The 55,361-nt window shown below is 72.3% G+C and carries 54 protein-coding genes (2 of these 54 running past the window's edge); 38 read left to right on the top strand and 16 right to left on the bottom strand.

From position 1 onward, the window contains the following. The 11 genes from ehuR to D3218_RS04490 all read left to right on the top strand — a co-directional run. Positions 1-1,314, top strand: partial view of a MocR-like ectoine utilization transcription factor EhuR gene (gene ehuR, locus D3218_RS04540; RefSeq protein WP_119538714.1) — the 3' portion only. The gene continues 69 nt to the left of window position 1, outside the view; 1,314 of the gene's 1,383 nt are visible here — the last part of the coding sequence; the start codon falls outside the window, past its left edge; the stop codon is at positions 1,312-1,314. Between the two features lie 122 nt (positions 1,315-1,436). Further along, positions 1,437-2,222, top strand: coding sequence for an ectoine/hydroxyectoine ABC transporter ATP-binding protein EhuA (gene ehuA / locus D3218_RS04535; RefSeq protein ID WP_119538713.1), 786 nt, complete (start codon positions 1,437-1,439; stop codon positions 2,220-2,222). A gap of 79 nt (positions 2,223-2,301) precedes the next feature. Continuing rightward, complete coding sequence (gene ehuB, locus D3218_RS04530) at positions 2,302-3,102, top strand: ectoine/hydroxyectoine ABC transporter substrate-binding protein EhuB (protein WP_425359288.1); 801 nt, start codon at positions 2,302-2,304, stop codon at positions 3,100-3,102. Between the two features lie 67 nt (positions 3,103-3,169). Beyond that, positions 3,170-3,829 (top strand): ectoine/hydroxyectoine ABC transporter permease subunit EhuC, encoded by a 660-nt coding sequence (ehuC, locus tag D3218_RS04525; protein WP_119538711.1) that lies wholly within the window; start codon positions 3,170-3,172, stop codon positions 3,827-3,829. After that, complete coding sequence (gene ehuD / locus D3218_RS04520; RefSeq protein ID WP_119538710.1) at positions 3,829-4,524, top strand: ectoine/hydroxyectoine ABC transporter permease subunit EhuD; 696 nt, start codon at positions 3,829-3,831, stop codon at positions 4,522-4,524. Before ehuC ends, ehuD begins: the two co-directional genes overlap by 1 nt. After that, complete coding sequence (eutA, locus tag D3218_RS04515; RefSeq protein ID WP_119538709.1) at positions 4,521-5,306, top strand: ectoine utilization protein EutA; 786 nt, start codon at positions 4,521-4,523, stop codon at positions 5,304-5,306. The genes ehuD and eutA overlap by 4 nt, the downstream gene beginning before the upstream one ends. Positions 5,307-5,310: 4 nt before the next feature. Beyond that, positions 5,311-6,291, top strand: a complete 981-nt coding sequence (gene eutB / locus D3218_RS04510) for a hydroxyectoine utilization dehydratase EutB (RefSeq protein ID WP_119538708.1) — start codon at positions 5,311-5,313, stop codon at positions 6,289-6,291. Continuing rightward, positions 6,291-7,283 (top strand): ectoine utilization protein EutC, encoded by a 993-nt coding sequence (gene eutC / locus D3218_RS04505; RefSeq protein WP_119538707.1) that lies wholly within the window; start codon positions 6,291-6,293, stop codon positions 7,281-7,283. The genes eutB and eutC overlap by 1 nt, the downstream gene beginning before the upstream one ends. A 20-nt stretch (positions 7,284-7,303) precedes the next feature. Further along, complete coding sequence (gene doeA / locus D3218_RS04500; RefSeq protein ID WP_119538706.1) at positions 7,304-8,485, top strand: ectoine hydrolase DoeA; 1,182 nt, start codon at positions 7,304-7,306, stop codon at positions 8,483-8,485. A 5-nt stretch (positions 8,486-8,490) separates the two neighbouring features. After that, positions 8,491-9,492: a N(2)-acetyl-L-2,4-diaminobutanoate deacetylase DoeB gene (gene doeB, locus D3218_RS04495; RefSeq protein WP_245414917.1), complete on the top strand. Its 1,002-nt coding sequence runs from the start codon at positions 8,491-8,493 to the stop codon at positions 9,490-9,492. Between the two features lie 3 nt (positions 9,493-9,495). Further along, entirely contained in the window at positions 9,496-10,413 is a 918-nt protein-coding gene (locus D3218_RS04490; protein WP_210209631.1) for a DMT family transporter, read from the top strand. Here the strand turns inward: D3218_RS04490 and D3218_RS04485 are convergent. Continuing rightward, positions 10,410-11,276 carry a GNAT family N-acetyltransferase gene (locus D3218_RS04485; RefSeq protein WP_245414916.1) on the bottom strand — a complete coding sequence of 289 codons (867 nt, stop codon included), beginning with the start codon at positions 11,274-11,276 and terminating at the stop codon, positions 10,410-10,412. The genes D3218_RS04490 and D3218_RS04485 overlap by 4 nt on opposite strands. A 245-nt stretch (positions 11,277-11,521) precedes the next feature. Here D3218_RS04485 and argE point away from each other — a divergent pair, with 245 nt between their 5' ends. From argE to D3218_RS04460, 5 genes are read left to right on the top strand one after another with little or no spacing between them, the layout of a single operon-like run. Then, positions 11,522-12,643, top strand: coding sequence for an acetylornithine deacetylase (gene argE, locus D3218_RS04480; RefSeq protein ID WP_119538703.1), 1,122 nt, complete (start codon positions 11,522-11,524; stop codon positions 12,641-12,643). Continuing rightward, complete coding sequence (locus tag D3218_RS04475) at positions 12,640-13,575, top strand: 2-hydroxyacid dehydrogenase (RefSeq protein ID WP_119538702.1); 936 nt, start codon at positions 12,640-12,642, stop codon at positions 13,573-13,575. The genes argE and D3218_RS04475 overlap by 4 nt, the downstream gene beginning before the upstream one ends. A 23-nt stretch (positions 13,576-13,598) precedes the next feature. Further along, positions 13,599-13,955, top strand: coding sequence for a cupin domain-containing protein (locus D3218_RS04470; RefSeq protein WP_119538701.1), 357 nt, complete (start codon positions 13,599-13,601; stop codon positions 13,953-13,955). Positions 13,956-14,001: 46 nt separating this feature from the next. Continuing rightward, a complete protein-coding gene (locus tag D3218_RS04465; RefSeq protein ID WP_119538700.1) occupies positions 14,002-15,468 on the top strand; it encodes an aldehyde dehydrogenase family protein in 1,467 nt (488 codons plus the stop codon). An 11-nt stretch (positions 15,469-15,479) separates the two neighbouring features. Then, the gene (locus D3218_RS04460) at positions 15,480-16,523 is read left to right on the top strand and encodes a tartrate dehydrogenase (protein ID WP_119538699.1); all 1,044 of its coding nucleotides are present in this window, start codon (positions 15,480-15,482) and stop codon (positions 16,521-16,523) included. A gap of 52 nt (positions 16,524-16,575) precedes the next feature. Here D3218_RS04460 and D3218_RS04455 read toward each other — a convergent pair whose 3' ends face one another. Continuing rightward, positions 16,576-17,853 (bottom strand): NAD(P)/FAD-dependent oxidoreductase, encoded by a 1,278-nt coding sequence (locus D3218_RS04455; RefSeq protein WP_119538698.1) that lies wholly within the window; start codon positions 17,851-17,853, stop codon positions 16,576-16,578. A gap of 80 nt (positions 17,854-17,933) precedes the next feature. Further along, positions 17,934-18,602, bottom strand: a complete 669-nt coding sequence (locus D3218_RS04450) for a haloacid dehalogenase type II (protein ID WP_119538697.1) — start codon at positions 18,600-18,602, stop codon at positions 17,934-17,936. Positions 18,603-18,889: 287 nt separating this feature from the next. On the opposite strand from D3218_RS04450, the gene D3218_RS04445 reads away from it, so the two are divergent. The 7 genes from D3218_RS04445 to D3218_RS04415 all read left to right on the top strand — a co-directional run bounded on the left by D3218_RS04445 (position 18,890) and on the right by D3218_RS04415 (position 27,264). Then, a complete protein-coding gene (locus D3218_RS04445; RefSeq protein ID WP_119538696.1) occupies positions 18,890-19,726 on the top strand; it encodes a GNAT family N-acetyltransferase in 837 nt (278 codons plus the stop codon). A 13-nt stretch (positions 19,727-19,739) separates the two neighbouring features. Then, entirely contained in the window at positions 19,740-21,116 is a 1,377-nt protein-coding gene (locus D3218_RS04440; RefSeq protein ID WP_119538695.1) for an aspartate aminotransferase family protein, read from the top strand. A 222-nt stretch (positions 21,117-21,338) separates the two neighbouring features. Next, entirely contained in the window at positions 21,339-22,043 is a 705-nt protein-coding gene (locus D3218_RS04435) for an HAD-IA family hydrolase (protein WP_119538694.1), read from the top strand. A 53-nt stretch (positions 22,044-22,096) separates the two neighbouring features. Beyond that, a complete protein-coding gene (locus tag D3218_RS04430; RefSeq protein ID WP_119538693.1) occupies positions 22,097-23,707 on the top strand; it encodes an ABC transporter substrate-binding protein in 1,611 nt (536 codons plus the stop codon). A gap of 85 nt (positions 23,708-23,792) precedes the next feature. After that, positions 23,793-24,749, top strand: a complete 957-nt coding sequence (locus tag D3218_RS04425) for an ABC transporter permease (protein ID WP_119538692.1) — start codon at positions 23,793-23,795, stop codon at positions 24,747-24,749. Continuing rightward, positions 24,746-25,609, top strand: a complete 864-nt coding sequence (locus D3218_RS04420) for an ABC transporter permease (protein WP_119538691.1) — start codon at positions 24,746-24,748, stop codon at positions 25,607-25,609. Before D3218_RS04425 ends, D3218_RS04420 begins: the two co-directional genes overlap by 4 nt. Further along, positions 25,606-27,264 carry an ABC transporter ATP-binding protein gene (locus tag D3218_RS04415; protein ID WP_119538690.1) on the top strand — a complete coding sequence of 553 codons (1,659 nt, stop codon included), beginning with the start codon at positions 25,606-25,608 and terminating at the stop codon, positions 27,262-27,264. The genes D3218_RS04420 and D3218_RS04415 overlap by 4 nt, the downstream gene beginning before the upstream one ends. Before the next feature lie 4 nt (positions 27,265-27,268). On the opposite strand, the gene D3218_RS04410 is transcribed toward D3218_RS04415, so the two are convergent. Continuing rightward, positions 27,269-27,745, bottom strand: a complete 477-nt coding sequence (locus tag D3218_RS04410; protein WP_119538689.1) for an Lrp/AsnC family transcriptional regulator — start codon at positions 27,743-27,745, stop codon at positions 27,269-27,271. A 215-nt stretch (positions 27,746-27,960) separates the two neighbouring features. On the opposite strand from D3218_RS04410, the gene D3218_RS04405 reads away from it, so the two are divergent. Continuing rightward, complete coding sequence (locus D3218_RS04405) at positions 27,961-29,286, top strand: NAD(P)/FAD-dependent oxidoreductase (protein WP_119538688.1); 1,326 nt, start codon at positions 27,961-27,963, stop codon at positions 29,284-29,286. Positions 29,287-29,311: 25 nt separating this feature from the next. Here D3218_RS04405 and D3218_RS04400 read toward each other — a convergent pair whose 3' ends face one another. Beyond that, the gene (locus D3218_RS04400) at positions 29,312-30,901 is read right to left on the bottom strand and encodes a GMC family oxidoreductase (protein WP_119538687.1); all 1,590 of its coding nucleotides are present in this window, start codon (positions 30,899-30,901) and stop codon (positions 29,312-29,314) included. 161 nt (positions 30,902-31,062) lie between these two features. Between D3218_RS04400 and D3218_RS04395 the strand changes: the two genes are divergently transcribed. The 10 genes from D3218_RS04395 to cyoD all read left to right on the top strand — a co-directional run bounded on the left by D3218_RS04395 (position 31,063) and on the right by cyoD (position 40,516). After that, on the top strand, positions 31,063-31,533 hold the full coding sequence (locus D3218_RS04395) for a DoxX family protein (RefSeq protein WP_119538686.1): 471 nt from the start codon (positions 31,063-31,065) through the stop codon (positions 31,531-31,533). After that, entirely contained in the window at positions 31,530-31,976 is a 447-nt protein-coding gene (locus tag D3218_RS04390) for a cupin domain-containing protein (protein WP_119538685.1), read from the top strand. Before D3218_RS04395 ends, D3218_RS04390 begins: the two co-directional genes overlap by 4 nt. 10 nt (positions 31,977-31,986) lie before the next feature. Beyond that, positions 31,987-32,901, top strand: a complete 915-nt coding sequence (locus tag D3218_RS04385; protein ID WP_119538684.1) for an SMP-30/gluconolactonase/LRE family protein — start codon at positions 31,987-31,989, stop codon at positions 32,899-32,901. Continuing rightward, on the top strand, positions 32,898-33,692 hold the full coding sequence (locus tag D3218_RS19620) for a VOC family protein (RefSeq protein WP_168990411.1): 795 nt from the start codon (positions 32,898-32,900) through the stop codon (positions 33,690-33,692). Before D3218_RS04385 ends, D3218_RS19620 begins: the two co-directional genes overlap by 4 nt. 71 nt (positions 33,693-33,763) lie before the next feature. Beyond that, positions 33,764-34,753 carry an SDR family oxidoreductase gene (locus D3218_RS04370; protein ID WP_119538683.1) on the top strand — a complete coding sequence of 330 codons (990 nt, stop codon included), beginning with the start codon at positions 33,764-33,766 and terminating at the stop codon, positions 34,751-34,753. 12 nt (positions 34,754-34,765) lie between these two features. Then, positions 34,766-36,550, top strand: coding sequence for a glycoside hydrolase family 15 protein (locus tag D3218_RS04365; protein ID WP_119538682.1), 1,785 nt, complete (start codon positions 34,766-34,768; stop codon positions 36,548-36,550). After that, positions 36,537-37,520 carry a cytochrome ubiquinol oxidase subunit II family protein gene (locus tag D3218_RS04360; protein ID WP_210209630.1) on the top strand — a complete coding sequence of 328 codons (984 nt, stop codon included), beginning with the start codon at positions 36,537-36,539 and terminating at the stop codon, positions 37,518-37,520. The genes D3218_RS04365 and D3218_RS04360 overlap by 14 nt, the downstream gene beginning before the upstream one ends. After that, on the top strand, positions 37,501-39,573 hold the full coding sequence (locus D3218_RS04355; RefSeq protein ID WP_119538681.1) for a cbb3-type cytochrome c oxidase subunit I: 2,073 nt from the start codon (positions 37,501-37,503) through the stop codon (positions 39,571-39,573). The genes D3218_RS04360 and D3218_RS04355 overlap by 20 nt, the downstream gene beginning before the upstream one ends. Further along, positions 39,570-40,196 (top strand): cytochrome c oxidase subunit 3, encoded by a 627-nt coding sequence (locus D3218_RS04350; RefSeq protein WP_119538680.1) that lies wholly within the window; start codon positions 39,570-39,572, stop codon positions 40,194-40,196. Before D3218_RS04355 ends, D3218_RS04350 begins: the two co-directional genes overlap by 4 nt. After that, on the top strand, positions 40,193-40,516 hold the full coding sequence (gene cyoD, locus D3218_RS04345) for a cytochrome o ubiquinol oxidase subunit IV (RefSeq protein ID WP_119538679.1): 324 nt from the start codon (positions 40,193-40,195) through the stop codon (positions 40,514-40,516). Before D3218_RS04350 ends, cyoD begins: the two co-directional genes overlap by 4 nt. Positions 40,517-40,580: 64 nt before the next feature. Here the strand turns inward: cyoD and D3218_RS04340 are convergent, their stop codons facing one another. The 6 genes from D3218_RS04340 to D3218_RS04315 all read right to left on the bottom strand — a co-directional run bounded on the left by D3218_RS04340 (position 40,581) and on the right by D3218_RS04315 (position 45,934). Beyond that, positions 40,581-42,032 carry a GDSL-type esterase/lipase family protein gene (locus D3218_RS04340; RefSeq protein ID WP_119538678.1) on the bottom strand — a complete coding sequence of 484 codons (1,452 nt, stop codon included), beginning with the start codon at positions 42,030-42,032 and terminating at the stop codon, positions 40,581-40,583. Beyond that, a complete protein-coding gene (locus tag D3218_RS04335) occupies positions 42,032-42,304 on the bottom strand; it encodes a spike base protein, RCAP_Rcc01079 family (RefSeq protein ID WP_119538677.1) in 273 nt (90 codons plus the stop codon). The genes D3218_RS04340 and D3218_RS04335 overlap by 1 nt, the downstream gene beginning before the upstream one ends. A gap of 89 nt (positions 42,305-42,393) precedes the next feature. Beyond that, positions 42,394-43,242: a glycosyltransferase family 2 protein gene (locus D3218_RS04330; RefSeq protein ID WP_119538676.1), complete on the bottom strand. Its 849-nt coding sequence runs from the start codon at positions 43,240-43,242 to the stop codon at positions 42,394-42,396. 73 nt (positions 43,243-43,315) lie between these two features. Continuing rightward, positions 43,316-44,008 carry an SGNH/GDSL hydrolase family protein gene (locus D3218_RS04325; protein ID WP_119538675.1) on the bottom strand — a complete coding sequence of 231 codons (693 nt, stop codon included), beginning with the start codon at positions 44,006-44,008 and terminating at the stop codon, positions 43,316-43,318. Positions 44,009-44,033: 25 nt separating this feature from the next. Further along, a complete protein-coding gene (locus tag D3218_RS04320) occupies positions 44,034-45,416 on the bottom strand; it encodes a UDP-glucose dehydrogenase family protein (RefSeq protein WP_119538674.1) in 1,383 nt (460 codons plus the stop codon). A gap of 179 nt (positions 45,417-45,595) precedes the next feature. Beyond that, complete coding sequence (locus D3218_RS04315; RefSeq protein ID WP_119538673.1) at positions 45,596-45,934, bottom strand: hypothetical protein; 339 nt, start codon at positions 45,932-45,934, stop codon at positions 45,596-45,598. 178 nt (positions 45,935-46,112) lie between these two features. Between D3218_RS04315 and D3218_RS04310 the strand changes: the two genes are divergently transcribed. Next, positions 46,113-47,084: an NAD-dependent epimerase/dehydratase family protein gene (locus tag D3218_RS04310; protein WP_119538672.1), complete on the top strand. Its 972-nt coding sequence runs from the start codon at positions 46,113-46,115 to the stop codon at positions 47,082-47,084. Positions 47,085-47,202: 118 nt separating this feature from the next. Here the strand turns inward: D3218_RS04310 and D3218_RS04305 are convergent, their stop codons facing one another. Both D3218_RS04305 and D3218_RS04300 read right to left on the bottom strand, forming a co-directional pair. Further along, positions 47,203-48,243 carry a calcium-binding protein gene (locus tag D3218_RS04305; RefSeq protein WP_119538671.1) on the bottom strand — a complete coding sequence of 347 codons (1,041 nt, stop codon included), beginning with the start codon at positions 48,241-48,243 and terminating at the stop codon, positions 47,203-47,205. Between the two features lie 312 nt (positions 48,244-48,555). Next, positions 48,556-48,912: a hypothetical protein gene (locus D3218_RS04300; RefSeq protein ID WP_119538670.1), complete on the bottom strand. Its 357-nt coding sequence runs from the start codon at positions 48,910-48,912 to the stop codon at positions 48,556-48,558. 237 nt (positions 48,913-49,149) lie between these two features. Here D3218_RS04300 and D3218_RS04295 point away from each other — a divergent pair, with 237 nt between their 5' ends. Together D3218_RS04295 and D3218_RS04290 are read left to right on the top strand one after the other, a co-directional pair. Further along, positions 49,150-50,583, top strand: coding sequence for a mannose-1-phosphate guanylyltransferase/mannose-6-phosphate isomerase (locus tag D3218_RS04295; RefSeq protein ID WP_119538669.1), 1,434 nt, complete (start codon positions 49,150-49,152; stop codon positions 50,581-50,583). A gap of 44 nt (positions 50,584-50,627) precedes the next feature. Then, positions 50,628-52,049 (top strand): phosphohexomutase domain-containing protein, encoded by a 1,422-nt coding sequence (locus tag D3218_RS04290; protein ID WP_119538668.1) that lies wholly within the window; start codon positions 50,628-50,630, stop codon positions 52,047-52,049. Positions 52,050-52,053: 4 nt separating this feature from the next. On the opposite strand, the gene rfbD is transcribed toward D3218_RS04290, so the two are convergent. Together rfbD and D3218_RS04280 are read right to left on the bottom strand one after the other, a co-directional pair. Further along, positions 52,054-52,929 carry a dTDP-4-dehydrorhamnose reductase gene (rfbD, locus tag D3218_RS04285; RefSeq protein WP_119538916.1) on the bottom strand — a complete coding sequence of 292 codons (876 nt, stop codon included), beginning with the start codon at positions 52,927-52,929 and terminating at the stop codon, positions 52,054-52,056. Positions 52,930-53,013: 84 nt separating this feature from the next. Further along, on the bottom strand, positions 53,014-53,907 hold the full coding sequence (locus tag D3218_RS04280) for a LysR family transcriptional regulator (RefSeq protein WP_119538667.1): 894 nt from the start codon (positions 53,905-53,907) through the stop codon (positions 53,014-53,016). 136 nt (positions 53,908-54,043) lie between these two features. Here D3218_RS04280 and ampC point away from each other — a divergent pair, with 136 nt between their 5' ends. Then, on the top strand, positions 54,044-55,201 hold the full coding sequence (ampC, locus tag D3218_RS04275) for a class C beta-lactamase (protein ID WP_119538666.1): 1,158 nt from the start codon (positions 54,044-54,046) through the stop codon (positions 55,199-55,201). Positions 55,202-55,222: 21 nt separating this feature from the next. On the opposite strand, the gene D3218_RS04270 is transcribed toward ampC, so the two are convergent. After that, on the bottom strand, positions 55,223-55,361 hold the 3' end of the coding sequence (locus D3218_RS04270) for a response regulator (protein ID WP_119538665.1). Its footprint extends 236 nt past the window's final position; the window shows 139 of its 375 coding nt (coding positions 237-375); its start codon lies off the right edge, out of view; its stop codon occupies positions 55,223-55,225.

Here is a 55,361-nt window from a genome sequence, read left to right as displayed (position 1 = left end):
AACCGGGCGATCTCCGACGGGCGCCTCGCCGACGGCACGCGCCTCCCGCCGCACCGGGTCCTCGCCGACAGCCTCAAGCTGTCGGTGCAGACCGTGAGCCGGGCCTACGAGGAGTTGATCCGGCGCGGCCTCCTGTCGGGCGAGACGGGGCGGGGCACCTTCGTGCGGCGCGAGGAGCCGGTGGGCCAGCTCCCCTACATCCCCGAGCGGCTCGGCGAGGTGATCGACCTGTCGATCCTGAAGCCGGTCTGCGAGACGATGCATCTCGACCGGATGAAGGCGGCACTGGCCGGCCTCTCGGCCGACCTGCCGCCGAGCGTCGCCCTGTCGTTCCGGCCCAACGTGATCTTTCCCCGGCACCGGGCCGTGGCGGCGGACTGGCTGCGGCTGTGCGGGCTGGACGTGTCGCCGCACAACGTGTGCCTGACCAACGGCGCCACGGCGGGCATGACCATCGCGCTGATGAGCGTCGCCCAGACGGGGGGCGTGGTGGCGACCGAGGCGATCGGCCACCACACGTTGACGCCGCTGGCCGCCTATCTCGGGCTCAAGCTCGCCGCGGTCGAGATCGACGACGACGGGATCGTGCCGGAGGCGCTGGACGCCCTGTGCCGGGCCGAGGGGGTACGGGCGGTGTTCGTGCAGCCCTCGGGCATCAATCCGACCGCCGTGGTGATGAGCGCCGAGCGCCGCGAGGCGATCGCGGCGGTGGCGCGCGCGCACGACCTCGCCATCATCGAGAACGACGGGCTCGGCCCCCTGATCGAGGGGCGTCCGCCGCCGCTCGCCGCCTTCGCGCCCGAACGCACGCTCTACGTCACGAGCTTCACCAAGATCGTCATGCCGGGACTGCGCACCGGCTATCTCGCCGTGCCCGACCGCATGCTGGCGGCGGTCACCAACCGGCATCTCGTGACCAACTGGATCGCCACGCCCCTGATCGCCGAGATCGCCACGCGCTGGGTGGCCGACGGCACGGCGATGGAACTGGTGCGCTGGCAGCGCGGCGCGCTCCGGCGGCGCCAGGCGGTGGCGGCGCAGATGCTGGTGGGCATCCCCTACCGCGCCCATGCCGAGGGGCTGCATGCCTGGATCCCGCTGGACAGCCGCGCGGCGGAGGACCTCTTCGTCGCCCAGGCGCGGCTGCGCGGCGTCGCCGTGGCACCCGGTCGCTCGTTCCAGACCGGCGCGGCGGAGCAGCCGGCGGTGCGCATCTCGCTCGGATCCACCACGGAGGAGGAGCTGCGCGCCGGCCTGCGCATCGTCACCAACCTGATCCACAGCGATCCCGAGCCGCTGCTGCTCGCCATCTAGGCATCGCTGCCTCCGCGGCCGCCAGCGGCGGGATAATTGTCATGATATTATTTTCCAAATTGACATGATTTAGCGGCGTGGTCATCGTCGGGGCATCAGACGGAACCCAAGAAGGGGACGCCGTGTCCGCGCCGATCATCCAACTCCAGGACGTGTCCAAGCGCTTCGGCGAGCTGACGGTGCTCGACCGGCTCTCGTTCGAGGTCGCGCCCGGCGAGAAGCTGGCGCTGATCGGGCCGTCGGGGTCGGGCAAGACCACCATCCTGCGCCTCCTGATGACGCTGGAGACGCCCACCGACGGGATGGTGATGGTGGAGGGCGAGCCGCTGTTCCACCAGCGCCGGGGCGACGCGCTGGTGCCGGCCGACGAGCGCCACCTGCACCGGATGCGCGCCAGGATCGGCATGGTGTTCCAGCACTTCAACCTGTTTCCGCACAAGTCGGTCTGCGAGAACGTCTGCCTGGCGCCGGTGCTGACGCAGGGCGCCAAGCCCGCGGACGCCAGGCGCCGGGCGATGGAGCTGCTCGACATGGTGGGCCTGTCGGCCAAGGCCGACGCCATGCCGGCCCAGCTCTCCGGCGGCCAGAAGCAGCGCGTGGCGATCGCCCGCGCGCTGGCGCTCAGCCCCCGCATCATGCTGTTCGACGAGGTCACCTCGGCGCTCGACCCCGAACTGGTCGAGGAGGTGCTGAACGTCATGCACATGCTCGCCCGCGAGACCGACATGACCATGCTGCTCGTGACCCACGAGATGGGCTTCGCCCACGACTTCGCCGACCGCGTCCTGTTCTTCGACCGCGGCCGCATCGTGGAGGAGGGGCCGCCTGACGAGATCTTCAAGAACCCCCGGCAGGACCGAACCCAGGCCTTCCTGCGCAAGGTCGTCGCCGCCGGGCACCGCGTCTGACGTCAGCCAAGATCAGCCAACAAGGGAGTTCCACATGCGCCTCCACCGCCTCGCCCGCCCCCTCGTTCTCGGCGCCTCCATGGGCCTGTGCCTCGCCGCCGCCTCGGCCCCGGCCGCCGAGCTGGAGGACCTGAAGGAGCAGGGCTTCGCCCGCATCGCCATCGCCAACGAGCCGCCGTTCACGGCCGTGAAGGCCGACGGCACCGTGTCGGGCGCCGCCCCGGACGTCGCGCGCGCCGTGTTCAAGCGGCTCGGCATCGACGACGTCGTGGCGTCGATCTCCGAATACGGCGCGATGATCCCCGGCCTCCAGGCCCGGCGCTTCGACGCGGTCACCGCCGGCCTCTTCATGAAGCCCGAGCGCTGCAACGCCGTGAGCTATTCCGAACCCATCCTGTGCGACGCCGAGGCCTTCGCCCTGAAGGCCGGCAACCCGCTCGGCCTCAAGAGCTACAAGGACGTCGCCGACAACCCGGAGGCGCGGATCGGCGCGCCGGGCGGGGGCACCGAGGAGCGGCTGGCGCTGGAGGCCGGCGTGCCGCGCGAGCGCGTGATCGTGGTGCCCGACACCCAGAGCGGCATCACCATGCTCCAGCAGGGTCGCATCGACGTCTATTCGCTGCCCGTCCTGTCGATCAACGCCGCGGTGAAGACGGCGAACGACCCGCAGATCGAGGTCGTGGCTCCGGTCCAGGGCGCGCCGGTCTACTGCGACGGCGCCGCCTTCCGCAAGCAGGACACGGCCCTGCGCGACGCCTTCGACAAGGAGCTCGCGGCGATCAAGGCGTCGGGCGAGTTCGCCAAGCTCATCGAGCCCTACGGCTTCTCCGCCGAGGCCGCGATGTCGACCACGCGCGAGAAGCTCTGCGCCGCGCAGTAAGGGGCGGGAAGGGCCGGGACGGGCGGCGGGGCGAACGCGCCCCGCCGCCGCGCACGGCAAGGCGATCATGGACATCTGGCTCGGCTATCTCACGCTCATCCTGCAAGGGGCGCTGGTCACGGCGCAGCTCACCGCGCTCGGCTGCCTGTTCGCGCTGGCCATGGCCTTCCTGGCCGGCCTCGGGCGGGTCTCGGCGGTGGCGCCGGTGCGCTGGCTCGCGGCCGCCTATGTCGAGTTCTTCCGCGGCACCTCGATCTTCGTCCAGCTCTTCTGGGCCTACTACGTCCTGCCGCTGATGGGGCTGGAGCTCTCGCCCATGCAGGCGGGCGTCCTGGCGCTGGGGCTGAATGTCGGGGCCTACGGCGCCGAGGTGGTGCGCGGCGCGGTGGAGGCGATCGGCCGCGAGCAGCGCGAGGCCTGCGTCGCCCTCAACCTGACGCGCGCCCAGTCGCTGCGCCACGTGATCCTGCCGCAGGCCGTGGTGGTGATGCTCCCGACCTTCGGCAACAACGCCATCGAGCTGCTCAAAGCCACCGCCATCGTCTCGCTGGTCTCGCTCGCCGACATGACCTTCCAGGCCCAGGTGGTGCGCTCGCAGACCGGCTCCACCGCCTTTCCGTTCCTGACGATCCTGGTTCTCTACTTCCTCATGTCGTCCGTCATCACGCTCCTGGTGCGCGCTCTGGAGCGGCGCATGTCCCGCGGCTTCGAAGGGACGCGCGCCTGATGGAATGGGACTGGGACTTCGTCCGCCAGATCACGCCGCAGCTCCTGGAGGGCGCGCGGATCACCGTCGTCGCGACGCTGCTCGGCTTCGCCTTCGCCGCCGTGTTCGGCCTCGGCCTCGCGATCGCGCGCCGGTCGCGGAACCGCGCCCTCTCCTGGCCCACCGCCGCCTTCGCCGAGTTCGTGCGCGGCACGCCGCTCCTGGTGCAGCTCTACTTCCTGTTCTACATCCTGCCCGACCTGGGGCTCACGCTGTCGCCGCTCGCGGCCGGCGTGATCGGACTCGGCGTCCACTACGGCACCTACACGGCGGAGGTCTACCGCGCCGGCATCGACAACGTGCCGCGCGGCCAGTGGGAGGCCGCCAAGGCCTGCAACCTCTCGGCCTCGCAGACCTGGCGGCACATCGTCCTGCCGCAGGCGATCCGGCCCATGGTGCCGGCGCTGGCGAACTACTTCATCGCGATGTTCAAGGAAACGCCGCTCCTGTCGGCGATCACCGTCCTGGAACTGATGAACCAGGCGCGCTCCATCGCGAACTACAACTACCGCTACATCGAGCCCATCACCATGGTGGGCGCCTTCTTCCTGGCGATCAGCCTCGTGTCCGTGGCCCTGATCCGCCTGATGCAGCGCCACTGGGGCCGGCTCGGCCGGCTCGGCTCCTTCCGGCGAAACACCGCGATCCCCTCATGACGCCATCCCTCCTGTCTCAGGCCCTCGCCTTCGACGCGCGCGCGATGGAGAAGCGCGTCGGGCTCGTCCTCCTGTCGACCGACCATTCCACCGAGGCCGACTTCGCACGCCTCGTCGCCGGCCCCCGCATCGGCCTCTTCGCGACGCGCGTCGAATACGCCAACCCGGTGACGGCGGAGAACCTGCGCGCCATGGAGCCGCGCCTCGGCGCGGCCGCCGCGCTGCTCCTGCCGGACGAGCCGCTGGACGCGATCTGCTTCTCCTGCACCTCGGCGTCCGTCGCGATCGGCGACGCGGCGGTGGAGGCGGCGATCGCGCGCGCCAAGCCGGGCGCGCCGGTGGTCACCCCGCCGGGTGCCGCGACGCGGGCCTTCGGACGGCTCGGCGCGCGGCGCATCAGCCTCCTGACGCCCTACACGGTTGAGACCACCGCCGGCATGGCCGCCTATTTCGAGGCGCGGGGCTTCGCGCTCGCCTCCGTCGCCTGCCTCGGCCTGGAGGACGACCGCGAGATGGCGCGCATCGCGCCGGCCTCGCTGGTGGAGGCGGCCGTGGCGGCGACGCACGCGGACGCCGAGGCGCTCTTCGTCTCCTGCACGGCGCTGCGCTCGGCCTCGATCGCGGCGCAGGTCGAGGCGCGCATCGGCCGGCCGGTGGTCACCAGCAACCAGGCCACGGCCTGGGCCTGCCTCGGCCTGTGCGGCGTCGCGCCCGCACCGGGGCTCGGCGCCGGACGCCTGTTCGACCTGCCCTTCGAGCCATGCTTCGAGCCTGGAGCCTGATCGGATGCCCGTCGTCTCCCTCGCCGAGATCCGCGCCGCCGCCGAGCGCATCCGGCCGGCGGTGGTGCGCACCGCGCTCGAACCCTCCGCCAGCCTGTCGCGCCTTGCCGGCGTGCCGGTCCATCTGAAGATGGAGCACCGGCAGCATACCGGCGCCTTCAAGCTGCGCGGCGCGCTCAACGCCGTGCTGACCCTGCCGCCCGGCGCGCGAGGCGTGGTCGCGGCCTCCACCGGCAATCACGGCCGGGCGCTCGCCCATGCCGCGCGCGAGGCCGGGATCGCCTGCACCATCTGCCTGTCGCGGCTGGTGCCGGCCAACAAGGTCGCGGCGGTGCGGGCGCTCGGCGCGCGCGTCCATGTCCACGGCGCCGGTCAGGACGAGGCGCAGCGCGAGGCCGACCGTCTGGCCGCCGAGGAGGGTCTCGTCGGGGTGCCGCCCTTCGACCATCCGGCCGTGGTGGCGGGGCAGGGCACCATCGGGCTGGAGATCGCCGAGGACCTTGCCGGCGTCGGCACCGTGCTCGTGCCCCTGTCGGGCGGCGGGCTGATCGCCGGCGTGGCGGCGGCGGTCAAGGCGCTGGCGCCGGGGGGGCGCGTCGTCGGCGTCTCGATGGAGCGCGGCGCGGCCATGGCCGCGAGCCTTGCGGCCGGGCGCCCGGTGGCGGTGGAGGAGCTGCCCACGCTGGCCGATTCGCTCGGCGGCGGCATCGGCCTCGCCAACCGGTGGACCTTCGAGGCGGCGCGCGCGCTGGTGGACGAGGTCGTGCTCGTGCCGGAGGCCGAGATCGCCGCCGGCATCCGCCACGCCTTCCTGCGGGAGGGGCAGACGGTGGAGGGGGCGGCGGCCGTGGGCATCGCCGCGATCCTGGGCGGGCGCGTGCGCCCGAGCGGGCCGACCGTGGCGATCCTGAGCGGCGGCAACATCGACCCGGCTCTCCACCGGCGCGTCCTCGACGGCGCCGACGCGCTGGAGGGGGAGGCCTGATGCCCGCGATCCGCATCCTGACCGAGGCCGAGCTGCGCGCCCTGGTGCCGCTGGACGGGGAGGCCGTGGCCTGCGTCGAGGGCGCCTTCGCGGCGCTGGCGACGCAGCCGGTGGCCATGCCGCCCGTCCTGCGGCTCGATATCCCTGAGCATCGCGGCGAGGTGGACGTGAAGACCGCCCACGTGCCCGGCCTTCCGGGCTTCGCCATCAAGATCAGCCCCGGCTTCTTCGACAATCCGAAACGCGGCCTGCCCAGCCTCAACGGCATGATGGTTCTGTTTTCGGCCACCACGGGGCTCGCCGAGGCGCTGCTCCTCGACAACGGCTACCTGACGGACGTGCGCACGGCGGCGGCCGGCGCGGTGGCGGCGCGGCACCTCGCGCGCGCCGACGCCGCGGTCGTCGCGGTCCTCGGGGCGGGCGTCCAGGCGCGGCTCCAGCTCGAGGCGCTGGCCCTCGTGCGGCCCATCCGCGAGGCGCGGATCTGGGCGCGCGACCCGGCCAAGGCGGCGGGCGCGGCGGCCGCCCTCGCCGCCGATCTCGGCATCGCGGTGTCGGCCGTGCCCGACATACGCGAGGCGGTGCGCGGGGCCGACGTCGTGGTCACCACGACGCCGGCCGAGCGCCCGATCCTCGACGCCTCGTGGGTCGACCCCGGCACGCATGTCACGGCCATGGGCTCGGACGCCGAGCACAAGAACGAGATCGACCCGGCGCTCGTCGCCCGCGCGGCGCCCTACGTCGCCGACCGCCTCGCGCAGACGCGCCGTCTCGGCGAGCTGCACCACGCCCTGCGCGCCGGGCTGGTGGGCGAGCGGGAGGCGTTTCCCGAGCTCGGCGCCGTGGTGGCGGGCCTCGCGCCCGGCCGCGTCTCGGCCGAGGCGATCACCCTGTGCGATCTCACCGGCACCGGCGTCCAGGACACGGCCATCGCGAACCTGGCCGCCGCCCGCGCCGCGCGGGCCGGCGCCGGCACCCCCTTCACCACCTGACCACCACCCGGAGACACGCCATGAGCGGACCCGCCCTCAACTTCACGCGCGCCGAATACGCCGCGCGCCTCGCCAAGACCCGCGACGCCATGGCGGCCCGAGGCATCGAGCTCCTGTTCGTCTCCGATCCGTCCAACATGGCCTGGCTCACCGGCTACGACGGCTGGAGCTTCTACGTCCACCAGGGCGTCCTCGTCGGACCCGAGGGCGAGCCGGTCTGGTGGGGCCGCGCGATGGACGGCCACGGCGCGCGCCGCACCGCCTATCTCGCCGAACACAACATCGTCGGCTATCCCGACCACTTCGTGCAGTCCACCGAGCGCCACCCGATGGACCACCTGTCCGGCGTGATCGCCGAGCGCGGCTGGGACAGGCTCGCGATCGGCGTCGAGATGGACAACTACTGGTTCTCGGCGGCCGCCTATCGCTCGCTCCAGACCCATCTGCCGAACGCGCGCTTCGGGGACGCCACGGCGCTCGTCAACTGGCAGCGCGCGGTGAAGAGCGAGACCGAGCTCGACTACATGCGCATCGCCGGCCGGATCGTCACCAAGATGCACGAGCGCATCTTCGACAGGATCGAGCCGGGCATGCGCAAGTGCGACCTCGTGGCCGAGATCTACGATGCCGGCATCCGCGGCACGCAAGAGCACGGCGGCGACTATCCCGCGATCGTGCCGATGCTGCCGTCCGGCGCCGACGCCGTCGCCCCGCACCTGACCTGGGACGACCGGCCGATGCGGGCCGGCGAGGGCACGTTCTTCGAGATCGCGGGCGCCTACAGGCGCTACCATTGCCCCTTGTCGCGGACCGTCTTCCTCGGCCGGCCGACGCAAGCCTTCCTGGATGCCGAGAAGGCGACGCTGGAAGGGATGGAGGCGGGCCTTGCCGCCGCCCGGCCCGGCAACACCTGCGAGGACATCGCGCTCGCCTATTTCGCGGTGCTCAAGCGGCACGGCATCGTCAAGGACAGCCGCACCGGCTACCCGATCGGCCTGTCCTACCCGCCGGACTGGGGCGAGCGCACGATGAGCCTGCGCCCGGGCGACCGCACCGAGCTGAAGCCCGGCATGACCTTCCACTTCATGACCGCGCTCTGGGCCGAGAACATGGGGCTGGAGATCACCGAGACGCTGGCCATCACCGAGACGGGATACGAGCTCCTGGCCGACGTGCCGCGCAAGCTCCTGGTGAAGGGCTGACGCGGATGACCGAGCCCATGCGCCCCTCGCCGATCGCGGCGACCGTCGACCTCGAGGCCGACGGCGTCCGGCACGGGTTCCTGCGCCTGCCCCACAGCCGCGACGATTCGGCCTGGGGCTCGGTGATGATCCCGCTTGCCGTGATCCGCAACGGCGAGGGGCCGACGGCGCTCCTCACCGGCGGCAACCACGGCGACGAGTACGAGGGCCCGATCGCGCTGTTCGACCTCGCGCGCACGCTCCGGGCCGAGGACGTGCGCGGCCGCGTCATCGTGGTCCCGGCGATGAACTATCCCGCCTTCCGGGCCGGCACGCGCACCTCGCCGATCGACCGGGGCAACCTCAACCGCGCCTTTCCCGGCAGCCCGGACGGCACGGTGACCCAGAAGATCGCCGACTACTTCCAGCGCACGCTGCTGCCCATGGCCGACATCGTGCTCGACTTCCACTCCGGCGGGCGCACGCTCGACTTCGTGCCCTTCGCCGCCGCCCACGTCCTGCCCGACAAGCGCCAGGAGGCGGCGAGCTTCGCGGCGGTGGCCGCCTTCGGCGCGCCCTTCTCCATGCGCATGCTCGAGATCGACGCGGTGGGCATGTACGACACGGCCGCCGAGGCGATGGGCAAGGTCTTCGTGACCACCGAGCTCGGCGGCGGCGGCACGGCGACCGCCCGAACCGCCGGCATCGCCAAGCGGGGCGTCGCCAATGTCCTGCGCCACGCCGGCATCCTCCGGGGCGCGGTGGAGGCACGCGAGACCCGATGGCTCGACATGCCGTCCGGCGACTGCTTCACCTTCGCCGAGGACGAGGGCCTCCTGGAGCCGCTGGTGGACCTCGGCGAGCCGGTGCGGCGGGGGGACGTCCTGGCGCGGGCGCACCCGGTGGGGCGCACGGGCGCCGAGCCGGTGGCGTTCCGCGCCCGGCTCGACGGCATCCTGGCGGCCCGGCACTTCCCCGGCCTCGTCAAGGCGGGCGACTGCGTGGCCGTGGTCGGCGTCGCGGACTGACCGGTGGCGGCCGTGCCCGATCCCGCCGCCGGTCCCGCCTCGGGGGCAGCCGCGGCCGGACGCGCGCAGGTCCTGTCGCGCCTCGCGCCGGCGATCTTCCTCGTGTTCTGGGCCTCCGGCTTCGGGGTCGCCAAGATCGGGCTGCGCCACGCCGAGCCGCTGGTCTTCCTGGCGCTCCGCTTCGCGCTGATCGTGGCGCTGTTCCTGCCGGCCTTCCTGGTGCTGCGCCCCGCCGGGCCGGCGCGCCGGATCGACTGGCTGCACTTGGCCGTGGCCGGCTTCCTGATCCAGTCGGTGTATTTCGGGCTCGCCTATCTCGGCATGAGCCTCGGCGTGTCGGCCGGCACCGCCGCCGTGATCGCCTCGCTCCAGCCGCTGCTGGTCGCGCTCGCCGCGCCCCTCGTGTCGGACGAGCGCGTCGGACGGGCGCGCTGGGCGGGCTTCGCGCTGGGCGCGGCGGGCGCGCTGCTGGTGGTCACGGCGGGCGAGACCTTCCGGGCGACGCTGGACGCCGGCGTCTGGCTCTGCCTCGGCTCGGCCGCGGGCATGGCGGCGGCGGTGCTCTACCAGCGGCGGTTCCCGGTCCGCGTCCATCCGGTTACGGCGAACCTCGTGCAGTATGCCGTGGGCCTCGCCATGGTCGCGCCGCTGGCCGTCGCGCTGGAGAGCGGGTCCGTGGACTGGACGATGGAGCTCGCCCTTTCGCTCGGCTGGCTGATCCTGGCCAATTCCATCGTCGCCGTGTCGCTCCTCACCTTCATGATCGGCCGCAACGAGGCCGCGCGCGTGTCGGCGCTGTTCTTCCTGGTGCCGCCGGTCGCCGCCCTGTTCGGCTGGCTCCTGCTGGGGGAGACGCTGGGCCCGCAGGCCTGGTGCGGCATGGCGGTGTCGCTGGCGGGCCTGCGCCTCGCCGCGCGCTAGCTGAGCGGCTGGGCGGCCAGGCCGTAGACGCCCGGGCGCCCCGTCCGGACCTCCGGCAGCGCGCCGCCGCGCGTCAGCGTGCGCACGGTGTCGAACACGCCGAGGCCCGAGCGGCGGAGAAGCGCGCGCAGCGGCCCTTCGGGCTGGCGCGTGTCCATGCGGGCGAAGCGGCCGGCGAGATCGGCGAGGAGCGGCGCGACGAGGCGCACCGCGTCGTCCTCGCTCGCGGCGACCACCGGCCCCACCACGTGCCCGCGCCCGAACGGGCGGCGCATCGCGTAGCCGTCCCACCGCCCGTCGCGGCGGATGCCGAGAACCCGCGACAGGGGCGCCAGCCGAGCGAGCACGGCGGTGCGGTCCGCGCCGAACGCGGCGCCGTCGAGAGCGAGGATCGCGGCGAGGTCGCCGGAGGGCACGGGCTCCACCGTGCCCGTCCCGCGCCCGTCCGGCTGGGGCACCGCGCCCACAAAACCTTGGATCTGGTGCACCGTCGCCCGGGGCTCGAAGCCGAGCGGGAGGTAGAGCGCGTGGGCCGCGCGCGTGGCGTTCACGATCACCCTCCGCCCGCCGCATTCGGCGAGGATGCGGTCCATCATCCAGCGCCCGCCGCCTTGGGTCTGGACGCGGGGCGAGGTGATCACCATGCCGATCGTCGCGCAGTCCGCGCCGTGTCGGAACCACATGGCCGACCCGAACACGCGGCCGATATCGTCCAGCGAGGCGAAGCCGCGGCCGAGCGAGCGCAGGAGGTCCCAGTCGGCGCGCCGATGCGGCCAGCCGACGCTGATCGAGAGGGCGTGGAGCGCGTCGAGATCGGCGTCGGCGATGTCCCGCGTCGCAAGTTCGAACGATTGGAGTCGCATCGTGTCCGGCATGGCCGCCACCGTGTCTGAGCTTCCGGGGCGCTTGCCCGGTCCTCGGGGGGCGGGGCGACGCCGGAGCGGCCCGGCGCCGGCCGGTTCCCTAGCAGAATGCGACGGGACGGGCGGAAGTTTCCGCTGCATTCGGGGGCGATTTCCGCATCATCGGCCAAAGCGCCGGGCGAAGCGGCAGGGAAATCTTCCCCCGCTTCCATAAGGTCGGGCCGACCCGACCGGAGGCTGGTGCGATGGTGGAAGAAATCCTGGCGTGGCTGGTCGCCTGCCCCTCCGTCGCGGGCACGCCGAACGGCGAGATCGTCGGGCGCATCGCCGCGTTCTGCCGCTCGCACGGGGCGACGGTGCGGGTCCTGCCGGGGCCGGAGGGGGACCGCGCCAACCTCTTCGCGACGATCGGCCCGGCGGACGTGCCGGGCATCGTCCTGTCCGGCCACACCGACGTCGTGCCGGCCGGGGAGGAGGGCTGGCGCTCCGACCCGTTCGTGCTGCGCGCCGAGGGCGAGCGCCTCTACGGTCGCGGCACAACGGACATGAAGGGCTTCCTGGCCTGCGCGCTGGCCGCCGTGCCCGCGCTCGCCCGGCTCGACCTCGCCCGCCCCCTCCATCTCGCCTTCTCCTACGACGAGGAGGCCGGCTGCCGCGGCGTGCCGCACATGATCGCGGCCCTGCCGGGGCTCTGCGCGCCGCCGACGGGCGTCGTGGTCGGCGAGCCGAGCGGCCTGCGCGGCGTGCTGGCCCACAAGGGCAAGGCGGCCGCACGGCTGGAGGTTCGCGGCCGCGCCGGCCATTCCTCGCGCCCCGATCTCGGCCGCAACGCCATCCACGCGATGACCGGCGTGCTGGCCGAGGCGGTGGCGCACGGCCGTGCGCTGGAGGCCGGGCCGCTGGACGCGCGGTTCGAGCCGCCCTGGTCCTCGCTCCAGGTCGGCCTCGTGTCGGGCGGCCGGGCGCTCAACGTCGTGCCCGACCTCTGCACCGCCGAGATCGAGGCGCGCGCGGTCGCCGGCGTCTCGCCCCGCGCCCTCCTGGAGCCGGTGCGCGCACGGCTGACGGCGCTGGAGGGCGAGGGCTTCGGCGTCGCGTGGCGGGAGCTTTCGGCCTATCCGGCGCTCGGGCTGGAGCCCGGCAGCGCGCTGGCCGCCCTGGTGGCCGAGCTGACGGGACACGCGGCCGTGCCGGCCGTGAGCTACGGCACCGAGGCCGGCCTGTTCCAGGAGGCCGGCCTCGACGCCATCGTCTGCGGGCCGGGCGATATCGCGCGGGCCCATCGGCCCGACGAATATGTCGAGCGCGCCGAGCTGGCCGAATGCCTGGCGATGATCCTGTCGCTCGGGAGGAGGCTGGCCGCATGAGCGGTCGGCCGGTGTTCCTGTTCAACTCCGACGCGGCGCGCGCGGCGGTGTTCCGCGAGGCCTTCGCGCGCGAGCTGCCCGACCTCGCCTTCGCCCACGAGATGGGCGCGGTGGACCCCGACGACGTGCGCTACCTCCTGACCTGGACGGTTCCCGAGCGGCTCGACCGCTTCCGCAGGCTGGAGGCCGTGTTCTCGATCGGGGCGGGCGTCGACCAGTTCGACGCGTCCGCCGTTCCGCCCTCGGTCGCGGTGGTGCGCATGGTGGAGGACGGCATCGTGCGCATGATGCAGGAATACGTCGCGCTCGCCGTCCTGGCGCTGCATCGCGACTGGCCGGCCTATGCCGAGCAGCAACGACGGGAGGTCTGGCAGGCGCGCCCGCCCCGGCAGGCGGGCGAGCGGCGCGTCGGCTTTCTCGGCCTCGGCGTCCTCGCACGGGCGGCGATGGAGCGGCTCGCGCCCTTCGGCTTTCCGCTGGCCGGATGGAGCCGGTCGCCCCGCGAGATCCCCGGCGTCGAGTGCCATCACGGCGCCGCGTCGCTCGCCGGCTTCCTGGCGCGCACCGACATCCTGGTCTGCCTCCTGCCGCTGACCGACGAGACGCGCGGCATCCTCGACGCCGACCTCTTCGCCGCCCTGCCGCGCGGCGCCGCCCTGGTGCATGCCGGGCGCGGCCCCCAGCTCGACGGCGACGCGCTCCTGCGGGCGCTGGACGAAGGGCACCTGCGCTCGGCGGTGCTGGACGTCACCGACCCGGAGCCGCTGCCGGCCGGCCACCCGCTCTGGCGCCATCCGAAGGTGGTGGTGACGCCGCACGTGGCGAGCGTCACCCAGCCCGAGACGGCCGCCCGCGCCGTGATCGGCAACATCCGCCGCCATCGCGCCGGCCAGCCCATGCTGGGCCTCGTCGACCGCGCGCGCGGCTACTGACCCCCCATCCCCAGGAGACCCGCATGTCGCTGCTCGTCGCGCTCGAGACCGATCCGAAATCCGCCCCGAGGGAGAGCCTGCCGCTGCCCGAGCGGCTGATCGCCGGTTCGCCCGCCTTCAAGACCTGGGCGCTGGACGAGAGCCGAGAGGGCAAGGTCCGCACCGGCGTCTGGGAGGCGACGCCCGGGGAGACCCACTCGATCAAGGGCACCACCTTCGAGTTCTGCCACATCCTGTCCGGCGTGGTGGAGATCGACGAGCGCGGCGGCGCGACCCGCACCTTCCGCGCCGGCGACAGCTTCGTCCTGAAGCCCGGCTTCGTGGGCGTGTGGCGCACGCTCGAGACGGTGCGCAAGATCTTCGTCTGCGTCGAGGACTGACCCCGGCCCGGCCGCGCCGCGCCGCTTCCCTTCGAGGTATCGCCCCATGGACCTGAGCTTCGATCCCGACGCGCTGGATCTGTCCCCCTACCACCATGTCGGCGGGCGACGGATCGCGGCGACGGGCCCCGGCCCGACGATGCGCCGGCCGTCCGACGGCCGGGCTTTCGCCGAATGCCCGGTGGGCGACGCCGCGCTGGTGGACCGGGCGGTGGAGGCCGCCGCCGCGGCGCTGCGCACCAGCGGCTGGGGCGCGGCGCACCCGCGCGAGCGCGTGCGCGCGATGCAGCGCTGGGCCGACCTCATGGAGCGGGAGGCCGCGCGCCTCGCGCGCCTGGAGGCGGTGTGCTCGACCCGGCCGGTGGCCCAGCTCGTGGCCGGCGACATCGCCGTCACCGCCGAGCAGATCCGCTTCTTCGCCGAGTTCGCCGACAAGGAGGGCAGCGACGTGGTGCCCACCGCCGGCACCGCCTTCGGCATGACGCTGAGCGAGCCCTACGGGGTGGTGGGCGCGATCACGCCCTGGAACTTCCCGCTCTCCATGGCCGGATGGAAGCTCGGCCCGGCGCTGGCCGCCGGCAACGCGGTGGTGCTGAAGCCCTCCGAGATGACGCCCTTCTCGACCCTGTTCATGGCCGAGCTCGCCGAGCGGGCCGGCATCCCGGCGGGGCTGATCAACGTCGTCCTCGGCGACGGGCCGGGGACGGGCGCGGCGATCACCGGCCATCCCGGCATCGCCAAGGTGTCGTTCACCGGCTCCACCGCGGCGGGCACCGCCATCATGGAGACCGTCGCGCGCACCGGCATCAAGCCGATGACGCTGGAGCTCGGCGGCAAGAGCCCGCAGCTCGTCTTCGCCGACGCGGATCTCGAGCTCGCCGCCGGGGCGGTGGCGCGCGGCATCCTGTCGAACGCCGGCCAGGCCTGCGTCGCCGGCTCCCGGCTGATCGTGGCCGAGGCGGTGGCCGAGCCGCTGGCCGAGGCGATCGCCCGCCACATGGCCGACATCCGCCCCGGCCCGACCTGGGATGCGGCCACCGGCTATTCGCCGATCGTCTCACGCCGGCAGCTCGACCGGATCGACGCGATCGTGCGCGCGAGCCTTGCGGCGGGCGCCCAATGCCGGACCGGGGGCGGCGCGATGGAGCGCGAGGGCTACTTCTACGCGCCGACGATCCTGACCGGGGTGGACGAGGGATCGCCCGCCCTGCGCGAGGAGATCTTCGGCCCCGTGCTGACGGTGCAGACCTTCCGCGAGGAGGAGGAGGCCCTGGCGCTCGCCGACCATCCGACCTATGGGCTGGCGGCGGGTCTCTTCACGCGGGACGTGTCGCGCGCGCTGCGCCTGTCGCGGTCGCTCCAGGCGGGAACCGTCTGGGTCAACCGCTACAATCGCTCGCGCGACCACATCCTGCCGACCGGGGGCTACAAGAGTTCGGGCATCGGCAAGGACCTGGGGCGCGAGGCCTATCTCGCCAACCGCCGGTCCAAGAGCGTCTTGATCGATCTGTGAGGGAACACACCATGACGACGCATTCCATCGCGCTGATTCCGGGCGACGGCATTGGCACCGCCGTGATCGACGCCGCCTGGGCGGTCCTGGAGCGCGCCGCCGCGCGCCACGGCTTCGCGCTGGCCGCCACCCGCCTGCCCTGGTCCTGCGCCTTCTATCGCGAGACCGGGGCGATGATGCCGGCGGACGGCATCGAGACCCTGCGCGGCTTCGACGCGATCTTCCTCGGCGCGGTGGGCTGGCCGGCCGAGGTGCCCGATTCCGTCTCGCTCCACGGCCTGCTCCTGCCGATCCGCAAGGCCTTCACGCAGTATGCCAACATCCGCCCGCACCGGCTCCTGCCCGGCGTCGAGGGTCCGCTGCGCGCGGAGGGCTTCGACATCCTGTGCATCCGCGAGAACACGGAGGGCGAGTATTCGGGCGCGGGCGGGCGGGTCCATGTCGGCACGCCCGACGAGGTGGCGGTCGAGACCGCGATCTTCACCCGGCGCGGCGTGGAGCGCATCCTGCGCTTCGGCTTCGAGCAGGCGCGGGCGCGGCGCGGCAAGCTGGCGTCGGTGACCAAGTCCAACGCCCAGAAGCACACGATGGTGTTCTGGGACGAGATGACGCGCGCGCTCGCGGCCGAGTACGCCGACGTCGAGGTGACGCCCTACCATATCGACGCCATGGCGGCCCGGATGGTGATGGCGCCCGAGACGCTGGACGTGGTGGTCGCCTCCAACCTCTTCGGCGACATCCTCACCGACCTCGGCGCGGCGATCCAGGGCGGGCTCGGCTTCGCCGCCTCGGCCAACATCAACCCCGACCGCAGCGCCCCGTCCATGTTCGAGCCGGTGCACGGCTCGGCGCCCGACATCGCGCATCTGGGCATCGCCAACCCGATCGCCACGATCTGGTCGGGCGCGATGATGCTGGAGCACCTGGGCGAGCGCGAGGCCGCCGCCGACGTGATGCGGGCGGTGGAGGCGGCCACGGCCGGGGGCGTCGGCACGCGCCCCGGCCGGGACCGCACCGACGCGATCACCGCCGCCGTGCTGGCGGCGCTCGGCTGAGTGCGGGGCCCGGTCCGCTCGCCGCTCGCGCGGAACGGGCGGACCGGGCCCTTCAGCGGAACCTGTCGAGCATCTTGAAGTAGAGCCCCACCATCGGCAGGAACCAGGGCTTGCCGGAATAGCCGGCGATCGCCGGCCAGGGGAGCCCGTCCACCGGATTGCGGTTCTCCCGGCCGAGGATCGCGTCGGCGATCACCTGGCCCATGTGCACCGACATCTGCGCGCCATGGCCGGAATAGCCCATGGCGTACCACATCCCCTCGGCGAAGCCCGCCCGCGGGAAGCGGTCCTGCGTCATGTCGACCAGACCGCCCCAGCAATAGTCGATGCCGACGCCCGCAAGGTGCGGGAAGATGCGCTCCAGGCCGGCGCGCAGGATCGCGCCGCTGCGCGCGTCCGAGGTCTGGTCCGAGGTGGCCGAGAAGCGCGCCCGGCCGCCGAAGATCAGCCGGCCGTCCGGGGCGAGGCGGAAGTAGTTGCCGATGTTGAGCGAGGTCACGCAGGTCCGGTCCCCCGGCAGGGTGCGCGCGATCTCGGGGGCGGTGAGCGGGCGCGTGGCCACGACGAAGCTGCCCACCGGGATGATGCGGCGCCGGAAATGCGAGAAGCCGTCGGTGGTGTAGGCGCCGGTCGCCAGAAGCACCGCGTCGGCGGTGACCGTGCCGCGCGCGGTCGCGAGCCGGGTGCGCCCGCCCTCCGCCAGCCGCTCGCGGACCGGCGCGTTCTCGTGGACCGTCGCGCCGTGGCGCACGGCGGCCTCCGCCAGCCCCGCCACCAGGCGCCCCATGTGGGCCATGCCGCTCTTCTTCGACAGCATCGCGCCGTGGAAGGCGTCCGAGCCCACCTCGGCGCGCAGCTCCTCGCGCGTCAGGAAGGCGGTGTCCGGGTCGACCTCGGCGTGGACCAGCTCGAAGTTGCGGCGCAGCGCGTCCGCGTGGGCGGGCTTGGAGGCGAGCTTGAGCTTGCCCGAGCGCCGGAAGGCGCAGTCGATCGCCTCCTCGCGCACGATCCGCTCGACCGTGTCCACCGCCTCGTCGTAGGCCCGGTAAAGCCGGTGCGCGCGCTCCGCGCCCAGGTGCGCCTTGGCGCCGGCGTAGCCGTGGGCGACGCCGTTGTTGAGATGGCCGCCGTTGCGCCCCGACGCGCCCGAGCCGACGCTGCCCGCCTCCAGCACCACGACGCGCGCGCCGGCCTTGGCCAGCCGGAGCGCGGCCGAGAGGCCGGTGAAGCCCGCGCCGATCACGGCGACGTCGTACGACCCCTCCGCCGGTCCCGTCGCGCCGGCCCCGAAGCGGGGGGCGGTGTCGTGCCAGTAGGACTTGAACTGCATGGCTGCGCTTCCCTGCCTTGGTGCCTGCGGGGGGCCCGGCGGCGTCGGGCCGCGCGGGAGCATGGGTCTCGGTGCGGCCCTCAGAGGCCGACCACGCCGGCCAGGCCGGAGATGTCGCGGATCTCCGTGTAGCCGTAGTAGGGATTGGCGGGCTCGTGGCCGCGGTTCACCCAGACCTTGTTGCGGATGCCGAGGTCGTGGGCCGTCATCAGGTCGTAGCGGAACGACGAGGACACGTGGAGGATCTCCTCCGGCCGGGCGCCGAGCCGGTCGAGCATGTATTCGAAGCCCCGCATGCGCGGCTTGTAGGAGCGCGCCTGCTCGGCCGTGAACACGGCGTGGAACGGGGCGCCGAGCTTGTCGACGTTGGAGGCGATCTGCTCGTCCATGGCGTTGGAGAGGATCACCAGCGGAATCTCGCGGGCGACCTTGGCAAGGCCCGCCGGCACGTCGGGATGGGGCCCCCAGCTCGGCACCCGCTCGTAGATCCGGCGCGCGTCGGCCGGGTCGAAGGCGACGCCGTTGCGCCGGCAGGTCCGCTCCACCGCGTTGTGCACCACCTCGGCATAGGGCTTCCAGTCGCCCAGGATCTCGTCCAGCCGGTAGGCGGCGAAATCTCGGACGAACCCGGCCATCCGCGCCTCGTCCAGCACGGCGCCGAAGATCTCCCGCGCGGCCTCGGCCATCTGGAAGTTGGTGAGGGTGCCGTAGCAGTCGAAGGTGATGAACTTGGGCCGGAACTGGGGCATGGGGTCCTCGGAACGTGGCGGCGGGCTCTGCCGGACGCCCCGATCATAGGGACGCCGGTTTCGGACGTTCGACCGCATTGGCGGTGCCGCGAAGCACAATGTTGCGTATCGTCCGAGCCGGGCGGCAGAGACTGTTCCCCGGGCGGCGGCCGCCGCGCGGCATAAGATGCGGAACGCGGCGGCGCCTTAAGCGCAAAACCGCGGCCCCCCGGCCGGAGACGGAAGGCACTGCCGGAGCCGCCGGTCTATTCCTTCCCCATGAAGCGAACGAGACGCGAGCGCGCCGCATGAGGGCAGGGGAGATCACGCTGGAGGCGATGGGCGAAGGCCATCTCGACGGGGCCCTGCGCCTGTCGCGCGAGGCCGGCTGGCCGCATCGCCGCGAGGACTGGGCGCTGGTCCTGTCGGTCAGCGACGGGCTGGTGGCGACGGCCGACGGAGCGCTCGCGGGCACCGCGATGACCACCTGCTTCGACGACCGGGTCGCGGCGGTCAACATGGTGATCGTGGACGCGGCGATGCGCGGGCGCGGGCTCGGGCGCCGCCTGATGGAAGCGGCGCTGCGGCGCGCGGGCGCGCGGTCCTGCCGGCTGGTGGCGACCGCGGAGGGCCTGCCGCTCTACGAGAAGCTCGGCTTCGCGGCGACCGGCGAGATCGTGCAGCAGCAGGGGATCGCGCGCGCCGTGGCGGAGCCCGCCGGCGTGGATCGGGCGCGGCCCGACGACTTCGCCCGTATCGCCGGGCTCGACGCGGCGGCGCGCGGCTTCCGGCGCGAGGCGGTGATGCGGGCGCTCAACCGGCACGCGCGCTTCGCGGTGATCCGCGAGCGCGGCACGGTGGAGGCCTTCGCCGCGCTGCGCCGCTTCGGGCGGGGCTCGGTGATCGGGCCGGTGGTGGCCCGTTCGCACGGGGAGGCGCTGCGCCTCCTGGACGCTCTTCTGGCCGGCGAGGCCGGCACCTTTGTGCGCGTCGACACGGACGAAGCCGCCGGCCTCGGCCCGGCGCTCGCCGAGCGCGGCCTGTTTCCGGCCGGCGGCGGCGTCGCCATGCGGCGCGGCTCCGCTCCGGCCCCTTCCGACGCCCCCTATCGCCCCTTCGCCCTGGCCAGCCAGGCGCTCGGTTGAACTGGAGACCGCCATGCTGATGAACTCGCTCGTCGAACTCGACCGCGCCCATCTCGTCCACCCCGTCGCCTCCTATCGCGGCCACGAGAAGGCCGGGGTCCGGGTGCTGAAGTCGGGGCGCGGCGCCACCGTCACGGATGCCGGCGGCCACGAACTGATCGACGGCTTCGCCGGGCTCTGGTGCGTCAACGCCGGCTACGGGCAGGAGCGGATCGTGGAGGCCGCGACGCGCCAGCTGCGCGAGCTGCCCTACGCCACCGGCTACTTCGGTCTGGGCTCGGAGCCGGCGATCCGGCTCGCCTCGGAACTCGCTGACCGGGCGCCGGGCGACCTCAACCACGTCTACTTCACGCTCGGCGGGTCGGACGCGGTGGATTCCACCGTGCGCTTCATCCGCTACTACCATCATGCTCTCGGCAAGCCCGAGAAGGACCAGTTCATCTCGGTGATGCAGGGCTATCACGGCTCCTCCACCGTGGGCGCCGGCCTCACCGCCCTGCCGTCCTTCCACGCCGGCTTCGGCCTGCCGCTCGACTGGCAGCACAAGATTCCCTCGCACTACAGCTACCGCAACCCGGTCGGCTCCGACCCGCAGGCGATCATCGACGCCTCGGTCGCCGCGCTGCGCGCCAAGGTGGAGGAGATCGGGGCCGAGCGCGTCGCGGCCTTCTACGTGGAGCCGATCCAGGGCTCCGGCGGCGTGCTGGTGCCCCCGGACGGCTGGCTCCGGGCGATGCGCGACACCTGCCGAGAGCTGGACGTCCTCTTCGTGGCGGACGAGGTGATCACCGCCTTCGGCCGCACCGGCCCGCTCTTCGCCTGCGCCGACGACGACGTGGTGCCCGACCTGATGACCACGGCCAAGGGCCTGACCTCGGGCTACTGCCCGATGGGCGCGGTGTTCCTGTCGGACCGGGTCTACGACACGATCGCCGACGGCGCGGGGGCCGCGGCGGTCGGGCACGGCTACACCTATTCGGCCCATCCGGTGAGTGCGGCCGTGGGCCTCGCCTGCCTCGAGCTCTACGAGGGCGGTCTCCTGGACAACGGCCGGCGTGCCGGCGCGCGGCTCATGGCGGGGCTGCACGCGATGGCCGACCACCCGCTGGTCGGCGAGGTGCGCGGCCGCGGCCTGCTGGCGGCGGTGGAGCTCGTGACCGACAAGGCGCGCAAGACGCCGCTGCCGGCCGCGGCCGATCCGGCACGGCGCGTGTTCGACCGGGCCTGGGACAACGGTCTCGTGGTGCGCGCCTTTCCCACGGGCGTGCTCGGCTACGCGCCGCCGCTCTGCTGCACCGACAAGGACATCGACCGCATCCTGGAGCGCACGCGCCGCACGCTGGACCAGACGCTGGAGGACCCGGACGTCCGCTCGGCCCTGCGCGACTGATGAATTTCCGCGCACCGCCGCCGCGTGCACGGATTCTGCCAGACCGCCATATTCGCAATTTTGTGCCGTGGCCCCGGCGCAATTCGGCGCAATCCATGAACCGTAGGCTGCAAACTGAATCCCGACGAGACGCCCGCCGTCCACGGCGAGAAGCCCGCGGCGGGGCGCGGCTGAAACCCTGGCCCGAGCGCGGGCCGGGCGCGAGTTAGGGAAACGCGACGCATGGCAAGAGACCTCCGGTCGTTCCGCTACATGACCTTCGACGTCGTCGGCACGCTGATCGACTTCGAGGGCGGACTGGTCGCCTCGCTCCGGGCGATCGGCGACCGGGCGGGCCGCGCGGTGGACGGGGAGGAGGCGCTGAGCCTCTACCGCAAGGCGCGCTACACGCCCGACGCCGACCGCTTCCCCGACGACCTGGTGCGCGTCTACGGCGCGATCGCCCCCGCGCTCGGCCTGCCCGAGGGGCGCGAGCACGGCGAGGCGCTGCGCCAGGGCGTGCGCGGCTGGGCGGCCTTTCCCGACAGCGCCGAGGCGCTGGCCCGGCTCGCCCGCCGCTACCGGCTGGTGGCGATGACCAACGCCCAGCGCTGGGCCTTCGAGGGGTTCGCCGAGACGCTCGGCCAGCCGTTCCACGCCGCCTTCACGGTGGACGACACCGGCGTCGAGAAGCCCGACCCGGCCTTCTTCGAGCGGGTGTTCGCGTTCGTCGAGGGCGAGGGACACTCGCGCGACGACATCCTCCACGTCGCCCAGAGCCAGTATCACGACATCGGCGTGTCGCGGCAGCTCGGCCTCACCAACTGCTGGATCGAGCGCCGCCACGACCGCGAGGGCTACGGCGGCACGATCGAGCCCGGCGCCTTCACCCGGCCCGACTACCACTTCACCTCGATGGCCGCGCTCGCCGACGCGGCCGAAGCCTGACCGTCTCGGCCCGCCTCCCACCCACCTTTCGTCGTCAACCCAGGGGAATTGCCATGTCCGACAAGATCGCCAACTGGACGTCTCGCGACGATGCCATGGTGGAAGACGCGATCCGGCGCGGGGCCAACCGCCGCGAGCTTCTCCGGATGATGCTGATGGGCGGCGTCGCGCTGACGGCCGGCACCGGCATCCTGGGTCGCGCCACGGCGGCGCTGGCCGCCGAGCCGGTGCGCGGCGGCCATCTCAAGGCGGCGGGCTGGACCTCCTCCACCGCCGACACCCTGGACCCCGCTAAGGGCTCCAACTCCACCGACTACACGCGCTGCTGCAGCCTCTACAACCGCCTGACCTATATCGACGGGTCCGGCCGGACCACGATGGAGCTGGCCGAGAGCGTCGAGAGCGGCGACGCCACCGTGTGGACCGTGAAGCTGCGCAAGGGCGTCACCTTCCACGACGGCAGGAGCCTGACGGCGCAGGACGTCGTGTTCTCGCTGAAGCGCCATCTCGACCCCGCCGTCGGCTCCAAGGTCAACGCGATCGCCAAGCAGATCGCCGACGTCAAGGCGCTGGACGAGACCACGGCCGAGATCACCCTGACCGCTCCGAACGCCGACCTGCCGACCATCCTGGCGCTGCACCACTTCATGATCGTGGCCGACGGCACCACCGACTTCTCCAAGGGCATCGGCACCGGCCCGTTCAAGCTGCGCGAGTTCCAGCCGGGCGTGCGCTCGGTGGTGGAGCGCAACGAGAACTACTGGAAGGCCGAGGGCCCCTATCTCGACTCCTTCGAGTTCTTCGCCATCGCCGACGAGACGGCGCGCCGCAACGCGCTCCTGTCGGGCGACATCCAGCTCGCCGCCAACCTCAACCCCCGCTCCATGCGCGTCCTGGAGAACGATCCGGCGGCCCAGCTCTTCGTCACCAAGCTCGGCACCTACACCGATCTCAACGTCCGCCTGGACATGGCGCCCGGCGACAAGGCGGGCGTCGCGGAGGGCTTCAAGTACCTGATCAACCGCGAGATCATCCAGAAGTCGGTGCTGCGCGGGCTGGCGGAGATCGCCAACGACCACCCGATCCCGCCCTGGAGCCCGTATTTCAACGCCGAGCTGAAGCAGCGCGAATACGACCCGGACCGCGCCAAGTCGCTGTTCCAGAAGGCGGGCGTCCTCGGCCAGCCGATCCGCGTCACCGCCTCCGAGGCGGCCTCGGCCTCGCTCGACTACGCGGCCGTGCTCCAGCAGGCGGCCGGCGAGATCGGCCTCGGCCTGACGATCGACCGCGTGCCCTCGGACGGCTACTGGTCCAACCACTGGATCAAGGACGCGGTCCACTTCGGCAACCTCAACGCCCGCCCGACGCCCGACATCCTGTTCTCGCTGCTCTACCAGTCCGAGGCGGCCTGGAACGAGACCGGCTTCAAGTCCGAGGCCTTCGACCGCATGCTCCTGGAGGCCCGCGGCCTCCTGGACGAGGCCAAGCGCAAGGAGATCTACGGCGAGATGCAGTCGATGATCCACAACGAGGCCGGCACCGTGATCCCGGTGTTCCAGTCCAACGTCGACGGCGCCTCGCCCAAGCTGCGCGGCCTCGTGCCCAACCCGCTGGGCGGGCAGATGGCCTTCGGCGCGGCCGAATACGTCTGGTTCGAGGCCTGATCGCGCATCCGACCGGTCCGGCGGCGGCGCCCGGCGCGCCGGCGCCGGGTCGCCCGCTCCTCGAACCGCACCGGATGGGCCGTCCATGAACCCCCTCATCCTCCGCCTGGTCGCGGGCCGCATCCTGGTCGCGCTGGTGACGCTGCTGATCGTGGCGGTCACCATCTTCTGCGCCACCGCGCTCCTGCCCGGCGACGTGGCGCAGATCCTGCTCGGCCAGGCGGCGACGCCCGAGGCGGTCGCCGGCCTGCGCACCGCGATGCATCTCGACCAGCCCGCCCTGGTCCGCTTCTTCGCCTGGCTCGGCGGCCTCGCCACCGGCGATCTCGGCGTCTCCTACGTCAACAACATGCCGATCGCCGACCTCCTCGGCGCGCGGCTGGCGAACTCGCTGAGGCTCGCCGGCATCACCGCCGCGCTCTCGGTCCCGGTCGCGCTGACGCTCGGCATCACGGCGGCGATCCTGCGCGGCACGGTCTACGACCGGCTCATCTCGATCCTCACCATCGGTGTCATCTCGGTGCCCGAGTTCATGGTGGCGACGCTCGCGGTGATCGTCTTCGCCGTGTATCTCGGCTGGCTGCCCGCCCTGTCGATGACCGGCGACATCACCAGCTTCGCCGGCCTCGTGAAGGCCTTCGCCATGCCGGTGATCACGCTGAGCTTCGTGATCTCGGCGCAGATGATCCGCATGACGCGCGCCGCCGTGATCGAGACGCTGGACGCGCCCTATGTCGAGATGGCGCTGCTCAAGGGCGCCTCGCGCCGCCGCATGGTGCTGCGCCACGCCCTGCCCAACGCGCTCGGACCGATCGTCAACGCGGTGGCGCTGTCCCTGTCCTACCTCCTGGGCGGGGTCATCATCGTGGAGACGATCTTCAACTATCCGGGCATCGCCAAGCTGATGCTGGACGCCGTGTCGACGCGCGACCTGCCGCTGATCCAGAGCTGCGCGATGATCTTCTGCATCGCCTATCTCCTTCTCATCACGATCGCCGACCTCGTCGCCATCGTCTCCAATCCGAGGCTCCGCCGGTCATGACCCTTTCGATCCCAGAAGCGGGGAAGCGGCGCGGCGGCCGGTTCGGCTACCGCGTCAACGCCGTGGGCGTGATCGCCTTCCTGGTGATCCTGGCCTGGGCGGCGGTGGCCGTGCTGGCACCCGTGATCGCGCCCCATCCGGTGGGCGAGATCGTCGACTTCGACTTCTTCGGCCCGGTCTCGGCCGCCTATCCGCTGGGCACCGACTATCTCGGCCGGGACGTCCTGTCGCGCATCGTCTACGGCGCGCGCTACACGGTCGGCATCTCGCTGGCGGCGGTGACCATCGCCTGCGTGCTCGGCGTCGCGCTGGGCATGACCGCGGCGGTGGTGGGCGGCTGGTTCGACGCCGCGCTCAGCCGCCTGTTCGACGCCCTGACCTCGATCCCCAACAAGATCCTGGCGCTGGTGCTGGTGGCGGCGGTGGGGTCGTCGATTCCGATCCTGATCCTGACCCTCGCCTTCATCTACGTGCCCGGCTCCTACCGCTTCGCCCGCTCGCTGTCGGTCAACGTCAACGCGATGGACTACGTCACCGTGGCGCGCGCCCGCGGCGAGCGGCTCGGCTACCTGATCCGGGCGGAGATCCTGCCCGGCATCCTCGGCCCGGTCCTGGCCGATGTCGGCCTGCGCTTCGTGTTCATCGTGCTCCTTCTGTCGAGCCTGTCCTTCCTCGGCCTCGGCGTCCAGCCGCCCGACGCCGACTGGGGCGCCCTGGTGAAGGAGAACATCGGCGGCCTGTCCTTCGCCGCGCCGGCGGTGATCTTTCCCTCGGTCGCGATCGCCAGCCTGACGATCAGCGTCAACCTGCTGATCGACAACCTGCCCCGCCGGATCCGCGACCGGAGCGCCGAGGCATGAGCCCGCTCGTGGAAGTGCGCGACCTGCGGATCAAGGCGCGGACCGACGCGGGGCGCGACGTCGAGATCATCCGGGGCGTCTCGTTCGACATCGCCGAGGGCGAGATCGTCGCCCTGATCGGCGAGAGCGGCTCGGGCAAGACCACGATCGCCCTCAACCTGATGGGCTACACGCGGCCCGGCTGCCGCGTCACCGGGGGCGCGGTGCGCTTCGGCGGCGAGGACATGGTGGCGCTCGGCGAGCGCCGGCGCGCCGAGAAGCGCGGCTCGCAGGTCTCCTACGTGCCGCAGAGCGCGGCGGCCGCCTTCAACCCGGCACACCGAATCATGGACCAGGTGGTGGAGGTCACCCGGATCCACCGCTCCATGCCGGCGGCCGAGGCGCGGCGCCGGGCGGTGGAGCTGTTCCGCGCCCTCGCCCTTCCCGAGCCCGAGACGATCGGCGACCGCTTCCCGCACCAGGTGTCCGGCGGCCAGCTCCAGCGCTTGTCGGCGGCCATGGCGCTGATCGGCGGCCCCCGGCTGGTGATCTTCGACGAGCCCACCACCGCGCTCGACGTGACGACGCAGGTCGAGGTGCTGCGCGCCTTCAAGTCGGTGATGCGGCAGGGGGGCGTGGCGGGCGTCTACGTCTCGCACGACCTCGCGGTGGTGGCGCAGATCGCCGACCGGATCATCGTGCTGCGCCACGGCGAGGTGCAGGAGGAAGGGACCACCCAGGACATCCTGGAGCGCGCCCGCCATCCCTACACGCGCGAACTCCTGGCCGCCTTCCGGCCGAGCGCCACCGTGCGCGCGCCCGAGCCCGAGCCCGAGGCCGCCGCCCCGACGCCGCTCCTTGCGGTGCGCGACATCGTCGCCGGCTACGGCGAGCCGGGGCCGGACGGCGCGCCGAAGATCCGCGTGCTCGACCAGGTCGGGCTGGAGCTGCACCGCGGCCGCAACCTCGGCATCATCGGCGAGTCGGGCTGCGGCAAGTCGACCCTGGCGCGCGTCATCGCCGGCATCCTGCCGGCGGCGTCCGGCGAGATCGTCTTCGACGGCAAGCCGCTGGCGCGCGATCTGCGCCGGCGCAGCCGCGAGGAGCTGCGCGATCTGCAGATCGTGTTCCAGTTCGCCGACACCTCGCTCAACCCGTCCAAGTCGATCGAGGAGATCCTGGCCCGTCCGCTGGTCTTCTACCACGGCATGGGCGGGCGCGAGCGCGCGGCGCGCATCGACGCGCTTCTCGACATGGTGCGCCTGCCGCGCGCGCTGCGCCACCGCCGCCCCGGCGAGCTGTCGGGCGGCCAGAAGCAGCGCGTCAACCTCGCCCGCGCGCTGGCCGCCGACGCCAAGCTGATCCTGTGCGACGAGATCACCTCGGCGCTCGACACGGTGGTGGCCGCCGCGATCATCGAGCTTCTGAAGGAACTCCAGCGCGAGCTCCGGCTGTCCTACCTCTTCATCAGCCACGACCTCACCACCGTGCGCGCGGTGTGCGACGAGGTGGTGGTCATGTACAAGGGGCGCAAGCTGGAGCAGCTCCGGCCGGGCGGGGAGCCCACCCAACCCTATTCCCGCCTCCTATTCTCCTCCGTGCCGCAACTGCGCACCGGCTGGCTCGACGGGCTGGAGCAGGATCCCGAGCTCCTGCGCGCCTTCGCGCGGCGCTGAGGGCTCAGCCGGGGAACATCGTGTCCAGCGACAGGTGGGTGCGGATCAGCGGCGACTTCAGGACCACGAAGCTGAAGTACTTCTCGATCCCGATGTCCATGTCGAGAAGCCGCTCCATCGTGGTCTGGTACTCGACGATGCCGGGCGTGACGAACTTCAGGAGATAGTCGTAGCCCCCCGAGATCAGATGGCACTCCATCACGCTGTCGACCTTCTCGATCGCCGTCAGGAACCGGGCGAAGTCGATGCGCCGGTGGTTCTTCAGCGTCACCTCGGTGAACACGGTCAGCGTCTGGCCGAGCTTGGAGATGTCGATCTGCGCCGAGTAGTTGACGATGTAGCCTTCGCTCTGGAGCTTCTTGACCCGCATCAGGCAGGGGCTCGGCGACAGATGGACGAGCTCGGCCAGCTCCACGTTGGTGATGCGGCCGTTCTTCTGCAGTTCGGAGAGGATCCTCAGATCGATCCGGTCGAGCTTCATGATCTTCCGTCCCGCTCCCTGCGCCCGCGAATTCTTACCCCAGGGCCGGCCGCCGGTCACCAGGGAGCGTGCGCCGGCACCCGGCGCAACATTGCGCCGTCCGGCGGCGCGCGAACCACAGGATCTGCGGGTGCGGCCCCGCGATGCGCCGCCCCGGCCGGCCCACGCGGCGCTATCCTGGCCCCCGACCGCCCCCGCCGCCGCAAGGAGACCGCATGCGCGCGCCACTGATGCAGATCGAGACCAGCCCCGAACTGCCCCGCGAGGCGGACGTCGTGGTGATCGGGGGCGGCGTCGCCGGCGTGTTCTCGGCCTTCTACCTCGCCCGGCGCGGCGTCCGGGTCGCGCTGGTGGAGAAGGGCCGCGTGGGGGCCGAGCAGTCCAGCCGCAACTGGGGCTGGTGCCGCCAGCAGAACCGCGACGCGCGCGAACTGCCGATCTCCACCCGCAGCCTCGACCTGTGGGACCGGCTGGCCGCCGAGACCGGCGGCGACGTCGGCTTCCGCCGCTGCGGCCTGTTCTACCTCTCGCAGGACGAGGCCGAGCTGGAGGGCTGGGCCCGCTGGCGCGACTTCGCGCGCACGGTGGGCGTGACGACCCACATGCTCGACGCCGAGGAGGCGACGCGGCGCGGCCACGCGACCGGACGGCGCTGGCGGGGCGGCGTGTTCTCGCCGAGCGACGGCACGGCCGACCCCTCGCGCGCGGTGCCCGTGGTGGCGCGCGCCATTCTGGCCGAGGGCGGCACGGTGCACCAGGGCTGCGCGGCGCGGGGCGTCGAGCTGTCGGGCGGGCGGGTCGCGGCGGTGGTCACCGAGAAGGGAACGATCCGCACCCGGACCGCCGTGCTGGCGGGCGGCGCCTGGGCCTCCTCCTTCTGCCGCCAGCTCGGCATCCGCTTCCCGCAGGCCGCCGTGCGATCCTCTATCCTGGCCGTCTCGCCCGGCGCCAACGACCTGCCGGACGCGCTGCACACGGCCGGCGTTTCGGTCACCCGGCGCGGCGACGGCGGCTACACGCTGGCGATCAGCGGACGGGCGCGGGTCGACCCGACGCCGCAGCAGCTCCGCTTCGCGCGCGAGTTCGTGCCGATGTTCGCCCGGCGCTGGCGCAGCCTGGCGCCCGGCGGCGCGCAGGGGTGGCGCGCCGGGCACGAGACGCTCGGCCGTTGGCGCCTGGACGAGACGACGCCGATGGAACGCATGCGCATCCTCGATCCGAAGCCCGACATGGCGCAGATCCGGCTGACGCACCGGCGCGCCCTCGAGCTCCTGCCCGGCCTGCGCGGCACCACGATCACCCACGGCTGGGCGGGCTACATCGATTCCACCCCGGACGGCGTGCCCGCGATCGGCGAACTCGCCGCCGTTCCCGGCTTAGTCATGGCGGCCGGCTTCAGCGGCCACGGCTTCGGCATCGGGCCGGGCGCGGGCCACCTGGTGGCCGACATCGTGACGGCCCGCGCGCCGATCGTCGACCCGCGGCCCTACGACCCGGCGCGGCTCGACGGCTCCGCCTGGGGCCGGGTCGCCGACTTCTGAAGGCGCCCGGCGCCTCGCTCCGGCGTCAGGCCGGGCCGAGGCGCTCGGCGATCCGGTCGGCGACGCGCAGCGCGTTGGCGATGATCGTCAGCGTCGGGTTCACCGCGCCGATCGAGGGGAAGAAGCCGGCGTCGGTGGCGTAGAGGTTGTCGATCCCGTGCGCCCGGCAGTCCAGATCGAGCACGCTGGTGTCGGGATCCTCGCCGAAGCGCAGCGTGCCGGCCTGGTGCGCCGTGCCGCCGATCGGCGTGTCGCGCCCGAGATACAGCCGGCGGTCGGCCAGATGCGGATGGATGTCGGCCTTGTCGCAGATCGAGCGCAGCATCTCGCGCAGGGCGCGGTGGCCGTCCATGTTGGTCTCGGCGAGGTCGAGATGGACCCGCCCGTCGCGATAGAAGATGCGGTTCTCCGGGCGCGGCAGGTCCTCCGAGGTGAGCCAGAAGTCGATCGAGTGCCGCGCGATCCAGTCGAACGGCTTCTCCGGCAGCCAGTGGAGGGCCGAGGGCAGCCCCTCCGCCTCGATCTGCATGCCGTCGGATTTGCCCACCATCTGGATGTGGCCGAGCGGGAACTCGAACGGGTTGGCGGGCGACAGCGCGTGGGCGTGGTAGAAGTCGTTGAGGCCGAGCGTCTTCTGGAACTCGGTCGGGTTGGGCACGCGCGAGATCGCCAGCACGGTCGCGTTGTTGTGGCGCATGTAGTTGCGCCCGACCTGGCCCGAGCGGTTGGCGAGCCCTTCCGGGTGGTGCTCGTCGGCCGAGCGGAGGAACAGGAGCGCCGACGACAGGGCGCCGCAGGCGACCACGACGATGTCGCCCCGCACCGTGTGCGCGCGCCCCTCGACGATCGTCTCCACGCCCACGACCGAGCGGCCCGAGGCGTCGGTGACGAGGCGCTCCACATAGGCGTTCTTGAGGAGCGTCAGGTTGGGGTGGGTTTGGAGCGCCGGATCGACGCACATCACCTGCGCGTCGGCCTTGCCGTTGGTCAGGCTCGGATAGCCGTCGAACGGGTCGCAGCGCAGGAGGCGCGAGTGCGGCGTCGCCGCGCCGGTCTCGTCCTGATCGAGGAGCCCGCCCATCGGCAGGTGGAACGGATGGAGCCCCTCGCGGGCCCAGGCGTCGGACAGGGCCTGGATGCGGGGCTCGTGGCGGATCGGGTCGTGCGGATAGGGCTTGGGGGAGGGCGGCTCGGTCGGATCCTCGCCGCGCCGGCCGCGCACCTGGAACAGCTCCTCCGCGGCCTGGTAGTAGGGCTCGAACACGTCGTACTTCACCGGCCATTCCGGCGCCGTGCCGCCGGGATGGCGCACGGCGTCGAAGTCCTCCCGGCGCAGGCGCAGCAGCACCGCCCCGTAGACCTTGGAATTGCCGCCCACGAAATAGTGCAGCCCCGGCCGGAACGTCTCGCCCGACGACGAGGTCCACGTCTCCTCGGCCTGGTAGCGCCCCTTGGCGAACACCTCGCGCGTGTCCCAGTTCTCGCGCTCGCGCTTGAGATAGTCGCCGCGCTCGATCAGGAGGATGCGCCGGCCGGTCTGCGCCAGCTTCCAGGCCATGGTCGCCCCGCCCGGTCCCGAGCCGACGATCACGACGTCGTAGCGGTCCTCGCTCATTCGGCCTGCCCTCTTGTCCGGTGAAGTCCCGGCAAAAGCGCCGGGGCCTGGGATCGTTCCCGCAGGCAGGGCGACGCGAACGTGAATTCGGGTTCATGTCGGAACTCCCCGGCGGCTGGCGGTTTTCCGTCCGAGAGTTCCCAACCGGGCGCCTTCCCGCCATGACGATCGAAATCCTCCTCGCCTTCCTGGCGCGCCTGTCGCTGGTGCTCCTGTTCCTGCCCTTCAGCGCCCTGGACAAGGTCCTGAACTTCGGCGCCGCCACGCGGCAGGCCGGGGAGGCGACCGGCAGCCGCGTCCTGGCCCGGGTCCTGGTGATCGCCGGCCTCCTCGTGGAGGTGACGATGTCGCTCGGCGTCCTCGCGGGGGTCGCCGACCGCTTCTGCGCCCTGGTTCTCGCCGGCTACTGCGCGGTGACGGCGGTGCTCTTCAAGCAATTCTGGCGCGCGCCGGACTTTCGCCTGCGCGGCCCGTCGCAGGGACGCGAGACGATGTGGGACTTCCTGAAGAACTTCGCCGTGGCCGGCGGCTTCCTGGTTCTCGCCTTCGGCGCGCAGGCAAGCGACGTCGGCACGTTCCTGGCCCATCCGCTCCAGTCCACCCATCCCTATTCCACCGGAGACGCGCCATGAGCGACGAGACGCCGACCGTTCCCTACTGGCACCTCTACACCGACGGCGACGGGCTGAGCCGCCAGCGCCGGTGCCACATGAGCGAGTTCGAGCTGAAGAGCATGCAGCCGCCCGCCGCGCCCCAGTGGCAGGGCCGCAAGCACCACGACGGGATGACCGTGATGGTGACGGTGCAGCCCGTCGGCTGGGAAGGCGCCTGGCACGAGAACCCGGCGCCGCAGTGGATCGTGCCCCTGTCGGGCCGGTGGTACGTGGAATCGATGGACGGCACGCGCGTCGAGATGGGGCCGGGCGAGATCTCGTTCGGCGAGGACCAGGGCACCCGCGAGCGCGACGGGCGCAAGGGCCACATGTCGGGCACGGTCGGCGGCGAGCCGGCGGTGCTGATGGTGATCCAGTTCGACACGGCGCGCCCGGAGATCACTCCGTGCCGCTTCCGCTAGGGCCGCGGCGATGAGCGAGGTCGGCTTCGAGGTCGTGGACGAGCGGTTCGCCGGGTTCGTGCTCGACAACGCCCCGATCGAGCGGCTCGCCGAGGGCTTCCGCTGGATCGAGGGACTGGTCTGGATGGGGGACTGGAACTGCCTCCTGTTCCAGGACCTGCCGCGCGACCGCACCATGATGTGGAGCGAGACGGCGGGTCTTTCGGTCTGGCGCTTCCCCTCCGACCAGGCGAACGGCCAGGCGCGCGACCGGCAGGGGCGCGTCGTGTTCTGCTCCAACCGCCGCCGGGCGCTGTGCCGCGTCGAGCACGACGGCGCGGTGCGCGTGCTGGCGGACCGCTTCGCGGGCGCGCGGCTGAACTCGCCCAACGACGTGGTGGTGAAGGGCGACGGCTCGATCTGGTTCACCGATCCCGTCTACGGCATCTCCAACGACTACGAGGGGACGCGCCAGTCGTCCGAGCTGCGGCCCGGCGTCTATCGGCTGGACGGCGAGACGGGCGCGCTGGACCTCGTCTCGGACGCCTTCGACGGGCCGAACGGCATCGCCTTCTCGCCCGACGAGCGACGGCTCTACGTCGCCGAGACCGGCGACCAGACGCAGCGCGACCCGGTGCAGGTCCTGCGCGTCTTCGACGTGGCGCCCGACGGGCGGAGCCTTCACGGGATGCGCGACCTCGCCAAGGTCTCGCCCGGCTACACCGACGGCATGGCGATCGACGAGGACGGCAACATCTGGTCCAGCGCCGGCGACGGGGTCCACTGTCTGTCGCCCGACGGCGCGCTGCTCGGTCGCATCCGCCTGCCCGCCCGCGTGTCCAACCTCTGCTTCGGCGGCTCGCCGCATCTCGACCGCCTGTTCATCGGCGTGAGCCACGCGCTCTACGCCGTGTTCCTGAACCGGCGCGGGGCGCGCTGGCCGTGAGCGAGGCGCGCATCCGGGCCGTGCGGCTGCCGTGCCCGGACGTGGCGGCCGCGCTCGCCTTCTACCGGGCGGCCTTCGGCTGCCGCGAGGCGCCGGCGCCGCCGGGCCTCGCGGCGCTGACCCTGGGCGCGCAGCGTCTGGAGTTCGCGCCCTGCGCCGAGCCGGAGCCGGCGCACGATCCGCCGGCCGCCAACGCCACCGGCTTCCAGCACTGCGCCCTGGTGGTGTGCGACATGGAGCGGGCGATGGGACGGCTGCGCGAGACGCGGGGCTGGAGCCCGATCTCGACGCGCGGCCCCGAGACGCTGCCACCGGCTTCGGGCGGCGTCGGTGCCTTCAAGTTCCGCGATCCGGCCGGTCATCCCCTGGAGCTTCTGGCCTTTCCCGCGGGCGGGGCGCCCGAGCCCTTTGCGTCGATGCCGGACGGCGCGTTCCTGGGCATCGACCACAGCGCGATCACCGTGGCCGACGCGGACCGCTCGATCGCCTTCTACGCCGCGCTCGGCTTCCGCCTCCACGGGCGGCAGCAGAACCGCGGGGTCGAGCAGCAGCGTCTCGACGGCCTCGCCGTCCCCGTGCGGGTCGAGGTGGTCTCGCTCGTGCCGCCGGGCGGCGCGCCGCCCCATCTGGAACTCCTGTGCTACCGCAGCCCGGCGGCGACCCGCGCGCCCGCGCCGGACGGATCGCGCTTCGCCACCGTCCTGTGCCTGTCGGGGGAAGCGGACGCGGCGGCACCGGTGGCCGATCCCGACGGACACCGGCTGCTTCGCGGCGCATTCACGCAGGCGTGAGGTCGCGCCTTGACCTTCGCCGCCGACGCCAAACCTAGGCGGAAGACAAACGAAACGGAGAGCCGCATCCGATGACGACAGTGGTGATCACCGGCGCGGGCGCCGGCGTGGGACGGGCGACGGCCGAGGAGTTCGCTCGGGCCGGCTACGACGTGGCGCTTCTGTCGCGCGACCCGGAGCGGCTGGAACGGGCGGCGGCCGAGTTGCGCCGGCACGGCGTTCGCGCCCTGGCGCTTCCCACCGACGTGGCGGACGCCGCGGCGGTCGAGGCGGCGGCCGAACGGGTGGAACGCGAGCTCGGTCCGATCGACGTCTGGGTCAACGTCGCCATGGCGACGGTCTTCTCGCCGGTCGCCGACCTGACGTCCGAGGAGGTCGCGCGCGGCACCGCCGTCACCTATCTCGGGCAGGTGCACGGCATGATGAGCGCCCTGAAGCGCATGCGCACGCGCAACCGGGGCGCGATCGTCAACGTCGGATCGGCCCTGGCCTACCGGTCGGTGCCGCTCCAGTCGGTCTACTGCGGCGCCAAGGCGGCGATCCGCGGCTTCACCGATTCGCTGCGCTCCGAGATCATCCACGACAGGCTCGACGTGCGGATCGCCATGGTGGACCTGCCGGCCGTGAACACGCCGCAGTTCGACTGGGCGCTCAACAAGACGGGACGCCGGGCGAAGCCCGTGGCGCCGATCTTCCAGCCGGAGGTCGCAGCCCGCGCCATCCGCTTCGCCGCCGAGAACCCTCGCCGCGAGGTCTGGGTCGGCTTCTCCACCGTGAAGGCGATCCTCGGCAACCGCGTGGCGCCCGGCCTGATCGACCGCTACCTCGCCCGCGCGGGCTATTCCGGCCAGCTCACCGGGCAGCCCAAGCCCGACGGCGCGCCGGCCAACCTGTTCGAGCCGGTGAAGGGCGACTACGCGGCGCACGGGCGCTTCGACGCCCGTTCGCGCTCGCGCAGCATGATGATGCTGACGGATCGCCACCGCGCGGCCGCCTGGGGCGTCGCGGGCCTCCTCGTGCTTCTGGGGCTGCATCGCCTGGCGCGTCGCTTCGATGTGTGAGGGCGCCCGGCCGTGACCGTGCCGCTCGAGGACTACGCCATGATCGGCGACGGAGAGACGGTCGCGCTCGTGTCGCGGCACGGGTCGGTGGACTGGCTGTGCCTGCCGCGCTTCGATTCGCCGGCCTGCTGCGCGGCGCTTCTGGGCGACGGGCGGCACGGGTTCTGGAGCATCGCGCCGGCGGACGAGGTGCTGGAGGCACGCCAGGGCTACCGTCCCGACACGATGGTGCTGGACACGCGCCTGCGCTGCCGGGACGGCACGCTGCTTCTCACCGACTTCATGCCGACGCGCGCGGGGCGCCCCGTGCTGATCCGCATCGCCCACGCGCTGGAGGGGCGCGTCGAGATCGTCTCGCGCGCCGCCTTCCGCTTCGACTACGGCAACATGCCGCCCTGGATCGTGCTCGAGGGGCAGGCGATCGCCATGCATGTCGGCCCCGACAAGCTGGCGCTGCACGGCGAGGCGCCCGCCGGCGTCGAGGGCGACGCGGTGGTCTCGCGCCGGACGCTCGAGGCGGGCGAGAGCTGCGCCTTCGTGCTGGCCTACGGACGATCCGACGAGCGGGTGGGCGACGGGGTGGACGCCCGTGCCGCGCTGCGCGACGCCGAGCGCGAGGGGCGCGACTGGATCGCCGGCTTCCGGGCGGACGGGCTCGCCTATCCCGACGCCGTGCGGCGCTCGCTGCTGACGCTCAAGGCGCTGATCCACCGCCCGACCGGCGGACTGGTGGCCGCGCCCACGACCTCGCTGCCCGAGCAGCCCGGCGGCACCATGAACTGGGATTACCGCTACTGCTGGCTGCGCGACGCCGCCTTCACGCTGGACGCGTTCGTGGAATGCGGCTTCCTGGACGAGGCGCGCTGCTGGCGCGACTGGATCCTGCGCGCGGTCGCCGGCGCGCCCGAGAAGATGCAGATCATGTACCGAGTGGACGGCTCGCGCCGGCTGGACGAGGCCGAGCTGCCCTGGCTGCCGGGCTACCGGTTCGCCCGGCCCGTGCGCGTCGGCAACGCGGCCGCCGGCCAGCTCCAGCTCGACGTCTGGGGCGAGCTCGTCTCCGCGCTCCACATCGCCGAGCGCGCCGGCATGGAGCGGACCGACCAGGGCCGGCACCTCGAACACGCCGTGGTGGACCACGTGGCGCGGGTCTGGACCGAGCCGGACCAGGGCCTTTGGGAGAGCCGGGGGGAGCCGAGGCACTACGTCTATTCCAAGGCGATGGCCTGGGTGGTGCTGGACCGCTTCCTGCGGGGGCGGGGTGGCGAGGAGCTGGACGACGGGCGGCGCCGCGACCTTTCGGCCCTGCGGGACCACATGCACGCGACGATCTGCACGGAGGGCTTCGATCCCGGCCTCGACAGCTTCACCGCCTATTTCGGCGGCGCCGAGGTCGACGCCTCGCTTCTCCTGCTGCCCAAGATCGGCTTCCTGCCGATGAGCGACCCGCGCATGGCCGGAACGCTGGCGCTCGTCGAGGCGCGGCTCGTCGAGGGCGGCCTCGTGCGCCGCCATCGGATGGACGCGCAGGTGCCCGAGGGCGCGTTCCTGGCCTGCTCGTTCTGGCTGGCCGAATGCCGCCTCGGCGCCGGGCGCCGCCGGGACGCGGTGGCGGCGATCGAGGCGGCGATCGCGGTCGCCGGGCCGACCGGGCTGCTTTCGGAGGAATACGACACCTCGTCCCGCCGCCTCACCGGCAATCACCCGCAGGCCCTCAGCCATCTCGCCCTGGTCCAGGCCGTGCTGGCGCTCGCCCGCTTCGACGGGGACGGGGGGAGCGGCCGTGCGGATCTCTAGCCGATGGTCCCGCGCGGCCGCACCGCGGCCGGCGGCGCGCCGGCGCGCGCTCCTCGCGCTCGCGCCGCTCGTGCTGCTCGCCGGCTGCGGCTCGGGCCTCGGCGTCCTCGACCCGCACGGGCCCGTCGCCGCGACCCAGCGAGACCTCCTGTTCGAGGTCACGGCCTGGATGATGGTGGTGGTCGTGCCGGCGATCCTGCTGGTGCCCTTCATGGCCTGGCGCTACCGGCGCACCGCCCGGCGCGCGGCCTACCGCCCCGACTGGGACTTCTCCTGGCCGCTCGAGATCGCGGTCTGGGGCGTCCCCGCCCTGGTGGTCTGCGTGCTGGCCTTCCTGATCCTCACCACGGCGCGGGCGCTCGACCCCTATGCGCCGATCCCCGCCGACCAGCCGCCGCTCGAGGTCGAGGTGATCGGCCTCGACTACAAGTGGCTGTTCGTCTACCCGCAGGAGAACGTGGCGAGCATCGGCGTGCTGGCGCTGCCCGTGGGCCGGCCCGTGCGCTTCCGCCTGACCAGCGACACCGTGATGCAATCCTTCATGATCCCGGCGCTGGGCAGCCAGATCTACGCCATGGCGGGCATGGTCACCGAACTCAACCTCCTGGCCGACCGACCCGGCGTCCTGCTCGGCCAGAACACGCAGTTCAACGGCTTCGGCTTCCAGGCGCAGAAGTTCGACGCCCTGGCCATGCCGGCGGCCGACTTCGCCGCCTGGATCGCGGCCGCCAAGGCCGGCGACCGGCCGCTCGACCAGGGCGCCTACGCGATCGTGTCGCAGAAGGGCAAGCTGGCGGACCTGCGCGCCCGCTTCGACTTCGATCCAGCCAGGGGCCTCGTCTTCTCCAGCGTCGATCCGGCGCTCTTCTCCACCGTGGTCGCCCGCTACCGCCCCGATGCCGCCCGGCGGCACGAGGGCGGCGGGGCGCCGCACGATCCGAACGGGAGCCATGCCTATGCCGACCCCTGAGGGATGGTGGCCGCTCGTGTTCGGCCGCCTGTCGATCGACGCGCTGCCCTTCTACAGCGCGATCGCCACCGCCGCCGCCTCGCTGGTGGTGGCGGGGGCGCTCGCCGTCGCGGTGCTCCTCACCTGGCTCGGCCGCTGGGGCTGGCTGTGGCGCGAATGGCTCACCAGCCTCGACCACAAGCGGATCGGGATCATGTACGTGGTCCTGTCCATGGTGATGCTGTCGCGCGGCGTGATCGAGGGCTCGATGATGCGGGCGCAGCAGGCCGTCGCGTTCGACAACCCGGGCTACCTGCCGCCCGAGCATTTCGCCCAGCTCTTCTCCACCCACGGCTCGATCATGATCTTCTTCATGGCGATGCCGTTCCTGACGGGCATCATCAACTTCGCCCTGCCGCTCCAGCTCGGCGCGCGCGACGTGTCCTTCCCGCTGCTCAACTCGATCTCGCTCTGGCTGACGGCGGGCGGCGCCGGGCTGATGATGGTCTCGCTCGTGATCGGCAAGTTCTCGACCGGCGGCTGGAGCGGCTATCCGCCCTATACCGACGCCGTGTTCAACCCTGGCGTCGGGCCGGACTACTGGATCTTCGCCGTCACGCTCGGCTCGCTCGCCTCCACCATGACCGGCATCAACGTGGCGGTGACGATCTACAAGCGGCGCTGCGGCGGCATGAACCCGTTCCGCATGCCGCTGTTCTGCTGGACGTCCCTGTGCACGTCGATCCTGATGATCTTCGCCATGCCCCCGCTCACCGTGGCCACCGCCCTTCTCGCCCTCGATCGCTACGTCGGCACGCATTTCTTCACCAACGACGGTGGCGGCAACATGATGAACTACGCCAACCTGTTCTGGCTGTTCGGCCACCCGGAGGTCTACATCCTCATCCTGCCCGCCTTCGGCGTCTATTCGCAGGTGATCTCGAACTTCTCCTCCAAGATCCTCTACGGCTACGACGCGCTGATCGTCGCCACCATGTGCATCGCCGTCCTCTCCTTCACGGTCTGGGTCCACCACTTCTTCACCATGGGCCAGGGCGCCGACCTCAACGCCGCCTTCGGCATCGCCACCATGACCATCGGCATTCCCACGGGCGTGAAGATCTTCGACTGGATCCTGACGATGTTCCGCGGCCGCGTGCGCTTCGCGGTGCCGATGCTCTACGCGCTGGCCTTCATGGTGTTGTTCGTGGTGGGCGGCCTGACCGGCATCCTGCTCGCCAACCCGGCGATCGACTTCCAGGTCCACAACTCGGTGTTCCTGGTCGCCCACTTCCACAACATGCTGATTCCGGGCCTCCTCTACGGGATGCTGGCGGCCTACACCTACTGGTTTCCGAAGGCCTTCGGCTTCCGGCTCGACGAGTGGTGGGGCCGCGTGTCCTTCGGCTGCTGGGTCGCCGGCTTCTGCCTCGCCTTCCTGCCGCTCTACCCGCTCGGCCTCATGGGCATGCCGCGCCGCACGCAGGAGTTCTTCGAGCCCGCCTATCTGCCGTTCACGATCGTGGCCGGCGTCGGCGCCCTGTTCCTCCTCGCCGCGCTGGCGAGCCTCTTCGTGCAGCTCGTGGTTTCCGTTCGCCGGCGGCAGGAGCTGGCGGTCCCGGCGGGCGATCCCTGGAACGGGCGCACGCTGGAATGGTCGATCCCGTGCCCCGCGCCGGAATACAACTTCGCGGTGCTCCCCATCGTCGCCTCGCGCGACGCCTTCCACGCGTTCAAGGCCGAGGGCACGGCCTACCCGGCGCACCGCTTCTATTCCGACATCGAGATGCCCCGGAACTCGATGACCGGCGTGGTGATCGGCCTGTCGCTGGCGGCGGCCTCGTTCGGCCTCGTCTGGTGGATCTGGTGGCTGGCGATCCTCGGCGTGGCCGGCGCGGTGGGGGCGCTGGTCGCCCGCTCCTTCGTGCGCGACACCACACGCATCGTGCCGGCCGACGAGGTGCGGCGCCGGGACGAAGCCTGGCTCGCGCTGGTGCGCTCGCTGCCGCGCGCCGGCCGCGAGGCCGAGGCGACGCCCGCCAACCGGGGCCTGGCGGAGCCCGCCGGCATATGAGCGCCGTTCCCCCGAGCCTCCATCCCGGCATCAATCTCGGCCACACCGACCCCGAGGCCCATCGCCACGCCGAGGAGGCGGTGTTCGGCTTCTGGGTCTTCCTGATGAGCGACCTCGTGCTGTTCGCTCTCCTGTTCGCCACCTATGCCGCGATGACGGGGGCGACCGACGGCGGGCCCGGCCCCCGGGACGTGTTCGAGCTGCGGTCGGCCGCACTGGAGACGGCGATCCTGCTCCTGTCGAGCCTCACCTTCGGCATGGCGTCGATCGCCATGAAGTACGGCGAGCATCCGCGCCGCCTCGTCCTCTGGCTGGTGGTGACGCTCGCCCTCGGCCTCGCCTTCCTCGGCCTCGAGATGCGCGACTTCGCCAAGATGGCGGCGGACGGCGCGACCCCGCAGCGGAGCGGCTGGCTGTCGGCCTTCTTCGCGCTGGTCTCCACGCACGGGCTGCACGTGGCGGCGGGCTGCGCCTGGATCGGGGTGATGCTGGTCCAGCTCCGCGTCTTCGGCCTGCGGCGCGAGGTCAAGCTTCGCATCCTGCGGCTCGGCCTGTTCTGGCACCTCCTGGACGTGGTCTGGATCTTCATCTTCTCGGTGGTCTACCTGGGAGGGCTGGCATGAGCGGCGCGTCCGAGCACGAGCACGAGAAGCGGCGGGAGCTGCGGTCCTACGTGGTGGGCTTCGCGGCGGCGGTCGCCCTCACGGCGGTGCCCTTCGCCGTGGTGGCGTCCGGCGCGGCCTCGGCGGGCACCGCCTACGCGGTGATCGCGATCGCCGCGCTCGCGCAGGTCGTGGTGCATTTCCGCTTCTTCCTCCATATCGGCCTCGGCCGCTCGACCCGCGACGACCTGCAGCTCATCCTCTTCACCGCCCTGATCGTCGCGCTGATGGCCGGCGGCACGATCTGGATCCTGGAGAACCTCCACGCCCGGATGATGTGAGCGCCCGCGTCCCCGCCCGGCCCGGATCGGAGGGGCAGGAACGCGGCTCGGTGCCCGCCCGGTCTCAGCCGGCCAGCGCCAGCGGGTTCGCCGCGGCCGCCGAGGCGACGATCGCCTCGCCGCCCGTCTGGTTCGGATGCTGCTGGGCGCCGGGGTTGCCGGCGTCCGAGGCATAGCCCGCCTTCCACAGGTTCGGATCGGCGTCGAGTTGGGCGGGCAGCGCGAACTCCACCACGCCGGCCACCAGCGGGGCGAGGCCGCCGCCGCGAAGATCGGCGTTGAACGCCAGCCGCCGTCCGTCCTGCATGGCGGCGGGAACCGTCTGGTTGGTCTCCGTGATCGGGGCCGTCGCCGAGGTCGAGGGCGTGATCGTGGACTGGTAGATCCGCGCGTCCGGCAGGGCCGACCGGAACGCGTTGAACAGCGTGGTGAGGTACGCCTTCAGCGCCGCCGCCGAAGCGGACGAGGAGAGGTCGTTGACGCCCAGATCGCAGAGGATGTCGGTGACGCCGAGCGCCTGCATCAGGGCGATCCGCTTGGCGTAGTGCGCGCGGTTGGCCTGCGCGGAGGCGCCCGCGCGGCCGAGGGGAAGGACGCTGCCGACGCCGCTCTGCAGGACCAGACCGGAGAGGATGCCGATGGCCAGCCCCGGCGCGCCGGCGTGCGAATAGCCGCCGACGCCCTGCGAGATGCTGTCGCCGGCCAGCGCCACCAAGCGGTGCGAGGCCGGCATGTCGCCGATCACGCCGATCGCGGCGGCGGGCATCTGCTGGGAGGCGTTGCCGATCGAGCCGGCGGCCGCCTTGTCAGCGAGGTCGACGCCTTCCTCCATGTGGCCGACGTTCGCGCTGCGGAAGGCGTCGGTATAGTGCCACTTGCCGCCTGCCGGCACCCGCCCGCAGGTTCGGATCCAGTAGAACCCGGCCGGGATGGTGAAGCCGGCGGCCTTCTGCGAGCGGGCGAGGATCGTGCCCGGCGCCACGGTCACCGGCGCGCCCATGTCGCGGATCGTCCCGTCCGGCAGTTCGATCGCGCTGTGGTAGGTCGCCTCGTTCGGATAGTCGTATTCGGCGCCCGAGTTGTAGTGGATGCCGGTGTAGGCGACCTCCGGGTCGGCGATCTTGACGGGCGAGAAGAACCGCTTGCGCACGTTGAACGTCGTCTTGGTCCCGTCCGAGGGGCGGATCTGGTTGCCCTGGTCGCCGCCGAAGCCTGCGAGGCGGCGGACGGTGGCCGCGGTCGCCGCCGGCGTGGCGACGAGGCGGGCGGCCGAGGTCACCTCGGCTCTCGCGCGGATCGCCTGTCCGGCGCCCGGCGCCGTTCCGAGGACGTGCGACCAGGTCCCTTGCGCGTCGGCGGTGGCCGTTCCGGCCGAAACGCCGTCGACCAGCACGGTGACCGCGGCGCCCGGCGGCGCGCGCCCGCTCGCCCGGCGCGAGGCGGCGTCGTAGGCCGGGCGCGAGGGAAGCGAGGCGGCGCGCGCGCCAAGGAGGTTGCCGATCCCCAGCCCCGTCATCACGCCAGCCCCACGATCTGGCCGGCCGTGGTTCCCGTGGCGAGGACCCGCGCCACGCGCACGGGAAGACCCGCGCCCTCGCCGACGTTCCGGAACACCACGGTTTCCCCCGACAGGCGGTCCTGCACCGCGACGTCGCCGCCGCTGCCGACATAGAGACCGGTGGTCACGAAGGGCAGCTCGGCGGTGTCGCTCGGCGTCACGGCGAAGAGGCGGGTCGCCGGGCCGGCGGCGGCGGGAGCCGCGTTGAGATAGGGGTCTTGTGCGGGCATCGGGTCCTCCTTGGATCGGAGGACAGGCTAGAACCGCCGCCGCGAGCCGGGGAGAACCGGGGGCGAAGTCCGGCCGTCGGCGGCCGGCCTCAGCGGCCCGGCCGCCGCATCTCGCCCATCGCCGTTCGCAGGGCGCCGAGGAAGGCGCCGGGCTTGAGTTCCCCGCGCGCCAGCAGCGCCGAGCCCACCGCCAGCTTGCGCACCAGCGCGCCGCGAAGGGCGGGAACCCGGCGTGCGTGCCGGGCGATCACCATGAGCCCGGACGGGTAGTACTTGGCGCGGATCGCGGTGTTGCGGTCGCGGTGGCCGATGCAGGCGAGCGGCATGAAGCGGGTGCGCCGGGACAGGGCGAAGGCCCGGAGCGCGTAGTCGGTGTCCTCCGACCCGTTCAGCCGCGCGCCGACGCCGAGCTCGGGATCGAACTCGCCCGCCTCGCGCGCCACGCGGCTGCGGAACACCATCGTGTTGGATGAGGCGCGCCGGAGGACGTCGTGCACCGAGGCGTCCCGCTCGCGCGCCCCGTCCACCGGCACCGGGGCGGAGGCGTAGTCGCAGAACCAGAAGTCGAGGTCCGGCCGCGCCGAGAAGGCGTCGTGGACATAGGCGAGTGCGCCCGCCGGATACCAGCAGTCGTCGTCCGGGAAGGCGACGATCTCGTCGCCCGCCATCCAGCCGATGCGCCGGCCCTCGGCGAGCAGGCGGTTGCGCGCCGCCGAGAGCGACACGAGGCCGGGCGCCGTGAGGAGGGTGACGAAACGGGCCTCGTCCGGGCTGAGGAGATCCGCCGGCGCGCGGTCGCAGCACTGGAGCAGGATCATGAGCCGCAGCTCCATGTCCGGCCGCACGCGCGCGGCGTCCGCCACGGAGGCGATCATGCGGGCCAGGACGTCCGAGCGGCCGGACGAGAGGTTCGCCGTGCTGAACAGGTTCACGATCATGGATCCGGGCTCCGGGCGGAAGGGGGCGGGGAAGATTCGGGAGGGGGAAGGGTGGCCGCGCTCCGGCGGGCGTTCAGGGCCGGGCGGCGGGGGCGCAGGCCAGCACGCCGTCCTCGGCCAGGCGCCTCATGATGTTGGGCACCACGATCGCGCTGGCGGCGCCCGCCGTCGGATGGGCGCCGTCGACGATGGCCAGGTAGAGCGCGGGGCGGCCCATGGCCTCCCAGTCGGGCCGGTGGTCGATGTAGCGCAGGCCGAGGTCCTGCGCGAGGCGGCGGTGGGCGTCCTCGTAGCGCGCCCGGAAGGGGCGGGCCCAGAGGCGGCGGCCGCTCAAGGGGTTCATGGCCATGACGTAGACCAGGACGTCCGACCGGGCCCGGCGCAGCGCGCCGACGATCGCGCGCATGTTCTCCACGCTCGCGGACACGCCGATCATCCTGTCGAGGGCGGCGTCGTTGACCGCGAACTCCAGGAACACGATGTCGGGCCGCTCGGCGGCTACGTCTCCCACCGCCTCGACGCCCCAGTCCGACGCCGCGCCCGCGCGCCCGTGGTTGCTGACGGTGACCGGCCGGCCGGCGCAGGCCTCCATCGCCTCGGCGAGCGGCGTCTGCCAACCGCCGTTCGCGGTCAGGCTCGTTCCGAAGGTCGCGACGCGCAAGGGCCCGTCGCCGGTTCCCGGCGCCCCGCGCGCGGGCGCGGCGGCCGCGATCCCCGCCGCCAGCGCCGCGATCGCCAGGCTCGGGCGTGCGCCCCGGGCGCCCATCCGTCGAAGCTTCCGCGCTCCGGCGTCAGGCCGAGCGCGCCAGGGTTTCGGGCAGCGGCGCCTGGATGCTGGTGCGGCCGATCGAATGGTACTCGAAGCCGGCCTCGGCCATCGCCTCCAGGGAGAAGACGTTGCGCAGGTCCACCAGGATCGGGTTGCGCAGCGCCTCGCGGTAGCCCTCGAGCGGGAAGCGCACGAACTCCTCCCATTCGGTGGCGAGCACGCACAGGTCCGCGTCCCCGATCGCATCCGCCATGGTGGGGCAATAGGTGATCGCATCGCCCAGCATCTCGCGGGCATGCTCCATGCCCTTCGGGTCGAAGGCCCGCACGGTGGCGCCCTTCTGCACGAGCTGCTCGGCGACGAGCACGGCCACGCTGTCGCGCACGTCGTCGGTGTTGGGCTTGAAGGTGAGGCCGAGCAGGGCGATGGTCTTGCCGTCGACCGAGCCGCCGGCGGCCTGGACCACCTTGGCCACCATGCGGTGCGGGCGCGAGCGGTTGACCGTGATCACGGCCTCCACGATGGTCGCCGGGCTCAGCGCCTTCTCGCCGATATGCACCATGGCCAGCGTGTCCTTGGGGAAGCACGAGCCGCCGTAGCCGGGGCCGGGCTTCAGGAACTCGCGCCCGATGCGCTTGTCCGAGCCCATGCCGCGCGAGATGGCGCCGATGTCGCCGCCGACCTTCTCGCAGATGTCGGCCATCTCGTTGATGAAGCTGACCTTGGTCGCCAGGAACGTGTTGGCCGCGTACTTGATGAGCTCGGACGAGATGATGTCGGTCGAGATCAGCTCGAAGCCCTGGTCGGTGAAGGGGCGGTACAGCGCTTCGAGCCGCTCGCGGGCCCGCGCGCTGTCGGTGCCGATCACGATGCGGTCGGGCTTCATGAAGTCCGAGACCGCGTTGCCCTCGCGCAGGAACTCGGGATTGGAGGCGACGTCGAAGTCGAGCCCGGGATTCTCGCGCTCGATGATGCGCCGCACCTCGTTGCCCGTTCCGGCCGGCACCGTGGACTTGGTCACCACCACGGCATAGTGCTTGAGGCTGCGCGCGATGTCGCGGCTGGCGGCGTAGACGTATTGGAGGTCGGCATTGCCGTCGAGCTTGCGCGTCGGGGTGCCCACCGCGATGATCACGATCTGCGCCTCGCGCAGCGCCTCGGCGATGTCGGTGGTGAAGGTGAGGCGCCCGGCTTCGGCGTTGCGCACCACGACCTCGTCGAGGCCCGGCTCGTAGATCGGGATGACGCCGGCCTTCAGCTTGGTGATCTTCGCCTCGACCTGGTCGACGCAGGCGACCCGCCACCCGGCTTCGGCCAGGCAGGCCCCGCTGACGAGACCGACATAGCCCGTTCCGATGACGGCGACCTGGGGAGCCGAGCTTCCGGCCAGCGAGATATCCAACATCAGACCGCTCCATCGCATCGTGGTCGCGCGAGGCGCCCGAGTCCGCCTCGAGCCTTTCGCAACCGCAGGACAACCACCCCATGTTCCACGTCGTCCTTCGCAATGCAAGAAACGGAGGATGACAGGGGAAGGGGGCGGCGCGGGGAGCCGTGAGGATGGCCGGATGCGATCGCGGGCCCTCAGCCCGCCTTTTCCTCGCCGGCCTCCGAGCGGGAGGCGCGGTCCTGGCGGAGCGACACCACCATCCCGGCGAGCGTGCGCAGCGGCGTGTCGGCCGGGGATGCCGCCGGCGCGGCGGGGCTTGCCCCGGTGGCGTCGGCCGGGACGGTGTGGCGATCCACGAGGTCTTGGGCGTGTATCCGGATGGCGTCGAGGTCGCGCTGCAGCGCGGCACGCCGGAGCAGCCCCTCCCAACGTCCGAGCGCGCCGAGGCGCGCGTTCACGGTCTCGAGGCGTTCCATCTGCTTCCAGAAGTCCGCCTCGGCCTTTGGATCGACCCATGTCCGATTCTGAAGCATGCCCTAGTCCCAGCCGGTCCGGTCCGTATAACGTCATTCAAATTGCAGCATCAAGCTTGTTCGGGCCTGTGAGGGGGGGGCGTCAAGCCAGCGGCGGCCGGGGCGGGGCTGAGGGAATTGGTTGATCCACCGCATGTTGCACTGCATATAAGTCGGGCGGGCGTTGATGGAGGTTGCGTTGAAGCAGGCGATGGTTGTGGGCGGGGCCGGGTTCATCGGGACCCACCTCCTGGAGCACCTCGGCCGCGAGGGCGGGTTCGATCGGCTGGTCAGCGTCGACATCGCCGCGCCCCGCCGGCCGGTGCCGGGCGTCGCCTACGAGGTCCATGACATCCGCCATCCGTTTCCGGCCCGGCTCGACGGGCCCTACGAGGCGATCTTCAACCTGGCCGCCGTTCACCGAACGCCGGGCCACGCCCCGCACGAATACTACGAGACCAACCTCGGCGGCGCGCTGTCCGTCGGCGAGTTCGCCGCGCGCAACGAGGTACGCGCGATCCTGTTCACCAGCTCGATCGCTGTCTACGGGCCGGGCGAGGACCTGAAGACCGAAGGCTCGGCGCCCGAGCCGGTGTCCGACTACGGCCGCTCCAAGCTCCTGGCCGAAGGCGTGCACCGGCAGTGGCTGGCGGGCGACGCGGCGCGGCGACTGGTGATCGTTCGCCCGGCGGTGATCTTCGGCCAGGGCGAGGGGGGCAACTTCACGCGCCTGGCGGCCGCGCTGCGCAAGGGCACCTTCGTCTATCCGGGGCGCAAGGACACGATCAAGTGCTGCGGCTATGTGGGCGAGATCGTCCGCTCGATGGACCATGCGCTGGCGCTGGGGCGGCGCGAGTTCCTCTACAACTTCTGCTACCCGCAGGCCTACACGATCGAGGAGATCTGCCGGGCCTTCGAGCGGGTGGCGGGCTACCGGCCACCGCGCGGCGTGCTTCCGCAGCCGCTGATGAACGCCGCCGCGCTGCCCTTCGAGGTGGCCAACCGCTTCGGGCTGCGCAACGGGATCGACCGCGAGCGGATCCTGAAGCTGGTGCGCTCGACGCGGGTCGAGCCGGCCGCGCTCGCCCAGACGGGCTTCCGCTTCTCCACCGATCTCGACGGGTCGTTGCGCGACTGGAAGAGCCGCGGCACCGGCGACGTCATGGTCTGAGCGCCGCCGCGCCACGCCGTGCCCGTGCCCGGGCATGGCACGTTCAGAATTCACGAGGGCCGCCGGCGCGATGCCGGCGGCCCTCGTCGTTTGGGTTCGTCCTGCCTTGGCCTGGCGGTCAGGCGAGCAGGATGTGGTCGTTGGTGAGCGCGACGTTCTTGCCGATGAAGGCGATGTCCTGGGCCACGGCCGAGCCGGTGCCGTCGGCGTCGTAGGACAGGTAGCCGGTGGCCTTGTTGTAGATCACCTGCGCATGGTCGGCCGTCGCCTTGGTGCCGATCACGAAGTCCGAGGCGTCGAGGTAGGACTGGCCGCTGGCCGCGTCGAGGCCGCCGAAGGCGGACCTGGCGAGCTGGATGAAGTCGTCGGTGCCGAAGTCGAAGATCGAGTCGCGGTTGGCCGCGCCCATCTCGGCGAACGCGAACGTGTCGACGCCGCCCTTGCCCCAGAGCTGGTCGTTGCCGAGGCCGCCGGCGATGACGTTGTCGCCGGCGTTGCCGGTGATCAGGTTCTTCAGCTCGTTGCCGATGCCGTCGATGGAGGCGGTGCCGGTGAGTCGCAGGTTCTCGACATTGGCGTTGTCGTTGAGGTTGACCGAGATCGAGGCCCAGATCGTGTCGTTGCCGCCGCCGGCCTGCTCGCCCACCACGCGCTCGCCCACCGTGTCGAACACGTAGCCGTCGTTGCCCGCCGAGCCGCGGAACTCGTCCAGGCCGCCGCGCCCGTCCAGCCAGTCGTTGCCGGCGCCGCCCACCAGCACGTCTCCGGCGTCGCTGCCCTTGATGATGTAGCGCTCGACGCTCTCGCTCACCAGCGAGCCGGTGGCCGTCTTCAGCGTCACGGTCGGCGCGCCGGCGTCGCCGTCCGACGACATGACGATCCTGCCGGCGCTGGTGAACTCCAGCGTATCGGTGCCCGAGCCGCCGTCATAGGTCGACTTGAAGAGGAGCGAGGTGTCCTCGTTGACCACGAGGCGGTCGTCGCCCGCGCCGCCGTAGAACCGGCTGGCGGTGATCAGGCCGCCCTTTTCCGGCGTCTGGAACACGTCGTCGCCGCCGAGCCCGTAGACCGAGGCCAGGGTGTAGAACTTCGACGTGACCGTATCGGCGCTGTCGCCGAGGCCGACGGACCCGATGATTAAAGTTTTATTAATATCCATTACTTCCCCCTTTGTTGGTAAACGAACCGTTAATGAGGAATGTGCCGTTGAGTCAACTGGATGAATAATTATAAGTTAATGACATTGCATCAGTTGCCGTAGCGGAGCGTGCGGCCGTCGCTGCGGCAGGTGCGGCCGTGTGCGCGGGCGTCCACCCCGGACGCGCCGGTGGGGCATGGGCGGATGTCGCGACGGCGGCGGGCTGCGCGCAAACCCGCGATCCGGCCCGGTGGCGCGGTCCGTCGGAGGTCTGGCGGGGGAGGGGATTGCGACGGCGGGCGTGCCGGTTCGGACGGCGCGACCGCCGGCAGATCAGCGCAGGTCGATCTGCCGGTCGCGACAGATGTCGATGTCGCGCAGCACGCGGAACGGCTTGGCGGGCCGGCGCGACCTCTGCCCGCGCCGCGGCGGCGCGTTGAAGTTCGCCGTGAAGGTGAAGATGCACTTGTTGTAGTCGTCGAAGATCGTGACGGAGCGCGTCGACCCGGCGGGAAGCGGAATCCGCGTCAGGTTGCGGTTGTTGGCGACCAGTTCGCTGGCGAAGGCCGTCACCGTGTAGATCGTGTCGGAGGTCTGGTTCCGCAGCTCGACCCGGATCGTCGCGGCGGTGGCGGGCAGGGCGGGAGCGGCGATCAGGAGGGCCAGCAGGCAGCCGGTCGGTTTGCGCATGGATACGGCCTTTCGGGCTGTTTCGCTCCGACCATGTGCGGCGTGCGCCCCGCTTGGCAAGCGCCGGGCCGCCGCCGGCGTCCGCGCCCGCCGGGCCCGCGGCGCGACCGGTCGTTAAGACCAATTCGAATGGTTTCTAGACAATGACGGACCATTCTCGTCTATAGCTTGCGTGCGGTGCGGTAGCGAACACGCGGCGGGCCGCGAGAACGTGGTCGGACCAGGGAAGGTGCACGCATGACGGCAACCAGCAGGACGCGGCTAGTTCATCCCGTCGTGATCGCCGGCGGTTCGGGGACGCGGCTCTGGCCGGTGTCGCGCGACTCCATGCCCAAGCAGTTCGTCTCGCTTCTGGATTCCGGCCGCTCGACCTTCGAGGAGACCATCCTGCGGGTCACGGGTGAGGGCTTCGCCCGGCCGGTCGTGGTGACCCATTCCGACTTCCGCTTCGTGGTGGCCGAGCAACTCGCTGGCCTCGGCGTCGAGGCCGACATCGTGCTGGAGCCGGAACGGCGCGACTCGGCGGCGGCGATCGCGGTCGGCGCGCTGATGGCCGCGCGGCGCGACGAGGAGGCGGTCTGCCTGGTCCTGGCGGCCGACCACCTGATTCCCGACGCCGCGCTCTTCACCGCCGACTGCCAGCGGGCCGCGGAAGGCGCCGCCCGTCACGGCCGGATCATGATGCTGGGCATCGAGCCGACCGGCCCGTCCACCGCCTACGGCTACATCGCCCCCGGCGCGCCGCTGGACGAGGCCGGCGCCTTCGCCGTGGAGCGGTTCGCCGAGAAGCCCGACCGCGAGACGGCCGAGACCTATGTGGCCGAGGGCTATCGCTGGAACTCGGGCAACTTCGTGTTTCCGGCGCGCCTGATGGCGGAGGAGCTCGCAGCCTTCGCCCCCGCCGTGCTGGACGCGGCCCGCGGGGCGCTGGACGCGGCGGTGGCCGATCTCGACTTCCTGCGCCTCGACGCGGCCGCCTTCGGCGCGGCGCCGCGCATCTCGATCGACTATGCGGTGATGGAGAAGACCCGGCGCGCCGGCGTCCTGAAGACGCGCTTCCGCTGGTCCGACATCGGCTCCTGGGACGCCATGTTCGACGTGAAGGACAAGGACGCCTCGGGCAACGTCCTGGAGGGCGCCGTGAGCGTCCTCGACACGCGCTCCTCCTTCGTGCGCTCCGACGAGGTGCTGACCACCGTGGTCGGTCTGGAGGACGTGGTCGTCGTGACGACCCCCGACGCGGTCCTCGTCACCTCGCGCGAGCGGGCCGGCGAGGTGAAGACCCTGGTCGCCCAGCTCCACCGCGAGGCGCGCCCCGAGGCAGGCCAGCACCATCGCATCCACCGGCCCTGGGGCTGGTACCAGCGCATCGACATCGGCGACCGGTTCCAGGTCAAGCACATCTGCGTCAAGCCGGGCGGCATCCTCAGCCTGCAGCGCCACTACCACCGCGCCGAGCACTGGGTCGTCGTCCACGGCACCGCCGAGGTGACGGTGGACGGGACGGTGACGCTGTTCCACGAGAACGAGGCCGCCTACCTGCCGATCGGCTGCACCCACCGCCTGCACAATCCCGGCAAGATCCCGCTCAAGCTGATCGAGGTCCAGGTCGGGTCCTACACCGGCGAGGACGACATCGTGCGCCTCGAGGACATCTACGCCCGAAAGTGACCGCGTCCCGCCCCGAGTTGCGCGAAACGAGGCGAGGAGCGCCGATGAGCAGCCTGAAGTTCGGAACCAGCGGCCTGCGCGGCCTGGTCGTGGATCTCGTGGGCGGCCCGGCCGCCGACTGGACCGGCGCGTTCCTCGCCCATCTCGACGCCGCCGGGCTCGCCCCGGCCTCGCGCGAGGTTCTGGTGGGGCGCGATCTGCGCTCGTCGAGCCCCGAGATCGCGGCAAGCTGCCTCCGGGCCGCGGCCGACCGCGGCTGGCGCGCCCTGGATGCCGGCGCGCTGCCGACCCCGGCCCTGGCGCTGGAGGCGATGCGGCGCGGCGCGGCAGCGGTGATGGTGACCGGCAGCCACATTCCCGACGACCGCAACGGCTTGAAGTTCTATCGGCCGGACGGCGAGATCACCAAGGACGACGAGGCCGGCATCCGCGCCGCCTTCGAGGCCGCCGCACCCGTGGGCGCGGGCGCCGCCGAGGGCTCGGTGGCGCCCGTCGAGGGGCTCGCCGAGGCCTATGTCGGACGCATCGCGGCGTTCTTCGGCCCCGAGGCGTTGGTGGGGCTGAGGATCGGCGTCTACCAGCAGAGTTCCGTCGCCCGCGACATTCTGGTCGACGCCCTGGCGCGGCTGGGCGCCCGGCCCGAGCCGCTCGGCCGCGCCGACCGCTTCATTCCCGTGGACACGGAGGCGCATCGCCCCGAGGATCTCGCGCTCCTGGCCGGCTGGACGGCGGACGGCCGTTTCGACGCGGTGGTCTCCACCGACGGCGACGCCGACCGGCCGCTCCTCGCCGACGAGCGGGGGCGGGTCGTGCGCGGCGACCTTCTGGGGCTCCTCACGGCGCGTCAGCTCGGCGCGCGCACGCTGGTCACACCCGTGACCTCCTCCTCCAGCTTGGAGCGCGCGCCCTTCGTCGCGCGCGTCCTGCGCACGCGTGTCGGCTCGCCCTACGTGATCGAAGGGATCGAGGCGGAGACCGGTGGCGAGGACGCGGTCGTCGGCTTCGAGGCCAACGGGGGCGTGCTCCTCGGCTCCGACGTCCGGCGCGGCGGCAAGGTCCTCTCCGCCATGAAGACGCGCGACGCGCTCCTGCCGATCGTGGCGACGCTGGCCGAGGCGCGCGCGGCGGGCGTGCCGGTGTCGCGGCTGGTCGCAGACCTTGCGGCGGGCGCGGCGGCGGCCGACCGTCTGCCGGACATCCCCGCCGAGCGCAGCGGGCCGTTCCTTGCCATGCTGGGGGCCGGCGGCGAGGAGGCGCGGGCGTTCTTCGCCGAGCGCGGCGGGGTGGCGGGCGTCGATACGTTCGACGGCGTGCGCACCGCGCTGGACGACGGCTCCACCGTGCACTTCCGCGCCTCCGGCAACGCGCCGGAGCTGCGCTGCTACGTGGAGGCGGCCGGCGAAGGCGAGGCGGCCGCTCTCCTCGCCTGGGGGCTCGGCGCCGCCGGGCGCCGCCTGGCGGGCTGAGGGCTCACAGGAGCCGGTCGAGCACCGCGCGGGTGGACAGGCGCCAGTCGGGCAGCACGATGCCGTGGACCCGCGCCAGCTTGTCGCCCGACAGTCGGGAATTGGCGGGCCGGCGGGCCGGCGTCGGATAGTCGGCCGTGCCGATGCGACCGACGGCGACGGGCCGGCCGGTGCGCGCCGCGCGTTCGGCGAAGATCGCCTCGGCGAAATCGGCCCAGGTCGCCTCGCCGGAGCCGGTCAGGTGGAACACGCCGCGGAGCGCCGGGTCCGGGTCGGCGCGCAGCCGCCGGGCCACCGCGATCGCGGCGTCGGCGATGTCCAGCGCGCTGGTCGGCGTGCCGTGCTGGTCGGCGACGACGTTGACCGCGTCGCGCGTCTCGGCGAGACGCAGCATGGTCTTCAGGAAGTTGGCGCCGAAGGGCGAGTAGACCCAGGCCGTGCGCAGGATCGCATGGTCGGGCTGGGCGGCGGCCACGCGCCGCTCGCCCTCCAGCTTGGTGCGGCCGTAGACCGAGACCGGCCCGGTCGCGTCGTCCTCGGTGTAGGGGCCGGCCTTGTCGCCCGCGAACACGTAGTCGGTGGAGAGATGGACCACTGGCACGCCCCGCTCGGCGGCGGCGGCGGCGAGCGCGCCGGGCCCTTCGGCGTTCACGGCGTGCGCGAGTTCGGCCTCGCTCTCCGCCTTGTCCACCGCGGTGTAGGCGGCGGCCGAGATCACCGCGTCGGGTTCCGCCGCCAGGATCGCGCGGCGCACGGAGGCGGGGTCGGCGAGGTCGAGCTCGGGCCGGCCGAGCGCCACGATCTCGACCCCCGCCAGCGGCCCGCGCTCGCGCAGTGCCGAAACGACCTGTCCTTCCCTGCCCGTCACCACGATGCGCATCGATCGATCCCCTTCGGCTGCCATGCCGGTTCCTCTTAGGGGCAGAGCGATCCGACTTCGAGCGAAAAGCGCCGCGCCCCGCCGTCAGCTCGCCCCAGTCGGGTCCGCGGCGCAGACCTCGTCGATCCAGGTGCGGAAGGCCATCATGGCGCCCGTCTCGGGGCGCGACAGGAGCCGCGTCAGCCAGTAGCCGCCGAGGTCCACGCCGATCGGGAAAGGCTGCACCAGGGTCCCGGACCGCAGGTGGCGCCCGAACAGGGCCGGCGGGGCCAGCGCGACGCCCGCGCCGCCGAGCGCCGCCTCCACCATGGCGAGCGAGGAATCGAAGGTGATGCCGCCGGGCATGCGCGGCTCGGGCGGAAGGCCCGCCGCCTCGAACCAGCGCGTCCATTCGTCCGCCCGATAGGAGCGAAGCAGCGTCTCGCCGAGGAGCTCTTCGGGCGCGCGCAGCCGCGCGGCGACGGCCGGCGGGCACAAGGGGCTCAGCGGAGCGGGCAGGATCGCCTGCGCCCAGGTGGCGTGCCACGCGCCGCTTCCGAAGCGGATGGCGAAGTCGAGCCCCTCGGCCGCCGGATCGACGCGGTTGTTGTGGGTGGACAGGCGCAGGTCCACGAACGGATGCCGCTCGGCGAAGGCGGGCAGGCGCGGCAGCAGCCAGCCCACCGCGAAGGTGCCGATCGCCCCCACGCGCAGCGTCTCGCGCAGGCGCCCGTTCTCGAAGCGCGTCAGCGTCCCGGCGATGCGGTCGAAGGCGTCGCGCACGCTCGGCAGCAGCATCTCGCCCTCGCGCGTCAGGAGCAGCCCGCGCGGCAGCCGCTCGAAGAGCGCCGTGCCCAGCGACTGCTCCAGCGCCTTGACCTGGTGGCTCACGGCGCCCTGCGTGACGCAGAGCTCGATCGCCGCGCGGGTGAAGGACAGGTGCCGCGCGGAGGCCTCGAAGGCGCGGAGCGCCGTCAGCGGCAGATAGGGACGGACCAAGGCGACACCTGAGATTTCCTCATGGCTCGGACGAGAATTGGTGCTTTGCGCGCCCGCCGGTCATGCGCGCAGATGGCAGCCGTCGGGCGGCTCCGCGGGGCGCCGGCACCCGCTTCCCCTTTAGGACGAGAGCTCCATGAACGCCATCCCGTCGCCTCGATCCATGGCTGCCGGCCTCCTGTGTCTCGGGCTTTCGGCCCCCGCGGCCGCGGCGGCGGACACCGCCTCCATCGAGCGGAGCGTCCGGGCCGCGGTGGAGCCGGCGATCGCGGCCGAGGCCATTCCCGGCATGGCGGTGGTGGTTCTCGAGAACGGCCGGCGCCATCACTTCAATTTCGGGATGGACGCGCCGGTGGGCGGCAAGCCGGTCTCCGACGACACGCTGTTCGAGCTCGGGTCGCTGTCCAAGACCTTCACCGCCACGCTCGGCGCCTATGCCGAGGTCGAGGGCCGCCTGTCGCTGGGCGATCGGGCGGAGCGGTACTGGCCCGCGCTCGCCGGGCATCCGATCGGCGAGGCGACGCTTCTCGACCTTGCGACCTACACGGCCGCCGGCCTGCCGCTCCAGTTCCCGGGCGGCGTGTCGGGCGAGGCCGGGATCCTGCGCTATTTCCAGGAGTTCCGGCCGGCGGTCGGGCCCGGCGCCGGGCGGCGCTACTCCAACCCCTCGATCGGCCTCTTCGGAACCCTCGTCGGCCGCGCGCTAGGCCCCGGTTTCACGGCGGCGATGACCCGCACGCTGCTGCCCGCCCTCGGCCTGTCGCACACCGTGATCGCGGTGCCCGAGGCGCGCGAGGCGCAATACGCCTTCGGCACGTCCCGCTCGGGCGAGGCCGTGCGGGTGAACCCCGGGCCGCTGGACGCCGAAGCCTACGGGATGAAGTCCTCGGCCGCCGACATGGCCCGCTTCGTGGAGGCGCAGATCGATCCCGCCGCGCTGGACCCGGGCCTGCGCAAGGCCGTGGAGGCGACGCATCTCGGGCACTACCGCGCCGGCCCGCTGGTGCAGGGCCTCGGCTGGGAGCAGTATTCCTATCCGGTGGCGCTGGACACGCTGCTCGGCGGCAATTCGGCCGACATGGCCACCCGGCCGCAGGACGCCGTGCGGCTCGACCCGCCGCAGGCTCCGCGCGGGGCGACGCTCTTCAACAAGACCGGCTCCACCGGCGGCTTCGGCGCCTATGTCGCCTTCGTCCCGGATCGGCGCATCGGCGTCGTCCTCCTGGCCAACCGCAACTGGCCCAACGCCGAACGGGTGCGCGCCGCGCACGCGATCCTTTCGGCGCTCCGCTGACGGCCGGGACGCGATCGCCGGTCACGGCCGCTCGAACAGGAGGCGCACGACGTTGTCCGGGTCCGCCGGCAGGCGGCAGACCGGAACGTCCTCGTATTCCTGCGGGACGACCCAGGCGTCGTAGCCGGTGACGAAGACGATCGGGATGGCGTGCCGGCGA

Source organism: Aureimonas flava, from assembly GCF_003583935.1.
Lineage (GTDB): Bacteria > Pseudomonadota > Alphaproteobacteria > Rhizobiales > Rhizobiaceae > Aureimonas > Aureimonas flava.
Note: the sequence above shows the minus strand (reverse complement) of the source record. Positions and strands in the feature narration are given on the sequence as shown.

Excerpts from the sequence above, each read along its gene's own strand:
- ehuB (WP_425359288.1), top strand. The coding sequence starts at position 2,302 with ATGGGCCTGTGCCTCGCCGCCGCCTCGGCCCCGGCCGCCGAGCTGGAG.
- ehuC (WP_119538711.1), top strand. The coding sequence starts at position 3,170 with ATGGACATCTGGCTCGGCTATCTCACGCTCATCCTGCAAGGGGCGCTG.
- ehuD (WP_119538710.1), top strand. The coding sequence starts at position 3,829 with ATGGAATGGGACTGGGACTTCGTCCGCCAGATCACGCCGCAGCTCCTG.
- eutA (WP_119538709.1), top strand. The coding sequence starts at position 4,521 with ATGACGCCATCCCTCCTGTCTCAGGCCCTCGCCTTCGACGCGCGCGCG.
- eutB (WP_119538708.1), top strand. The coding sequence starts at position 5,311 with ATGCCCGTCGTCTCCCTCGCCGAGATCCGCGCCGCCGCCGAGCGCATC.
- eutC (WP_119538707.1), top strand. The coding sequence starts at position 6,291 with ATGCCCGCGATCCGCATCCTGACCGAGGCCGAGCTGCGCGCCCTGGTG.
- doeA (WP_119538706.1), top strand. The coding sequence starts at position 7,304 with ATGAGCGGACCCGCCCTCAACTTCACGCGCGCCGAATACGCCGCGCGC.
- doeB (WP_245414917.1), top strand. The coding sequence starts at position 8,491 with ATGACCGAGCCCATGCGCCCCTCGCCGATCGCGGCGACCGTCGACCTC.
- D3218_RS04485 (WP_245414916.1), bottom strand. The coding sequence starts at position 11,276 with ATGCGACTCCAATCGTTCGAACTTGCGACGCGGGACATCGCCGACGCC.
- argE (WP_119538703.1), top strand. The coding sequence starts at position 11,522 with ATGGTGGAAGAAATCCTGGCGTGGCTGGTCGCCTGCCCCTCCGTCGCG.
- D3218_RS04475 (WP_119538702.1), top strand. The coding sequence starts at position 12,640 with ATGAGCGGTCGGCCGGTGTTCCTGTTCAACTCCGACGCGGCGCGCGCG.
- D3218_RS04470 (WP_119538701.1), top strand. The coding sequence starts at position 13,599 with ATGTCGCTGCTCGTCGCGCTCGAGACCGATCCGAAATCCGCCCCGAGG.
- D3218_RS04465 (WP_119538700.1), top strand. The coding sequence starts at position 14,002 with ATGGACCTGAGCTTCGATCCCGACGCGCTGGATCTGTCCCCCTACCAC.
- D3218_RS04460 (WP_119538699.1), top strand. The coding sequence starts at position 15,480 with ATGACGACGCATTCCATCGCGCTGATTCCGGGCGACGGCATTGGCACC.
- D3218_RS04455 (WP_119538698.1), bottom strand. The coding sequence starts at position 17,853 with ATGCAGTTCAAGTCCTACTGGCACGACACCGCCCCCCGCTTCGGGGCC.
- D3218_RS04450 (WP_119538697.1), bottom strand. The coding sequence starts at position 18,602 with ATGCCCCAGTTCCGGCCCAAGTTCATCACCTTCGACTGCTACGGCACC.
- D3218_RS04445 (WP_119538696.1), top strand. The coding sequence starts at position 18,890 with ATGAGGGCAGGGGAGATCACGCTGGAGGCGATGGGCGAAGGCCATCTC.
- D3218_RS04440 (WP_119538695.1), top strand. The coding sequence starts at position 19,740 with ATGCTGATGAACTCGCTCGTCGAACTCGACCGCGCCCATCTCGTCCAC.
- D3218_RS04435 (WP_119538694.1), top strand. The coding sequence starts at position 21,339 with ATGGCAAGAGACCTCCGGTCGTTCCGCTACATGACCTTCGACGTCGTC.
- D3218_RS04430 (WP_119538693.1), top strand. The coding sequence starts at position 22,097 with ATGTCCGACAAGATCGCCAACTGGACGTCTCGCGACGATGCCATGGTG.
- D3218_RS04425 (WP_119538692.1), top strand. The coding sequence starts at position 23,793 with ATGAACCCCCTCATCCTCCGCCTGGTCGCGGGCCGCATCCTGGTCGCG.
- D3218_RS04420 (WP_119538691.1), top strand. The coding sequence starts at position 24,746 with ATGACCCTTTCGATCCCAGAAGCGGGGAAGCGGCGCGGCGGCCGGTTC.
- D3218_RS04415 (WP_119538690.1), top strand. The coding sequence starts at position 25,606 with ATGAGCCCGCTCGTGGAAGTGCGCGACCTGCGGATCAAGGCGCGGACC.
- D3218_RS04410 (WP_119538689.1), bottom strand. The coding sequence starts at position 27,745 with ATGAAGCTCGACCGGATCGATCTGAGGATCCTCTCCGAACTGCAGAAG.
- D3218_RS04405 (WP_119538688.1), top strand. The coding sequence starts at position 27,961 with ATGCGCGCGCCACTGATGCAGATCGAGACCAGCCCCGAACTGCCCCGC.
- D3218_RS04400 (WP_119538687.1), bottom strand. The coding sequence starts at position 30,901 with ATGAGCGAGGACCGCTACGACGTCGTGATCGTCGGCTCGGGACCGGGC.
- D3218_RS04395 (WP_119538686.1), top strand. The coding sequence starts at position 31,063 with ATGACGATCGAAATCCTCCTCGCCTTCCTGGCGCGCCTGTCGCTGGTG.
- D3218_RS04390 (WP_119538685.1), top strand. The coding sequence starts at position 31,530 with ATGAGCGACGAGACGCCGACCGTTCCCTACTGGCACCTCTACACCGAC.
- D3218_RS04385 (WP_119538684.1), top strand. The coding sequence starts at position 31,987 with ATGAGCGAGGTCGGCTTCGAGGTCGTGGACGAGCGGTTCGCCGGGTTC.
- D3218_RS04370 (WP_119538683.1), top strand. The coding sequence starts at position 33,764 with ATGACGACAGTGGTGATCACCGGCGCGGGCGCCGGCGTGGGACGGGCG.
- D3218_RS04355 (WP_119538681.1), top strand. The coding sequence starts at position 37,501 with ATGCCTATGCCGACCCCTGAGGGATGGTGGCCGCTCGTGTTCGGCCGC.
- D3218_RS04350 (WP_119538680.1), top strand. The coding sequence starts at position 39,570 with ATGAGCGCCGTTCCCCCGAGCCTCCATCCCGGCATCAATCTCGGCCAC.
- cyoD (WP_119538679.1), top strand. The coding sequence starts at position 40,193 with ATGAGCGGCGCGTCCGAGCACGAGCACGAGAAGCGGCGGGAGCTGCGG.
- D3218_RS04340 (WP_119538678.1), bottom strand. The coding sequence starts at position 42,032 with ATGACGGGGCTGGGGATCGGCAACCTCCTTGGCGCGCGCGCCGCCTCG.
- D3218_RS04335 (WP_119538677.1), bottom strand. The coding sequence starts at position 42,304 with ATGCCCGCACAAGACCCCTATCTCAACGCGGCTCCCGCCGCCGCCGGC.
- D3218_RS04330 (WP_119538676.1), bottom strand. The coding sequence starts at position 43,242 with ATGATCGTGAACCTGTTCAGCACGGCGAACCTCTCGTCCGGCCGCTCG.
- D3218_RS04325 (WP_119538675.1), bottom strand. The coding sequence starts at position 44,008 with ATGGGCGCCCGGGGCGCACGCCCGAGCCTGGCGATCGCGGCGCTGGCG.
- D3218_RS04320 (WP_119538674.1), bottom strand. The coding sequence starts at position 45,416 with ATGTTGGATATCTCGCTGGCCGGAAGCTCGGCTCCCCAGGTCGCCGTC.
- D3218_RS04315 (WP_119538673.1), bottom strand. The coding sequence starts at position 45,934 with ATGCTTCAGAATCGGACATGGGTCGATCCAAAGGCCGAGGCGGACTTC.
- D3218_RS04305 (WP_119538671.1), bottom strand. The coding sequence starts at position 48,243 with ATGGATATTAATAAAACTTTAATCATCGGGTCCGTCGGCCTCGGCGAC.
- D3218_RS04300 (WP_119538670.1), bottom strand. The coding sequence starts at position 48,912 with ATGCGCAAACCGACCGGCTGCCTGCTGGCCCTCCTGATCGCCGCTCCC.
- D3218_RS04295 (WP_119538669.1), top strand. The coding sequence starts at position 49,150 with ATGACGGCAACCAGCAGGACGCGGCTAGTTCATCCCGTCGTGATCGCC.
- D3218_RS04290 (WP_119538668.1), top strand. The coding sequence starts at position 50,628 with ATGAGCAGCCTGAAGTTCGGAACCAGCGGCCTGCGCGGCCTGGTCGTG.
- rfbD (WP_119538916.1), bottom strand. The coding sequence starts at position 52,929 with ATGCGCATCGTGGTGACGGGCAGGGAAGGACAGGTCGTTTCGGCACTG.
- ampC (WP_119538666.1), top strand. The coding sequence starts at position 54,044 with ATGAACGCCATCCCGTCGCCTCGATCCATGGCTGCCGGCCTCCTGTGT.